The organism is Brevibacillus sp. DP1.3A, from assembly GCF_013284245.2.
Classification (GTDB): domain Bacteria; phylum Bacillota; class Bacilli; order Brevibacillales; family Brevibacillaceae; genus Brevibacillus.
This window is the reverse complement of record NZ_CP085876.1, coordinates 3,825,472-3,883,142: the sequence shown is the minus strand read 5'-3', so window position 1 is coordinate 3,883,142 and position 57,671 is coordinate 3,825,472. Positions and strand designations below refer to the sequence as shown.

Genomic DNA, 57,671 nt, shown 5'->3' with positions numbered 1-57,671 from the left:
GACTTCCCAGGTAGCCAGGATTCAAGAAATCAAAAATGGACCAGAGCTCACTCAGACGATTTTCGATCGGAGTGCCTGTAAGAGCGATCCGGTGCCATGCTTTCAAATCGCGCACAGCAGATGCTTGCTTTGTATAGGCGTTTTTAATATTTTGCGCCTCGTCGAGACAAATCGTATCCCATGTAACCATTCCTAGCTCCTGCTCATCCAAATGCGACAGGGCATAGGAGGTAATCACGAGATCTGCTCCTTTGATCGCTGGCAAGAACGCCTCCTTCTTTTGACGATCATTGCCATAGTGAATCATTACTTGAAGAGAGGGGGCGAAGCGCTTCAGCTCTTTTTGCCAGTTGCCTATGACGGAGGTCGGACAGATTAATAGAGAAGGAGTACTGGCTGGGCCATGTTGTTTGACATGAAGCAGGTACGTAATAAATTGAACCGTTTTCCCCAATCCCATGTCATCGGCCAGACAAGCTCCCAACCCAAAGCGGCGTAAAAAGAACAGCCACGAACTGCCCTCCAGCTGATAATTTCGCAACGTCCCGTGAAAAGGAGATGGCTGCTCCATAATCGGGATGCGCTTCGTTTCTTGCAATTGATTCAACAGCTCTCGCAAATGTTGGTTTAGCTGAACTTCAACCGTTAGAGAAGTGTCGAAATCGAACTCATCATCGGGTAGCTCCTCAACTTCCACAGGAGGGGCGATGTGCATTCTCATGACGTCACGTAGGGACATGCCGTTTTTCGCTTGGTTTTTCTTGAGCGCTTCCTGCAGCTGCAAGAATAGATCGGGCGTCAATTGTACCCAATGCCCACGAATTTTCAGTAGACGCTGCTTTTGTTTAATGAGTTCCTCAAATTCCTCTTCGCTGAGCTCCACAGGTCCCAAGGCGAGCTTCCATTCAAAATCCATGAGCTGGGAGACACCTAGGAAGGACTGTCTGCTAGCCCCGACAGAGGTTGTAATCTTGGCTTTTAGCTTCGGTTTTACCCGGCGTACTTGTTCCCACCATGCTGGCAGAAAGACGTGAATACCGGCTTGCACCAACTGCAAACTGCTCGACGTCAAAAAGATCCATGCTTGCTCGTTCGTCAATCGGGTGAGAAAACGGCTTTGATTCTCCCGAGTGTCTTTTTGCCACGGGAGAATCTCTTTACATTTCGCTAGGTCCGTGAGAAAACGATTCCAGTGCTCACGCCAGTCAGCTGGGATGCGAGCAGTGGCTACTCCCTCAGCCGTCAACTGGTGTGGCTCAATGAGAAATAACTGATCTGGCTCTTCACGATTCTGCAAATACACTTGGAGTTGCCAGTCATTGGGATGCTCCTCGGCCTCGACGATTTGCAAGCATGTGCGAAACGGTGTCGTATCTGGCAGCCAGCCTATCGATTGCAACCATTCCTGTTCCTGAAGGTGTGGAGAAAGCTCGGCGCCCATGACGTACAGAGCCGGGTATTGCGTCAATAGCTGCTCCCACTTTCGTCCAATCTCACCAGTGCCTTGTGAGGATTCCTCCACGACGAGCGAAAGCCACTTGTGTCCGTACTCCGGAAAATCGCCGGGAGTATGCAGGGCTCTCCAGCCTATTTGTCCTTTTTTCCAAGAAGAAAAATCAGGGGCAATAGAGCCTTGTGCGAGCGTATCCCGGATCATTTTCGCTACATGCGTAAATTGTTCAAATGGCGTGCTGGATGAATAGATCCGATGCAAAAGCCACTGGGGGGAGACGAAAAAGGAGAGGGCCTTGGCAGGACTGAGCAGTACGCCTTGCTCGTTTTTGTCCAGGAAGGTTCCGTAATAGGATGACTCATCCCACGCAAACAGTGTTCCTGCCAATTCTTCTGGATCGACCACTGCTCCTTGCGTGTCTTTGCCAGTAATCAAGAATTGTCCGTCTGCCAAAAGCTCTCCGTCTAGAACCAATGTAGTGACGGTATTCATAAGTTGAAATTTCCTCTCCTTAGCTCTTCTTGAAAAGCACGTAATCGATTATGTTTGGCAGATAATTGATCCACGTATCGTTCCCAGCGCGTATCTTGGTTTGCTCTGTTGTAAATCGTCCTTACCTTTTTCATGAGTTTGATCGCTTCTTTGTAGGCCGTTCGGTTACGTTCCGCAATGAGTCTGTTCACCTCACGCAAATAAAAAGGGAAGAGCAGAGTTGGCTCGGCTTCCTCGATTTCTTTCACCTGCACGATCGAAATATCTGCCATGGGCACTTGAAACGACATTTGCAAATCAATCCATTGCTGAAACTGTCGTTCTTCATATAAATAGGCGGCATATTCGTGATAACTGCTCGGTAAGAACTGCTTCAACTTGGCGCCGCACTCGGCTGATCGTCCCACTTGCTCCATCGCTTCCTGCCAAATGGAGATAACGAGTCGGTATTGCTGTGTCTCGGCTTGACCGATTAAGGACGTCAACGCAGCAGTCCAATCGAGAAATCGCTGCCAGTCTCCATCGCGAGCGAATGATTTCATATAGGACAAGTAGAAGGAGAGGTTCAAACGGCTCATTCTTTTCCAGATTTGTAGAGCAGCTTCGTCCTCCTTTTCCATCACATGAAAGTGGGCACGGAGCAGCAGCCCTTTTTCCTTTTCGGCGGCAGAGCTGTTTTCATCGTTGATAAGCTGATCCAGCACATGGATCTCCTCTTGCATCCACTCCGGCTTCTTCAATAGCATCCACCACAACATTTGATAGGCGAATATCCAGTAGAGGGAAGTGGCTTCGTTTTCTTTCAATTCCTTTGTCAGTTGAAGTGTATCTACGATGGCATCCTGATGGTGAGTCAAGAGAGCAGGGATATCTGCGAAGTACAACGTCCCTTCTAATTGATCCAATAGCCGCTCGGCTGTCTGAACCAAATCCAGGAACCAGTATGATTGGCGGTACGTTTTGACGTATTGTGTAAGCTTCATGAGATGAAACAGATTAGCATGAATGACAAAGAGTTGTGCCCGATCCTTCGGCCACGAGGCAGCAACACTCAGCACATTTTGATAGCTCGATAATAACTCAGAGGAAGCTCGATACGATTCCATGGCCGCAAACAGGTTGCGTGTCCAGCTCTCAAAAAATGCCCACCATTCTTTGACGGAGCTGTTCGCGGTAAGCGGAGAGGAAACAGACGCTGTATCCTGCTGAGAAAGAGCGGTATGGCTATATTTATAAGCAGGAATCAGCAGATGAGGAGAAAAAGTAGCTCGTCTTGGTTGTTGGGAGCGGGTCAAAAATGTACGAGGATTCTCGAACACACTGTACATCTGAAAAAAAGTAGCCGCAATATGCTTACAAATGCGCGAATAAGGGCAGGTACAGGTACTGTTTTGAACCGTTTCCATATCGAGGCGAACATGATACACCTCGGAACCTTGAACATCACTCGTCAAATATTGGCCTTGTTCTACGCGTGTATTGAAGACGACGCCATCAGAAAAGTACGTATAGCCCCGTTCAATGATGTGTCCTTCGACGGCAATTAGGATTTGCTCGCCTACCTGTATCGCTTGTTCCCGAGTCAACTCTCTTTGCAACATGTAGTCAGATCCTCCGAACGAAGTGTCATCCCTCCATTATAACCCAAAATGCTGAGAATGGAAAAAGATGCGTGTGTTCGCAGCATCAATAAAATGGTTTGGGCCATAAGCAGAAACAATGCTTAATTTTTGTGGGGACTGGGTGTATACTGTACACGTCGAATGAAAAGCAACTAAACGCAATGTGTTTTATTGTCTTTAGTTGTATTTGTGCAACAAGAGAGAGAAGGGGAACACATGCTATCGATTTCGATTCTGCTCGTACTATCGTCTGGCCTTGCGCACGCAGTCTGGAACCTGTTCACGAAAAAAAGTGAGAACAAAATGGCGTTTCTTTGGTTGATTACATTGCCGACAACCGTGATCCTGTTGCCTGTTCTCATTTGGGAATTGATGCACGTACAACTGACATGGTCTTTGGTTCTTTTTCTGTTTATGTCCTTTTTCTTTCAAGGATGCTATACCTTATTGATTTCAAAGGCGTATACATACGGGGATATCTCGCAGGTTTACCCCATCATGAGGGGGACGGGGACGCTTCTCATTCCGTTTTTTAGCGCGATTTTCTTTCAAGAGTATTTATCTGTACCGGGATGGCTAGGGGTCATTTGCATCGTGATCGGAGTCTTCGCCATTAGTGGAATGATTGGCACAGATCGTCAGGCTCAACCAGTGAATCCGCTTGCCCTGCGATACGCTTTTGCTGTTGGACTATGCATTACAGGGTACACGTTAACCGACAAGCAAATCGTACAACAATTATCTCCATTCGCTTTATTGGAAATAACGAACTTTGCCTGTCTGATTGTCGCGGGGGGCTTTGTTTGGAAGAAGGGACTCATCCGCCGTGAGTGGCAAAAAAACTGGCGAACGATTGTACTCGGTGCCGTCCTTTCACCAGGCTCGTATTTGTTGTTTTTGTTTGCCATGACATTGGCACCACTGGCAGCTATTGCGCCCATTCGTGAGGTAAGTACGGTTTTTGGTACGCTGCTCGGGGTCTTCTTGTTAAAGGAGCGACAACGCGTATGGCGTCTGTCCATGTCTTTGATGATCACGATTGGCATTATTTCCATTGCCGTTTGGGGCTAAAGGATGATGAAGAGTCGGCTGGGAGAAATCCTGGCTGGCTATTTTTTTTGCTACCAGGGAATGATGAAGTGGTAAGAAAAAACGGCTAAGGATGATCAAAATGGATGCAAAAGCAATTGCTCCGATCACTCATAAGCGGACGAAAAAAAGAAGGATCGTAATAAGAGCTCTCGTAATCATCATTGGAGCTTTGTTGGTGGCAGTCGGACTGGAAATCTTTCTGGTCCCAAACAACATCATTGACGGCGGTGTAACCGGTGTTTCCATTATGGCCTCAAAGCTGACAGGAGGCCCACTCGGATTATTTTTATTCCTGCTGAACCTGCCCTTTTTACTTATTGGCTACAAGCAAATTGGCAAGACATTTGCCATCTCTACGCTGTTCGGTGTCGTCGTGATGTCGTTGGGAACGAGCTACCTCCATCATGTCCCTAGCTTGACGGACGATTTGCTTCTCTCGGCGGTTTTTGGTGGGATTATCATCGGAATCGGAGTGGGACTCGTCATTCGCGCGGGCGGTTCCTTGGATGGAACGGAAATTGTTGCGATCCTGATGACGAGGAAAAGTCCGTTTTCGGTCGGCGAAATGGTCATGTTTTTTAACATTTTTATTTTAGGCAGTGCCGGCTTCATTTTTGGGTGGGACCGGGCCATGTACTCGTTAATTGCTTACTACATCGCTTATAAAATGATCGATATTACCATGGTCGGACTCGAGCAATCAAGATCAGTATGGATCATCAGTGATTATCCAGTCGAAATTGGCGATGCGTTAACCGCGAGACTGGGGCGGGGGATTACCTATTTGAATGGAGAAGGTGGCTACTCCGGAGATGTCAAAAAAGTCATCTTCTGTGTCATCACCCGATTGGAAGAAGCGAAGCTGAAATCCATCGTGGAGGAAATCGATTCCTCTGCATTTTTGGCAATCGGTCATATTCATGATGTTTCTGGTGGACGGTTTAAGAAAAAGAATATTCATTAGCCAACGAGCTGAGCCCCCTTTTCCCGTAAGTTGAACGGCGAGAAGGGGGTTAAAAATGTATTGACCACGATGACAGAATTATTTTACGATTACTTTATACCAAAATACAAAATACCATTCCGTATTTTGGGACGACAAAGTGGTGATGAAAAATGGAAAAAACAGCAAACCGAAGTGTGTTGAAAACACTGGAGTTTTTAGAGTACTTCATCGACAACACTGAATTGAGTCTGGCGGAACTCGTGGAATTGTCGCAAATGCCGAAAAGCACGGTATTTCGGATCATCCAGACCCTTGAAATGCGTGGTTTCATCTCCAAAACAGCGAACCATCAACCACCCAAGTACCAATTGGGCTTGAAGCTGCTCGAATTTGGAAACATCGTGGCACAGCGATTGGAGATCAGAAAAATTGCGCTTCCGTACATGCTGCAATTACGTGATAACGTCGAGGAAGCCGTTAATTTGATTATTCGGGATCAAGATGAAGGAGTTTACATTGAAAAAGTTGATACACGTGGCTACGTGCGGGTATATACCCAGGTAGGGCGAAGGGCGCCGCTGTATGCCGGAGCGTGCCCGCGGATTTTGTTATCATTCATGCCAGATGAGGAAATTACCGCTTTCTTGAAGCGGGTTGAATGGAAGAAGATCGCTCCAGGTACCAATACAGATGAGCAACTGTTGTGGAAATGGATACACGATGCGCGTGAGAGGGGTTACACCGTGAGCTACGGTGAACTGGAACCGGATTCTGCGGCTTTGGCAGTCCCCATTCGTGATTTTACGGGACAAGTTATTGCTGGCTTGAGCTTAGCTGGCGCCACTTCACGTTTTACGGAGGAGCGATTGGGATATTTGATCCAGGAGACGAAAGCGGCGGCGAAAAGCATCATGAGCCAGCTGGGATATACGGAAGCAATCACAGGCAAATAGGAGGAGTACGACATGAAAACGATTCTTGTAACAGGTTTTGATCCTTTTGGGGGTGAGTCTGTCAATCCAGCATGGGAGTCCGTAAAAAAGCTAGGAAAGATCGAGTCTGCGCATTATCAAGTGGAATTACGTCAAATCCCTACTGTTTTTGATAAGTCGATCGAACAGCTTTATTCAGCGATTGAGGAAACCAAGCCGGACATCGTGATTTGCATTGGACAAGCAGGCGGACGTGTCGATATTGCGGTGGAGCGCGTCGCAATTAATGTGAACGATGCTCGTATTCCAGACAATGAAGGAAATCAACCCATTGACACGCCGATTCGGGAAAATGGACCTGTTGCGTACTGGTCTACCTTGCCTATCAAGGCCATCGTCCATGAATTAAGAACGCAAGGGGTACCTGCATCCGTGTCACAAACGGCCGGAACATATGTGTGCAATCATCTTTTTTATGGATTGATGCACTATCTAGCCGAAAATCACGCATCAACACGCGGGGGATTCATCCATATTCCATACTTGCCCGAGCAGGCTGCAAAGCAGGCAGAACAGCCAAGCATGGCGCTGGAAACGATTGTGAAAGGGTTGCAAATTGCGATCGAGGCAACGATTGCGCATGAGCAGGATATGGTTGTGGGTGGCGGACAAATCAGTTGATCAAGAGGGGAAACGAATGAAGAACTATGAATTTTCTCCACTTAGCGATTCGGGTGTGATTGTCAAGCTAGGGGATGTGATTGATCAAAGGACGCATGAGATTGTCGTTATGTTCACGGATTATCTTCAGGAGAATCCTTTTCCGGGAATGCTGGAGATCGTCCCCGGTTTTACCACTGTTACGGTCTATTATGATCCGATCATTCTTGCACAGCAGTCTCCCCACGACCTGATGCCTTATGAGAGTGTTCTCGCAATCCTTGACCAAATGTTCCAAACGCTCACTGTCACATGCAAGGCAGAGTCTAGGCTTGTTGAGATTCCGGTTTGCTATGGCGGAAGCTTTGGACCAGATTTGGACATCGTCGCGCAACAGAACAGTCTCACACGAGAGGAAGTCATTGCGATTCATTCCTCTGCCGAATATTTGGTCTATATGATCGGATTTGCTCCCGGTTTTCCGTATCTCGGTGGAATGGATGAACGGTTGGCGACCCCACGTCGCTCCTCACCGCGCCTCTCGATTCCGAAAGGCAGCGTAGGAATTGGCGGATCGCAAACGGGTATATACTCAGTCGAGACACCAGGCGGATGGCAAATTATCGGAAGAACACCACTCAGCTTATTTCAACCAAACGAGAGTCAGCCGAGTCTTTTGCGTGCTGGAGACAAAGTTCGTTTTCATCCAATCTCCGAGCAGGAGTATGAGGCTGGGAAGAAGGTGTTTCCATGAGCATAGAGGTTGTTTCGCCAGGGCTTTGTACAACCGTGCAAGATAGGGGCAGGTACGGGTATCAACGACACGGAGTCAATGTAGGTGGTGCGATGGACACGCTCGCCTTACAGATGGCTAATATGCTGGTCGGCAATCATCGCGATGAGGCAGTACTAGAGTTGACCATGAAGGGACCGACACTCTTGTTTCAAAAGGACATGCTGGTTGCGATCTGTGGTGGCGATCTCAGTCCGACTATCAACAAGAATCCAATCAAGTCCAATCGAGCGGTCTGGGTAAAGAGTGGAAGCATGTTGCAGTTTGGCCACGCGAAACAAGGCTGTCGTGCCTATCTCGCCGTTGCTGGTGGATGGGATGTGCCGATCGTGATGGGAAGTCGCAGCACGAATCTGCGAGCGGGATTCGGGGGATTGGCAGGTAGAATGCTGCAAGCAGGTGATAGACTCGAACACAACCCACAAAGCTCGTTCAGTTTGTATCTCGCAAAGCAATTGGAACAAAAAGCACGAGGCGCTGCTTTTTCCAATACGAATTGGTTTATTCCTTTCGGTTACGTGACAAAAAGTCGGGAAGCGATAGTCCGGGTCATTCGTGGCGATCAGTTCGATGATTTTACATCAGAAAGCCGTCAAAGCTTTTTCGAACAGGCTTTTCAAGTATCTCCTCAATCAGATCGGATGGGGTATCGCTTGACGGGACCGACTCTTGCCCTCACATCTCCACTTGAGCTGATTTCTGCTGCTGTTACGATGGGAACAATTCAGGTTCCCCCAGACGGTCAGCCGATCATCCTGATGGCAGACAGACAAACAATCGGCGGATATCCCAAGATCGGTTATGTGGCGACTGTCGATTTGCCGATCATCGCTCAGTTGCGACCGGGAGAAACGATGCGTTTTCAGGAAATTTCTCTACATGATGCGCAGCGGGCGCTGTACGAACGAGAACGAACCATGAATGAGATCAAGTTGGGAATGGAACTGACTGTAGGGAGGAGGTAAAACATGAAGAGCGTAGATCTAAACTGTGATATGGGAGAGAGCTTTGGCGCTTACCGGATTGGAAATGACCAAGCCATCCTTCGCTATGTCAGCTCGGCAAATGTCGCTTGTGGTTTCCATGCTGGTGACCCAGGAACGATGAGGAAAACGGTGCAAATGGCTTTGGAGGCAGGTGTGGCAATCGGTGCCCATCCCGGATTCGCCGATTTGGTCGGCTTCGGTCGCCGCAACATGGAGATTTCCCCTGAAGAGGCGTACGATTTAGTCGTGTACCAAATCGGCGCCCTGCAAGCGTTTGTACGGGCAGAAGGGGGCGTCATGCATCATGTGAAGCCTCATGGAGCCTTGTACAATATGGCAGCCACAAGACCCGCTCTGGCCGAGTCTATCGCATTGGCCATCTACAAAGTAAATCCGGAACTGGTGTTGTATGGCTTGGCGGGAAGTGAGTTGACACGTGCAGGGGAAAAAATCGGTCTTGCTACGGCGCACGAAGTGTTTGCCGACCGTACGTATCAGCAGGATGGTACGCTGACACCGCGCAGTCAGCTGAATGCGATGATTACGGACCAACAGCAATCCCAACAGCAAGTCATTCGTATGGTAAGCGAGGGACTCGTCCTGACCCAGAAAGGCGTGGATATCCCGATTCAGGCAGATTCGATTTGTATTCACGGCGACGGTGCTCATGCGTTGGAATTCGCGCAGAGCATCCGAGAAGCTTTGGCAGGAGCAGGCATTACAATCGCAGCACGATTTGCTCGATAGACATCTATCGGGCTTTTTCTGTTTCCGCCCCAGGAGTCTGGTATCGTGCGGTACTTCGTTTTTTTCCCCAGAGGAGGAAGAGCAAGAACAACAGCGGAATATAGCCATAAATGAAAACGAGACTAACTTTCCCATAAAAATCGAGTGCCAAGAGCAAAGGAGTGGTACCTTCGAGCAGATAGGAACCCATTGCCAATGATACTAGGATAAGCAAAAGGGCCCGGATTTGACTGATGCCAAATATCTGTTTCATTCCTCGGGTAACCCCCCATAGATTGAGACAAATGTTTGGCAAAATCACGAAGAGCCAAAGAGATATCACAATGAACTCCAATCGCTGCAAAATCGGAATTTCTACGATTTTGAGCATGGTCAAGGTCGGCCAAATAATCTTATCCAGTTCACCATGGCTAAACATGAGGAATGTCACGATAGCGACGGCTACATACAGGAGCGTGCTGAAAAGAACGCCAGCGTGGGCCCATTTTTGCGAGTGAGCTGCTCGTTTGATAAATGGGTAGTAGAAGAACAGTAATTCAAAGCCCATATAATTGATGACAGCGTCTTTGGCAGACGCGAATAAGGAGGGGAGGTTATGCGAAAACATCGGGAACAAGTTATTCGGGTGAGCGTACTCGAATGGGAATAAAAACAAAGGAAGCATCAAAATCGCCGGAATCACCACACCGAAAAAGCAGACGCCCGTAACCGTGCGAAAACCACCAGCGACAATGTACAGAATGAGGACCAAGATAATCAGCGTCGTGCTCCAGGTATGCATGAGAGGGAAAATAAATTGCTTCACAATACTGACGTAAGAACGCAAGATGAGAAAAGCAGCCATCCAGACGTAGATCAATACGACTAAGCTCATCAACTTGCCTAGCCATTTTCCAAAGCAGAGCTCGTGAAGGGAGAACAAATCATGGCTGCCCGCATTCAACATGGAATAGAGCATCCAAACAATGAGATGGATGCTTGCTCCGGCAAGTAGAAGGGAGATCCAGGCATCGTATCCGGCATGGGCTACGATTGTCCGTTGAAACCCTAGTATCCCGACCCCCACGATATTGGCATGCACGAGAAAGAATACAAAAAAAGGTGAAACCATAGCGCTTTCCCGAATGGAAGTACTCACCTGATCCCTCCTGGTTATTCATTACTCACCTGTTTGCTCCAGCTTAACCGAAGCTGTCACTGCGATTTTCATCTCTGGATAAATCTTTTTGAAGTGCGAGTAGTTCCACGAAGCGCTTCGACTACGAACCAAATCACCAAATCCAACCGGGTCAACTTCAAGCTTCTGTAAATGCTTCACAAAGCTCGTCGCCTCCTTTTGCAGGTACCAGGAAAGTTCTTTTTCCATTTGATCTAGGACTTGTGGATTGGATAATTGCAGCCACTTCGAATAATCTTTGATTTGCCCATTTACCGTGAGCTTTACCATAATACTTGGGACAGGCTCTGACGTCTTGATAGCGAATGCGGCATGGGAATGAAGATTTTTCAACAGTCCGGATTCTTTTCGATTGTTTATCGTCACTTCAAATGGAATTTGACCACTCTTGGCTTTTTCGACCATGATTTTTAACAAAAAGCTCTCTTTCGAATCGATGCGATGCACGAATTTGTCATCGCGAAAAAGCGCGAGACCATCCAGCTTCACTCTGTCATTATGCATCACGAAATAGGGAAGGTAAGGATCACGGCCCTCGCCGTATAAATTGAACAAGAAAATATGCAGGTTGGTCTTGGGCAAATTCAGCGTTTTGATGTTTTGAGCGACACTATCAGAGATGAAAAAAGGGACTTGCATATGACGGATGCCCTTCAAAATCGTCAATGCCTTTGGTTCCGCCACACCGAGTTGAAGGCGAAAACCAATAGAGGGATCGCGGCAAAGTGTATGTACCAGCGTTTCCACTCCGTTTTCAGCATATTTTGTCCCGACAATGACGGAGCGCAATTGTCCTAGCTCTACTTGAGAAGGCGTGATGGCATTAAAATCAGGGAGGATCGTAAATAAATTCGAGCTTTTTGTTTCCAGCAGCTCTACCTGTGTCTTTTCCTTTCCGTACACGTGAGTGATGGCCGCACCTTTAATCTTTTGATCTTCGATATCGAGCCCCAGTGAATGAATTAGTTGTACTTCGCTGACGATTCGAGTCGAAGAGCAGCCAGCCACGATCCATATCAATAACACCAGTATCCATTTCCTCTTTGCAATCATGGTTTCCTCGATGGCTCCTTCATCTATTCATCAATGTCTCTTTTCTGAGTGGCCTTGTCAGGATCGTATCTCCACTGTGAGATGACGCGCATAACAGCAGACCTTCTGGCCGTTCTGCTGTAGGAAGAGCGAATAAAGCTGTCCGCGAAACTACGTCTGCGAAAAGGGAAAAGCGGAGCCAGGTAAGGTGTTCCTAACGATTTAAGCTGAAGAAGATGAGTCAGCATGAACATGAGACCGATGGCAATCCCAAGCCCGCCCCAAATTCCAGACAAAATAATGAGCGGGAAGCGCAGGAAACGGATCGTATTTGACATTTTGTAAATGGGGGTGGTGAAAGAGGCGAGCGCCGACAGAGCAACGATGATCAGCAATATATTACTGGTCAAGGCTGCTTCTACAGATGCTTGACCAATGACGATTCCACCTACGATTCCAAGAGTCTGCCCGACCTTTGTCGGGAGCCGGGCACCTGCTTCTCGCAAGAACTCGATCGTCAGCTCCAAGAAAAGCACCTCTAAAACGGGGGGAAACGGGACGTATTTCCTCGATAAAATAATCGGAGCAAGCATGTCTTGTGGAATCATTTCCAAATGGAAAGTGAGAACCGCCGTATAGGCAGGTGTCATCAAAATAGAAAAAAGAACACCAAAAATGCGAATCAACCGAAACAGGGACGATAAGATCCACGGTAAATAATAATCCTCGGGAGAAATGAAGAAATCAAAAATAGTAGTTGGACCTGTAATGACATACGGAGATGCATCGGAAATAATCACGATTTGTCCGAGAGTTAACGCATAGATGACCCGGTCAATCCTTTCTGTAGACAGAAACAATGGGAAAGGAGTATTCGAATTATCACTCATGATTTGATCGAGCTGTGATGAATCAAAAATAATATCGAAGTCGATCGTCTGTAGTCTTTGCTCAACGGTTTCAATGTGCTGAGGATTCGTAATACCAGACAAATAGACAACGGCGATGCGCGTATGAGAGAGCGTCCCTAAGGTTAACTCTCGAATGATTAATTTGGGTGTGCTGATTTGTTGACGGATGAGATGCAGGTTGATATCAATGTTTTCAACAAAGCCTACCTTTGGTCCAACGACACTAAACTCGTTTTCCGTGTCATTGTCAGTTCGCAGTCCTTCGGTCGGATTGGACAGATTGATGAGGGCGAAGAACTGTAGATTGTCTTTCGATTGGATGGCAGCGTAACCCGTCATGATTTTGGAGACGACTGTCTGTATGTCGTCTGTATAAACAATATCCTCCACATAGATAAAGCGGGAAAAGTGGCGCAGGTCCGTGATCCATTCATTTGCATCCATACGTTCTTGAAGGGGGCGCAAGAGATTTTTTTGCAGTAGCTCTGTTTTTATTAAGGTTTGATAGTACGAAATAATAAAAGGACATTCCTCGTTCAGCAGGGGATAATACTTAAAATCATTCGAGTCTTGTGCGATGGAAAGAAACTCATTCCATTCCGTTATCATGTCGGTTTCGCTCCATAAGCTGTTGATCATTTGTGTTTTACTATGTCCGGTTTGCAGTGGAATTATCATCTAGGAAATAGAATGATTTCCTATTGGGAGGGGAACAATCAAACAAAGAACGAAGCGTGAAGAGAAATTGAAATTGAGGGGTTCATATGCTGGAAGTTAATTGTGATACATCATCGCTGAAGGCTGAATTGCTGCAAGAGCTGAGGGGAATATCCGTTACGTTGGATGAGAGCATACATGCGTTAAAAGATGAAAACGAATGTGTGCTCGGGACGTTTGATCAAATACGGACGAAGTTTAGCCGACTCGAAACAGTAGCAGCCTCCTTTTATTTACAATGCTATCTCTCACCCTATACGGAAAAATATCTGGATTTATCCAAGGCTGTGCAGCACTTGGCCAAAAGGCGCCAAGGAGCATTGATTGTCGTTGAGCGTGAGGACCCGCTTGATCTGCTGTTGCAAGCAGGCATACCGATTGGGGCCACGATGAGCCATTCCTTGCTGGAATCGATCTTTTATCCTGGCAGCCCTTTGCATGATGGGGCCGTCCTGATTCGGGAAAATCATATCGTTTCCGCAGCCAATGTACTGCCATTGTCACAGGTTGTGGTCGGGGAAAAAAAACTGGGAACCAGACATCGTGCTGCTTTGGGCTTGAGTGAGAAAAGCGATGCGCTGATCGTTGTGGTCTCTGAGGAAACAGGGAAAGCGTCCTTTGCCATGCAGGGACACTTGTATCCGATTATTTCCCCTTCATGAAAGCGCTCCGCGAAAATCCGTTGTATCCGAGAAAAAAAGAGGCTGGATTTGTCATGGTGATGACACAAATCCAGCCTCTCGCTATGCCTTTCTCACGTTAGATTCAAGCCCAATTTCCGTTGCGGAAGAGTGGTTCACGCTTGCCGTCAGCTGTTTCTCCATCAATGTTCATCTCGGCGGAACCAATCATGAAATCGACGTGAGTGAGGCTGATATTGATACCGCGGCTAGCTAGTTCTTCATTGCTCATGTCAGCGCCACCTTCAATATTCACACTATAAGCGTTACCGATCGCCAAGTGGTTGGACGCATTCTCATCAAAGAGGGTGTTATAGAAAATGATATCTGATTGTGAGATAGGGGACAGATGAGGAACCAATGCCACTTCCCCCAAATAATGCGAGCCTTCATCTGTTTCAATTAATTGCTTTAGGGATTCTTCTCCCTTTTCAGCAGTTGCCGAGACAATTCTTCCTTTTTCAAAAGTCAGCGTAAAATTCTCGATCAAATTCCCATGATAGCTCAAAGGCTTGGTGCTGCGAACGGTTCCGTTGACGCCTTCTTTTAATGGCGCGGTGAATACTTCTTCTGTCGGCATATTGGCCATGAAGGAGGCACCGTCTTTATTTACGCTTCCGCCGCCAATCCAAATGTGATTGGAAGGAAGCTCAATCGTCAGGCTGGTACCAGGAGCTTCGTAATGAAGGTAGCGGTACTGTTTGGCATTGAGCTGATCCACCTTGCTGTTCAGTGTCGCATGATGGTCATGCCAAGCTTGGACAGGGTCATCCATATCTGCGCGAGTGGCGCGGAAGATCGCATCCCACAGGGCAAGCTCCTGTTCCTCTTGTGGCAAATGCGGGAAGACCATAGCGGCCCATGCAGGTGATGGAACTGCAAGCACGCACCAGCTCACTTTATCGGACATGGTATAGCTGCGGAATTTATGGAGAGCTTGACCAGCTGTTTTGTTGGCAGTAGAAATGCGGTCAAGACTTACACCCTTCAGCAAATCGGGATTCGCTGCAGAAATGTAAAGAAATGCCGCGCCATTTTCCGCCATTTCCTCTAATCCCTGTACCTTCCATTGCGGGTATTCACGAAACGCTTCTTCAGGAGCCAAATCATATTTCATCCGTGTGAGTTCATCGTCGGTCCACTCAATATGTACGTGCTTGGCACCCGCTTCATACGCTTTTTTGGCTACCTTTCTCACAAAAGGAGCAGTAGATAGCGGAGCTGTTACTACTAACGTTTGCATAGGTTGTACGTTCACGCCGACTTTTACAGCGAGATCAGCGTAACGGTCAAACAAGGACTCAAAAGACATGGTTCATTTCCTCCTTTTAAGAACAAAAGGCTTACTTGCACTCTATCTATTTTACCTTCCCCTCCGAAATCACCTGCTTATGATTTGAAAGAATTTCCTAGGAAAGCGCAGAAAAAGACAGATTACGGCCTAATTCGAGCAAGTTATCCACTTGTTTATTTTGGTTAATTGTAGGAAAATTCAAATGAAAAGGCAATTTTATTACATAAAAAATATTTTATTGACCGAACTAAAGGAGGCAGTCAGAGTGAAGACAAGACAGACACGTGATCAAGTCGCTGTCGATTATACGTGGAACCTGAACGATCTGTTTGAGAGCCAGGAAGCGTGGGAGCAAGAATTAGTAGAAATTATACAGCATCTGCCTGTCGTCACTGCATTCAAAGGTCAGCTGCATACGAGTGGAGAGACGTTGTTGGCATGTTTGGAGGCAAACGAGGCGATCAATGTTCGGGCGAATATCGCAGCGACGTATGCCAGACTGCGGTCGTCTGAAGACGGGACGAATCCACAAAACCAAGCGAACTCTGCACGGGTAGGGGATGTATTGTCCCAGCTGAACGCTGCGCTTTCTTTTATACCTTCCGAGATTTTGGCTTTGCCTGAAGGAAAAATCGAGAGCTTCTTGAAGGTAGAACCAGGACTCGAAATTTTCCGCAAAAGCTTGAATGATTTGCTGGAAACAAAGCCGTACCGACTGTCTGCCGAGACGGAAGAAGCGTTTGCGGCGATGGGCGAGGTTTTCTCGGCACCATACAACATATATGCACGCGGAAAGCTTTCGGACATGTCATTTGCACCCGTCCATGATGGCGAGGGAAATGAACGTCCAGTATCCTTCGCGCTATTTGAGACCGATTATGAAATGTCGTCCGATACAGCGCTGCGCCGTGCTTCGTACGAATCTTTCTCGAAGACACTCGCTTCATACCAAAACTCCTTCGCTGCGGTATACGCGACAGAGGTGAAAAAACAAACCGTCATGTCTCGTCTGCGTGGCTATGAGACCGTAACGGACATGCTGCTTAAGCCACAGCAAGTTACACTGGATATGTACCACAACATCCTGGATATCATCGGGAATGAACTCGCTCCGCACATGCGACGCTATGCGAAGCTCAAAGCAAAAGAGCTCGGCCTCGAAAAACTTGCCTTTTGCGATTTGAAGGCACCGCTTGATCCAGAATTCAGCCCGCCGATTACGATTGAAGAAGCTGGGCAAAAGATATTGGCATCCTTGCAAGTGATGGGACCAGAGTACACAGCGATTATGGAAAAAGCACTGAATGAACGCTGGATCGACTATGTAGACAACGTGGGCAAATCGACAGGTGCTTTCTGCTCAACGACATACAGCAAGCACTCTTACATTCTCATTACGTGGTCAGGAAATATGCGTAGTGCTTTCACGCTGGCTCATGAGCTGGGGCATTGCGGACATTTTATGCTGGCGACAAGGGAGCAAAGCTTTACGAACTCTCGTCCATCGCTGTACTTTATCGAAGCGCCTTCTACACTCAATGAGCTCTTGCTCGCGCAGCACATCGTGGAGCAATCCGACGATCCTCGTCTGAAGCGTTGGGTCATTTTGCAATTGATGAACACGTATTACCACAACTTTGTCACGCATCTGCTAGAAGCGAGAATGCAACGAAAAGTGTACGAAGCAGCGCAAAAAGACGTGCCATTGACTGCCAAACAGCTCTCCGAATGGAAAGGGCAAGTGCTCGCAGACTTCTGGGGTGATGCCGTTGATCTGGACGCTGCCGCGAGTCTTACATGGATGCGCCAACCGCATTATTACATGGGGCTGTATCCGTACACTTACGCAGCTGGTTTGACCGCTTCTACAGCAATGGCAGCGAGCATCAAGCAAGAGGGACAGCCTGCCGTTGATCGTTGGATCGAGGTGCTTAAAGCCGGGGGAACACTAACGCCGCTGGAGCTAATGAAAAAAGCTGGCGTGGATATGGCAGATCCGCAGCCAATCCGCGAGGCTGTCGCATATGTCGGCAGTCTGGTTGACGAGCTGGAAAGACTGTTTTAACCTGATAAAAGAAGAAAAGGCTTGTGATCGAGAGGAATCACAAGCCTTTTGATTTGATCAAGCAAGAAGGAGTAGTCATCATGACCGAATTTACGCAGCGCGCACTAAAAATCATTGCCGGGATTCCAGCGGGCCATGTCATGACGTATGGGCAAATTGCTGCGTTGTCCGGGAGTCCGAGAGCTGCCAGACAAATCGTTCGCATCCTTCATTCCATGTCCCAAAAGCACAAGCTTCCTTGGCATCGGGTCATCAACGCCCAAGGAAAGATCGGATTGCAAGATTTGGATTCGTTCACGCTGCAAAAAATGGCGTTGGAAAGTGAAGGGATAGTCGTGTCAGCAGCAGGAGAAATAGAGTTGGAGTGTTATCAGTTTCACCCACATGTAGTGGATGAGCCGGTATTCTAGTATCCTACCTCTACGGAAGCAATGACGATATAGGCAAGGTCGTTCTTGTCCTCTTTTTCAGCGATCACGACGCCACTGCTCGTCAGCATGCCGCCATCGACGATTTCGAAGGAGACTTCCCCGTAAGGCAGTGCTTTACGAACCGTTTCCAAGTCGAGCTTGTCCTTGTCAGCAGGAACGGCCAGTCTCACATTTACTTTCATGTTATGGATATCGTTTCCTGGCAGGACAGAACGCAGTCCAGGCATCGAATTATGATGGATGGCATTTTGAACAGCGCGGACTGCGGCTTTGGTGACGTTTTGTCCATGCATGTCGATACCCATTCCTATTTCAATAAACATTACTTTTTCCATTGGCTTGTTCACTCCTGTTTCATTCTACTTTTCTACCATCCTTATCTTACCACGAAAAGGAATGGTTTTTTCTCTCATCTGTATTGTGTTTATCGTCAAGACATGTCATCATAACATGTTGGCATCTATGCTTGACGATTCTTTTCATTATTGGAGGCCGGTCACAATTGGAACGTTATCCTTTTGCCTACGATCCGTCCCAGCCGTTCATCTCTCAGGTGAGTGATTGGGTAGCGGACGTTTTTTATGAAGTATTGCCTGAGGCTGGATTCGAGGTGCGTGATGAGCAAATCTACATGGCCTTTCAGCTTGAACGGGCTTTTATAGAAAAGCAAACGATTTTTGCAGAGGCGGGAGTAGGCACGGGAAAAACATTGGCTTACTTGCTGTACGCCATCTGCTATGCACGATATACGAGAAAGCCCGCCATCATTGCCTGTGCGAATGAGTCGCTGATTGAGCAGCTCGTAAAACCGGAAGGCGATATTGCCAAACTGGCTCGCCATCTCAACCTGACGATTGACGCGAGACTCGGAAAATCTCCGGACCAATATGTCTGTTTGCGCAAGCTGGATGAGGCGAGATTCCAACCTGAGACAGGGGAAGCTTTCCAGCATATTTATCAAGAGCTGCCATCATTTGTTCATACACATGAGGCCTTGCAGTCGTTTTACCCGTACGGGGATCGAAGCACCTATCCTGACCTGGATGACCAAGAATGGGCGCAGATGAACTGGGATACTTTTCAGGATTGCTTTGTGTGCGACAGACAGCACCGCTGTGGGCAGACTCTTTCCAGAAATCATTACCGGCAATCAGCCGATTTGATCATTTGCTCCCATGACTTCTATATGGAGCACGTGTGGACCTATGAGATCCGCAAGCGCGGAGGTCAGCTACCATTGCTGCCACCGCATAGCTCGGTCATTTTTGACGAGGGTCATCTGCTGGAGCCTGCTGCCCAAAAAGCACTGACGTACAAGCTGAATCACTCCGTGTTCGAAGAAACGATTACACGTGTATTGAAGGGTGAGATCAGGGAAGAGCTCGCTATTGCCATTGAAGAAGCCATTGCTCAGAGCGAGGAGATGTTCTCCCGATTGAACGAAGAGAGCAAGGCTGTGATGGGCTCCAACCGCAAAGAAATTCACTTTCATCCGGAACTCATTGCAACCATCCACCGTTTTACAAATCTCGTCAGTTGGATTGAAGAAGAGCTGGCGTTAGAGGGTGGTCTGTATACATTGGACGAGTTCCAGCTGCGAATTGTCGAAGAGCATCTGGAAATGATGCAGCTAGCACTGGGACTTTTCCAAGACCCCGATCACGTCATTTCCTGGATGAGTGAAGAGATTACAGGGCCAACCTTGGTCGTCATGCCAAAAAAGGTGCAGGAAGTACTGGAAGAGCGCGTATTCTCTCAAAAGATGCCGATTGTCTTTTCGTCAGCGACTCTATCAGTTGATGGAACATTCAAGTATGTGGCGGACAGCTTGGGCATTGAGCAATACCTGTCGTTCTCGGTGGCTTCTCCGTACGAGTACGACAAGCAAATGGAGGTTTACGTACCGACACTCTCTGCGACCGACTCATTTGCGGAAAAAATGAGCCAGGCTACCCAATTGCTACAAAAATCAGCGGGTAGTGCGCTGTTGTTGTTTTCCTCCATGGAGGAATTACAGCAATTCAAGGCGGCAATCAAAAACGAGCCTTCCTGTACGGATCTGCGATTCTTGTTTGAAGGAGATGCGGAAATCAGCCATCTGATCTCTCAGTTCCAAAACGACGAGAAAAGCAGTCTCTGTGCGGTGAGTCTGTGGGAAGGGCTAGATGTTCCGGGGCCATCGCTGTCCAATGTGATCATTTGGTCACTGCCATTCCCGCCGAATGATCCGGTGTTTACAGCAAAACGAAAAAGTGCAGCGAATCCTTTCGACGAGGTAGATATGCCTTACATGCTGCTGAGACTGCGTCAAGGCATCGGGCGTTTGATCCGTTCGAGAGAGGACAGCGGTTTGGTATCGATCTTGAGTCCGCAATTGAGCCAAAATGACCAGCTGAGACAGCAAGTTCAGGATGTTTTTCCGACTGGCGTAGAGTGGAAAACGTCTTTGAACGGTGTATTGGCGTAATAAAAAAGCAGGAGCCTGGGTGGCTTCCTGCTTTTTTTATGGTTATTCAGGCATGTTGCCGACAGTAGGGTCAACGACGAAATCTGGCTTGAAGCCTTCATATTTTACTTCGGATACCATTCCTTGGGCAGCATGGCCCAAATCGTGGCAGTGGAACATCCAGTCTCCTGGATTGTCAGCTTCAAAGGCGACTACATAAGATTCACCCGGCAAAATGTTCAGTGTATCTTTGACCAGAGGGGAGCCTGTGATAGGCTGTCCGTTTTTGCTTAATACTTGGAAGAAATGTCCGTGCAAATGCATCGGGTGGATATCTTTTGGTGATTTGTTCACCATCGTGACTTTGACCAGATTGCCTTTTTTGACGTTGAGTGGAGGGACATCCGGGAACGTTTTTCCATTGATGGTAAAGGCCATTCTTCCATCTGCCGTCTCTGTGTTCAAATCCATTTGATACGTGATGTCATACTTTTGCTCTAGTGTGAAGCTGCTTTTTGCCGCCTCGCCGTATTTGGTAATGTCTATCGTTGGCATGTCACCAGCTTCAGATTTGGCAGTTTTTGTTTCCGAGCCTTCGTAGACGATGGGTACGACAAGCGACTTGGCGCCTGGATTTGTGCTGCGCTCCTCTAATAACCATTTACCAGGATTGTTTGCGACAAATTCGAGATCATATCGTTCTCCTGGCCCTATATTGAGGAGCTGGCCTCCTACGAGGGGTGGATTATTGATGGGTTGCCCGTCTGTTGCTACGATTTTAAATTCATGACCTTGCAGGTTCAGCTTGTGGTTCAAGTATCCGGCATTGATCAGGCGGATTCTGACCTTCTCTCCTTCTTTAACAGATAGAGGCTGGATTGCCGGGCCTGTTTTTCCGTTCACTGAAAAGATCGTATACATCAACGGCATCATCTCAGCGTCACTCATAGGCATCTGCATACCGGCCATGTTGTGACCACCAGAGGACGAGCTATCGGAAGAAGGGGCGCTCGTGCCGTGGCTCATACCACTTCCGTGCATTTCCGCCATGCTATCGTCCTGCATCCATTCATCCAGAACGAGGGTAAAGTCCTTATCAGCTGGCTCGGGGGTAGTCGGTTCTACCACTAGTGAACCATACAAGCCTTTGTCTACCTGCTTGGCGCTGTTTTGATGCGAGTGGTACCAGTATGTCCCGGCAACGTCCACCTTGAATTTGTAGGTGAAGCTTTCGTTTGGTTTTACGGCATTTTGGGTCACGCCAGGGATTCCGTCCATGTTATTCGGGACGGGTAAGCCATGCCAGTGAATGGTGACCGGCTCGGGCAATTCGTTTTTCAACGTTACACTGATAGTTTCCCCTTGTTTGACACGAAGCTGTGGACCTGGAACGGTGCCATTGTACGTCCATGCGTTTTTCATGGTCTTGTCATCGAGGTGGAGCATATTTTCTTTTGCCGTAAGGGTAAATGTATTGCCTGTAAGCACCTCCATCGACGAGTCGCTGGATGCAGACATTTGTTGCGGTTGCGTTTCTGTTGTTGTTTGTGGGGAAGAACTCATGTTGTGTCCGTTATGATCCATCGTGTTATTGTCAGTGGCAGTGGAGCATGCGGATAACAGCAAAACGCCACCTAGAACCAAGGGATAAGCCCATGGGCGTATTTTCCGTTTGTTCATGTGCACTTTTCCTCCTTTGAGCTGTTGGAGAAAGCGTACCAAACGATTGTGTAGAAAACATGAAGACGGGATGTATGACACTTCTGTTACGCATTGTGCAAAAATGGGAAAGTAAGCGTGAACAAATGCTATAATGGAGTATCGTACATACAAGTAATCAGTAGAATCGGACAGGGATGGTGTTCACGTTTGGGTAACGTAGATTTTGCGAGCTTGCCTTGGCATGTTTTTTGGGTTGGAGTCGCTTACTTTTTGGTCACAGGAGTCTTTTTCTGTCTTGGATTTATGCGGTTGCTTTCCGAACGGGTGAAAAGTGGCATCGTATGCATGGTGATTGCGGTTGTCAGCGGTGGTTTTTTCTTGAATTATTTGTTTACTCATCATATTTAACTTGGGATAATCAAGTGAAAATCCTCGTCGGTGCTGGTAATCGATGGGGATTTTATTTTTGTCTTGTGTTTCCCGATTCGATTGGCGAAAATGGTAGTGATAGGGGAATGACCGTGGTTGATGTGCTTTACTTCGGGGGATACCGATTCCAAAGCAATTCCTCACAAATTGGAAGAGACGATACATACAAGCTTTTGGATTTGGCATTACATCAAGCAGAAACTTATTGGCTCAAAGGTTTATCAACTAATGACAATCAGGAATGTCAATACAACTCTCAAAAAATTAAAACGGATGCAGGCTATTGATCCGTAAATCTTTTGTGACAAGTAAACACGTTGCATTTTGCATCTGACAGTGGTGGTCTGCGATGATCTACATTCGTGAAGCTGATGGGGGAAAGTATACCAGCAGCTTCTTTTTTTGTCCCACGTTTTTACCGGGAAAAAACATGTTCAGAATGTAAACAGTTTGTAACGAGTTATCCCCCGAAACCGTCATATAATCAGGTTACAAACAACTATTCAGCAAGAGTCTAACGTAAGACAAGTACCGGGTAATTTCCTTGTGAGACCATCCAATATAAGGAAGGTGTGGTGCATATATAAGGGAGTAAGTGACCAGAAAACAACGAGATAGTGAGTAGTTCATCACATCCTGAATACGGGCAACGATGATGGGAAGAATTCATTTTCCATAAAGATAATGAACGAGACCAACCCCGTTTTCGCACGATTCCAGAAACAGGGGTTTTTGCATTCATAGAGCACGCAATTCCCGATGTGTAATGACTGCCCCCAACAACAAATGATGAAAACAGAACGGAAGTAAAAGGGGAGAATGCAGATGTTTTGCATGGCGAGCACGAAGAATCACCATAAAAAAATGAAAAGGACGATGGGTACGAAAAGAATCAATAATCAGAACGAATTAATCACTCGCCAACATGCAACGATAGGAGGCCACCAGCATGCCTGAATCGATCAAAGGCTCCAGCAGCCGATACATGGCTGGGATCGACGGGCTTCGTGCACTGGCGGTACTCGCAGTCATTATTTATCACTTGAATTACGACTGGGCACCTGGGGGATTGCTGGGTGTCGGTATTTTCTTCGTTTTATCGGGATATTTAATTACAGACTTATTAATTGCAGAATGGAATCGGAATGGCAGACTCGACATGAAAGACTTTTGGTTGCGCCGTGCCAGAAGATTGCTCCCAGCGCTTTTCCTCATGCTGTTTGTGGTAGTGGCAGGGGTGGCTATCTTTTCGCCAGACCAGTTGGATACCATCCGCGGAGATGTTGGAGCAGCCGTTCTGTACGTGAGTAACTGGTGGCTTGTTTTTCATGACGTTTCTTATTTTGAAAAATTCGGTCCACCTTCACCATTAGGTCATCTGTGGTCATTGGCAGTAGAAGAACAATTTTATGTCATTTGGCCGCTGGTACTCGCTCTGGGACTAGGCTTCCTGAAGCGCAGGGGGCCAATCATGATCATTACTTTGGCGCTGGCTGCACTATCCGCCATCTCCATGGCCGTTATGTATGAGCCAGGTCTTGATCCGAGTCGTGTTTATTACGGAACGGACACACGGGTATTCGGGTTGTTGATCGGTGCCGCACTCGCCATGATGTGGCCGAGTCGCTTGCTTACGACGAACATTTCACAAAAAGCGCGGATTACGCTTGATCTAAGCGGTCTCTTGAGCTTAGGGATTCTTTTGTACAGCATTTGGAACACGAATCAATATGATGATTATTTGTACGAGGGCGGGCTAGTCCTCTTGTCGGTTGTCAGTGCCGTGCTGGTCGCAGTACTCGCACATCCTGCAAGCAGCTTGGCAAAGTGGATGGGCTGCAAGCCATTGCGTTGGATCGGCGTTCGTTCTTACGGGATTTATTTGTGGCACTACCCTGTTATCGTTTGGACGAATCCGTTTTTAGCGGAAAGGGAGTGGATGGCGGTACCTGGAGCGGTTTTGCAGCTCCTCGCGAGCATTTTGCTGGCATCGTTGTCATGGAAATATCTCGAAGAGCCTATTCGCTACGGTGCCTTAGGCAGAATCTGGCATCGTTCCAATAAGGCCGGACAGAAAACAAAACGGTTAAACCGTGTATTGGCTACTGGTTGCGCGATTGCTCTTTGTGTCACGTATTATGGGATCGCTTCGCTCACGTCAGATGCGACCGCTGGAAATGTGACGCAGCCAACGCAGACGGTCACTGAGACAAAGGTCCCCGACAAGCCACATGGTCCTGAGGTGCCAATCGTAGAGAAGAAGCCGGAAACGGTTCAAAAACCAGCTACTCCACCTACAAAGCCGAAAAACGAGCAGAAGCCAAATAACAACGCACAAAAGCAGAAGCCTGTGGAGAAGCAGAAAGATTCGAATGCTTCCAAACAGCCTGACCAAAAACAGGAACCGCTAAAAGCGATAGGCTCCGGTAAAGGAATCACGGTGATTGGTGACTCTGTCATGCTTGATGTGGCTCCTCACCTGGAGAAGCTATTGCCAGGAATCGTCGTGGATGCCAAAATCGGAAGACAAATGTCGCAGGCTCCTGACTTGATTGCCCAGCTCAAGGCAAAAGGGCAATTGGGAAATCGCGTCGTGATTGAATTGGGCTCAAATGGCGCATTTAGTAAAGGGCAGCTCAATAAGCTGCTGCAATCGCTAGATGGCGTCGAGCAAATCATTCTCGTCAACTCTCGCGTACCTAAACCGTGGGAAAGCGTCGTGAATAAGATGCTGGCGGAAACTGCTGCAGCCCATCCGCATGTCGTTCTTGTGGATTGGTATACGGCAAGTGAAGGGCAAAGCTCTTACTTTTACAAAGACGGTGTTCACCCGAATAAGGAAGGCTCGCAAAAATACGCGGCACTCGTGGCGAGTGCAATCGCGCCGACGGAGCCAGAGAAGAAGCCGGAAGTGAAAGAGGAAGAGAAAGCGGCAGAGACGGCAGTAGAAGAGGCAGGGCAGATGGAAGGGGCACTAGAGGCAACTGAGGAACCCCCTTTGGAAGAAATGGTACAATAAAACAAGGGAAGACCAGTGAACCAACTCGTTCGCTGGTCTTTTTTATGTGACAGTGCGTACAACCAAACATAATTTCCATCAAACTATAGCAGATCAGCTCATGGACTTTTTTCGCACTCTCCTGTACGATAGCTAACGGAAGAATAATGCATCGGGTGAAAGAAGGAACATTCATGATTCGGTCGTACTTGCTGTTGCTTTTTTGTGTGACGCTGTGGGGCAGTAATTTTGTTTTTGGAAGCATGTTGGTCAAAGAGTTTCCTCCGCTATTTTTGGCAGATGTACGCTTGCTTTTCACATCTATGTTTCTGATCACTTACGCGTGGCTGACCAAAAAATTCGTAAAAATCACCGCTCGTGAGCTAGGACTTCTTGTATTGCTCGGATTGATTGGGACGCTGGCGAATCAAACGGCTTATTTCAACGGGCTCTTGACGACAGACGCGACAACGGCATCGTTGATTCTTTCCTTGGCGCCGATCGTCACCGCAGTGTTGGCCTCTTTGTTTTTGAAGGAGCAGTTTACCTTGCGTATGAAGATTGGGTCTGGCTTGGCTCTCTTGGGAACATTCTTCGTAGTCGGTATTGGGGCAGGACTCTCCATTTCCAAGGGAGTCTTTCTCATTGTGATTGCTATGGTCACATTCTCGTCTTCTATGATCATCATTCGCAAACTGACGCAAACTGTGCAGCCTTTTATTGCCACCGTGTACTCGACGACGGTTGGTACGTTGTTTTTGACTCCTGCGGCGCTGCTGACGATTGAGCCAGGGGCGCAGATCAGTCATGAAGTGTGGGCATGGGCGATGCTCATTTTGACCGCGATTCTCATGCAAGGAATCTGTGGAATCGTCTGGAATCAACAATTAAAAGTGGTAGGGACGGGCAAAGCAGCTATTTTTCTTAACTTGCAGCCCTTTGTAGCGATGCTGGTCGGGTTTTTACTGCTTGGTTCGCAGGTGACGTCGATTCAAGTGGGAGGCTCCTTGTTGATCGTCGTGGGTGTGATTGTTGCCAGTGTTCAAAAGAAACAATCTGTTCAGCCATCTAAATCGGTATAGAGCTTACGTGCTCATAAGAAAAGGACCTGTTGCGCAGGTCCTTTTTTGCATGGAAGGAATACGAATGGACGCTATACGAATTTGTACATCAGGACATCATCTGCGTATTCATTCTCAGCCAGCTTGAATTCTTTCACTTTTCGTCCTTCTTCCACAAATCCAAGGCTTTTGTATAAAGCAATCGCTCTCAGATTGTTGGAGAACACCCCTAAGCTCACTTTTTCAATGAGCGGATGTTGCTCAGCCCAAGCTAACAACTCCTTCAATAAAACCTTGCCGATGCCCTTATTTCTGTGAGCTTTCTGGATCATCATCGTGATCGAACCTGTATGAGACAAACGTTTGCGAGCCGGAGAAACGAACACGACCATGCCAGCCAATTCACCGTTTATTTCTGCTACGAACATGGTTCCCCTGTCATTGTCGATGATGTTTTGTATCCACTCAAGCTGCTGCTCCATGGTTTTGTCGAATTCTTCGGAAACAGCAATAAAATATTCCCCTTCATAAACCACATCACGCTGCAAAGATAAAATGGCTGCCGCATCCTCGATACGAACGAAGCGAATGGTCACTTGGTCGTCTGTATGTCTAGTCAATGATTTCACCCTTCCCAAAGAAAATCCCCTTCTTTCCATGGAACATGGCGCTCTGGAAAAAAAGGAAGCGCAAGCAGTCGAGAAAGGAGAGGAACATCCCCTGTTCGCAGGCTTACGCTTTGTTTATCCAATAAGGCCTACATTTTGAATGCTTTTCGTAATTGTGCCGACATCTCATCCAACGATTCTTGCGCTTGCTTGATGGAGGTATGGAATCCGATGAAGGAATGGATCAAGCCTTGTTCATTTCGATAGACGACATCGACATCGCTATCGCGTAGCTTGTCTGCATAATTTTTTCCGCCATCTCGCAAAGGGTCGTATTCGGCTGTAATCACCATGGCAGGAGGAAGACCAGTGAGATCGGTTCCGTTGATCGGATCAAGATATGGATTTTGGAGATCGGCAGGTGGTAGATAATGAGAGAGGAACCAATTCAGCAATTCCACATCCATCAAATAGCCACTCGCATTTTCCTGCATGGATGGATAGGGAGCGGTGTCCACAATTCCTACGGCTGGATAGATTAATAATTGAAAAACGATAGGCGGGCGCTGACGCTCTTTAGCCATGAGACTCACGACTGTGGCAAAATTACCTCCGGCGCTGTCTCCGCCTACTGCTATCCGCGATGGGTCAATCCCAAACTGATCAGCATGGTCAGAAATAAATAGGAGAGAATCATAGGCATCTTCCAATCCTGCAGGAAAAGGATGTTCAGGAGCGAGCCGATAATCGATAGAAATGACCACGCATTTTGCGTTATTTGCGAAGTTGCGACATACCGAGTCTACCGTTTCGAGATTGCCGATCACGAATCCGCCTCCATGATAGTACACGAGTGCAGGGAAGGGTGCATGTCCTTCTGGTGTGTATATGCGAATCGGAATAGAACGACCTTCTAAGGGAAGCGATAGATCCTCTACCTTTTTTACCTGTTCACGTTCCTCGCCTGAAGCTCGGTTTTGATCAGTCGCCATTCGCATAATCTGTGGTGTCAATTGGTTGAAATCAACATCATGGCGTGAACGGTTGAAGACGTCTAATATTTGTTGAATCTGCGGATGAACGGGCATGTGTATGACCCCCTATTCGTATAATATTTGGATAGCTTACATGAAAAAAGCGCAAGCAATGATCCACAAAAGAAGTTTTCTGGAAATCACAAGCTTACGCCTTTCTCATGGAGAAACAATTAAGTAGTTTGTGGGGAGGGGAGTATGCGATAAATCTTCCGTGGGCGCCCCCGGTTCGTTGGCGTTTCTTCCCCAATGAGCTCAATGATGTTGTGCTCTGCAAGATCACTTAAAATTCTTCGCGCATTGCGAGGGGTCATGCCCATCCATTCTGCGATCATCGAAGCGCTGATATATTTTTGCCCCAGCGCTTTTTGGACAGAAATGATTTTGTTAAACGTCGTAATGCTGACACCGGCTTTTTTCAGATTTTCGCTGATTTCTTTGTCCTGTGTCCAATATTCGTAGCTGATGCTGTTCGTTTGACGCAGTGGTCCTTCAATCGAACCGTCATGGTCAACGAGGATCACTGCATCCTTATGGTTTTTGGCGTGACCGAGAGCGAGCTGTGCATTGCGCTCTGCAGACAATGCTGTGACACCAAAACCGATTCCCATATTCGCATGCGAATGGGTGAGCAGCTTGATTTTTTCCAAAAGGAGCGTGGGATGAAATTCTGGGTTGTCTTCATACGATCCGCGGGTGGAAAAAATAATGAACTTGGAATTGCCGACCGCGACGAAGCTACCGGAAATCGACTCTGTGTAATCGAGTACGAGCTCTTGCAGCTTCAAGTCGAGGCGCCGTAGCTCGTACGCGTTTGCAGGTTCATTTACGAGCTTTTCCATGTCGGATACCTCAATCAATTGAACAGCAATTTGGGAGCGCTTGAAGTGGAGCGTTTCACCCTCTTGCAGAATTTGCTTGAAAATCTCTCGAAATATAAAGCGGGTGAAGCCCATTCGGTATACGCTGATTCCTTGTCGCTTTAATTCTTCGGTGACGAAAAGCGTTCCCGTGACACAAGCGTCTACCTTGCCTTCCTGGATAAGGCGGGTGTGATAGGCTACCAATTCAGATCTCTTTCTGAATTCTTTATATGGCTTTAGGTATGGATTCTCACAGTGCAGGCCCAATTCCTCTAAAGTCTCACGAAAATGCGCTTCCGAAATGGTATCGAAGCTCACGCGATCTAAAGAAAAACCATCGCGGTATACCAATTCGAGTAATGCTTTGGTCAGGACACTTGAATTGACTTGCGGATAAAAGGCTTTTTTCTTGCCAATATGCGCTTTTGCCATCGAGTAGGGGGCGACTCCAGAGAAGAACCAGATGTCTGTTTCCATATCATTTTCGGCTACATAGGCAGGTACTTGTTCCACTCCTTGATAAATGAAGGAGGTGAGCAGGATGTGATCGGAAAACTCACGTCCCACAGCTACCATTGCATCTACTGAATCTTTTGGACCGACTATGCTAACTTTTATCATCAAAATGTCCTCCAAAAAAGTTAAACTACGGGATAATCAATTCGTCAGGAAGGAGATCCATCCTTTTTTCGGCATTCTAGTATGCCAGTCTTTCTTATATAGATAGAATATAACCCATCAATTGGGCATGGGAGCTGTAGCGACCACGAAGTTTTAAATAGGGATGGTTTAGGGAAAATTTCCGTATTAATAGTTGTATATTTGACAACTTTCAGCAAATTCCTTTATGAATCGATGTAAAAAATAAAAAAATCAGAATTGACATTAAATAATTACGGCACTATATTGTTGAATTAAGGAATGTTTTAGGTCAATTTCCGTTAAAGGTTTCTCAAAAGGAGGGTACGTAGAATTTTCTTAATCTTTTTGCAAGTCTGGACTAGGGGGCTCTTATAAGATGTCACGTTATTTACTTAAAAGAATTCTGATGATGGTACTCACCTTGTGGATCATTGTAACGTTGACTTTTAGCCTGATGCATATGATTCCTGGTGATCCATTCGCGTCAGAGTCAGATCAGTTGCCCGAGCAAATTTTGCTGAATCTGCGTGCCAAATACAATCTAGATGAACCGCTGCCCATGCAGTATTTACTTTATCTAAAAAGTTTGGTCATGCTCGATTTAGGACCTTCTATTAAGTCGGAGACACGCGGTGTCAATGATATGATCAAAGATGGCTTCGGAGCATCTGCACTGATCGGTTTGCAAGCGATAGCGTTTGCCCTTTTTTTCGGACTTTTATTCGGAACAATTGCGGCATTAAACCGAAATACCTGGATTGATTATGCGGCAATGGTCCTGGCCGTATTAGGAATTGCTGTACCCAGCTTCATCATGGCACCATTGCTCATTAATTACTTGGCAATCAAATTGCCGTTATTCCCAGTAGCGACGCTTACCAGCTGGAAACACTCGGTTCTTCCTTCACTCGCACTTGCTTTTGGACCATTAGCCATCATTACACGCTATATGCGTACGAGCATGATCGACGTGATGAACCAGAATTACATACGGACTGCTGAGGCAAAAGGAATTCCGACTTTTCTGATAGTGATCAAGCATGGAATCCGTAACGCTATTTTGCCGATCGTCACGTTTATGGGACCGCTTATCGCGGGGTTGTTAACCGGAACGTTCGTCGTCGAAAAGATTTTTGCGGTACCAGGGATCGGCAAGTACTTCGTTGATGGCATTTTCAATCGAGATTATCCCGTTATTCTGGGAACGACAGTTTTCTACAGTGCCATCTTGGTGCTCATTATCTTCTTGATTGATCTGGCCTATATGTTCATCGATCCACGAATCAAACTATCGAGCAGGGGGAGGTAGCCAATGGCGGTAGATCAATCAGTAAATGAGTTGTTTCGACCTCGAGCTCAAAAAGCAGATGGACAGATCGCCCAGATGCGACCGAGCCTGACTCATTTTCAACAAGTAACGAGAAAGCTCGTCAGAAACAAGCTGGCAATGGTGGGTTTGACCCTGATTGTTTTGCTGATGGCCATGGCAATAATTGGTCCACATCTCGTTTCGTACAGCTATTCCGATCAGAGTCTCTTGAATGCGAATCAGGAAATTTCGAGCGAGCATTGGTTCGGAACAGATGAGCTGGGTCGCGATATGTTTTCACGGACATGGTACGGAGCGCGGATTTCACTCATTATCGGAATATCGGCAGCGTTAATTGACTTGGTCATCGGAGTGACCGTCGGCGGTATTGCCGGATACATGGCCGGTCGAGGCAAAAAGGGAGACCGAATCGATACCATCATCATGCGATTGATAGAGGTATTGTATGGACTGCCGTATCTGCTCGTGGTGATCATGCTGATGGTTGTCATGGAGCCTGGAATTGTTACCATCATTATCGCGTTGTCCGCAACCGGTTGGGTAGGGATGGCTCGTCTCGTTCGGGGACAAATCCTGCAATTGAAAAACCAGGAGTTCATCATGGCTGCGCAAGTGCTGGGTGCCAAATTCCCTCGCATTTTGTTACGCCACCTGATTCCGAACACAATCGGAGTCATCATCGTGAACTTGACGTTTACCATTCCGTCGGCGATATTTGCAGAATCTTTCCTCAGTTTCTTGGGGCTGGGTGTGCAAGCGCCAATCGCTAGCTGGGGCACGATGACTAACGATGCACTCGGCGTCATTTTGACAGGGGATTGGTGGAGACTTTTCTTCCCGGCCTTGATGATTTCTTTGACGATGTTTGCCTTCAACGTCTTCGGTGATGGCTTGCAGGACGCATTGGACCCAAGAATTCGCGAGTAACCTCGCCACGAAGATAGGAGGATCAGACATGGCGGATCATTTGCTACAAGTAGAAAACCTCCGCGTACATTTCAAAACGTACGGTGGAGAGGTACAGGCTGTACGGGGAGTTACCTTTCATGTTGATCGTGGCGAGACGCTTGCGGTAGTGGGAGAGAGCGGCTGTGGGAAGAGTGTAACCGCCCAAGCGATCATGGGCTTGATCCCGAACCCGCCGGGAAGAATCGTGGATGGTCAGATTCGTTTTGACGGAAAAGTTATCACGGGGATGAGCAAGAAGGAATTGCTTTCGGTTCGTGGAGCTGAGATCGGGATGGTCTTCCAGGACCCGATGACGGCACTGAACCCGACGATGAAGGTCGGCGCCCAGATCGTCGAGGGATTTGTTCGTACCCATCAGGTCAGCAAAGAAGAGGCGCGTAAAAAAGCGATGGAGATGCTTCGACTGGTCGGTATCCCCGATCCGGAAAAACGGGTCGATCAATACCCGCATGAGTTTTCCGGGGGAATGCGGCAACGTGTCGTCATCGCGATTGCACTCGCCAATAATCCAAAGCTCGTCATTGCAGATGAACCGACGACAGCATTGGATGTAACGATTCAAGCACAAATCTTGGACTTGCTCCGAGAATTACAGGAAAAGCAGCAACTCTCCATCGTGATGATTACGCATGACTTGGGTGTCGTAGCCGAAATCGCGCACCGGGCCGTGGTTATGTATGCAGGAATTGTGGTGGAAACAGGCAAGGTAGAGGACATTTTCGCAAATCCGAAGCATCCGTACACATGGGGCTTGATGCGCTCTCTGCCGCGGATCGATGGTGTGGAAAAGGAACGACTGGTACCGATTGAAGGAACGCCGCCAGATTTATTCCACCCGCCAAAAGGTTGTCCGTTCGCTCCGCGTTGTCAGTTTGCGATGGAAATATGCGAGCAGCAAATGCCGGACGCTTCCACATTCACCGAGGGTCACCAAGCGGCATGCTGGCTACACGATCCACGGGCACCGAAGCTGGAAGAATTGGTGGCAGCAGGGAGGCAGACGTAGATGAGCCAAGCGTTGGTTGAAGTCAAAAATCTAAAAAAGCATTTTGAGATCGGTAATGGGATTACGCTTAAGGCAGTCGACGGCGTGACCTTCACGATTAATCGCGGCGAGACGCTCGGACTAGTAGGCGAGAGCGGCTGCGGAAAGTCGACGTTGGGCAGAACGATGATTCGCCTCTACGAAAATACAGATGGAGAAGTTTTGTTCAAGGGAAAAAATGCACACCGCTTAAAAGGGAAAGATGCAGAGCAGTTCCACCGCGACGTCCAAATGATTTTTCAAGACCCGCAAGCAAGTCTGAATCCGCGCATGACAGTCATGGACATTATTGCGGAGGGCTTGGATATTCATGGCTTGTCTCGTGGTGCAAGAGCGGATCGGGTCAAAGAATTGCTTGAGCTCGTTGGTTTGTCTAAGGAACATGCGAACCGATTCCCTCATGAATTCAGCGGAGGCCAAAGGCAGCGGATCGGGATTGCCCGGGCACTTGCGGTCGAACCGGAATTTATCATCGCGGATGAACCGATTTCAGCGCTTGATGTGTCGATTCAAGCGCAGGTCGTGAATCTATTAGAAGACTTACAGCAGGACAGGGGGCTGACTTACTTGTTTATTGCCCACGATCTGTCCATGGTGAAGCATATTTCCACTCGAATCGGAGTGATGTACCTCGGCAAAATGGTAGAAATGGCAAACAGCTTCGAGCTATACGCAAAGCCACTTCATCCATATACACAAGCGTTGCTGTCCTCCATTCCGATTCCTGATCCGACAATCAAGCGGGAGCGCATCATTTTGCAGGGCGATTTGCCGAGTCCTGCCAACGCTCCGAGCGGTTGTGTGTTCCGAACAAGATGCCCAAAGGCCATGGAGCAATGCGCGGCACAGATTCCTGAATGGCAGGAAGCCGCACCAAACCATTGGGTCGCTTGTCATCTCTATCAGTAGTTCGATTTTTTATCTTAAAATATAGGGGGAAACAACGTGAAGAAATTAGCTGCCTTTGCCCTGTCGCTCTCGCTCGTCATTCCGGCTCTAGCTGGTTGCGGCGGTAGTGGCGAGTCAACATCGACTGGAGGTACCACTACCCCAGGCGCTGCTGCCAAACAAGAAGTTGTGTTCAATTCCAAGTCCGAGCCACCAGATTTGAACCCACTCACGTCAACGGATACGACGTCCTTCTGGATCATGGATCACTTGGGGGAAGGTCTGTACACCAAGGACAAGGATGGCAATCCAATCTTGGGAGTAGCGAAGGAAGTGAAGCTGTCGGATGACAAGCTGAAGTATACGTTCATTTTGCGCGATGATGCGAAGTGGACCAATGGTGAGCCGGTTACCGCAGAGGATTTTGCCTACACGTATATGAAGCATCTTGATCCGGCAACAGCTTCGACCTCTGCTTATCTGCTCTACTACATCAAAGGTGGAGAAGCGTACAATAAGGGTACTGGAAAAGCAGAAGATGTAGGCATCAAGGCAGTCGATGCAAAAACGCTCGAAATCGAGCTGGTCGCACCTACCTCGTACTTTGACAAAATGCTGGCTACCCGTTACTGGCACCCAATCAACAAGAAGCAAGCAGAAGCGAATCCAAAATGGGCAGCAGATGCAGACAGCTACATCTCCAACGGCGCTTACAAGCTCGTTTCCTGGAAGCATGACTCCGAGCTCGTAATTGAAAAGAACGAGCATTATTGGAACAAAGCTGACGTAAAAATGGATAAGATCACATGGAAAATGGTGAATGACGCCACGACTGCCTATCAGATGTACAAGAGTGGCGAGCTCGACTTTAACAAAGAGATGCCGTCTGACATCCTCGCGCAAGAAAAATCGAGCCCAGATTTCAAATCTGTTCCTTACTATGGTACGTACATGTACATGTTTAACGTAACGAAAGAACCGTTTACGAATAAAAAGGTCCGTAAAGCTTTCGCAATGTCGCTCGACCGTAAAGCGCTGTCCGAAATGGTAAGCCAAGGCGGAGAGACACCAGCCTACTCCATGGTACCTCGCGGAGCGGTACAACCAAACGGAAAAGACTTCCGCGAAGAGGGCGGAGACTACTTCAAAGAAGACTACGAAGCGGCGAAGAAGTTGCTGGCTGAAGGTATGCAAGAAGAAGGCTGGTCCACACTGCCAGATGTTACACTCATGTACAACACCGATGAAAGCCACAAGAAAATAGCGCAAGCGATCCAAGAAATGCTCAAGAAAAACTTGGGCGTAGAAGTGAAAATGACAAACCAAGAGTGGAAAGTGTATCTGGATACAACGAAACAAAAGAACTATCAAATGGGCCGTATGGGCTGGGTAGGTCAAATCAACGACCCTGCGTTTAACCTTGACTACTATTTGGGTGAAAGCCCGAACAACCGTACTGGTTGGGTGAACAAAGAGTATGATCAGTTGAATATGGCGGCAAAAGTTGAGCAAGACCCGAACAAGCGTATGGAACTGCTTCACCAGGCAGAAGCCATTTTGATGGATGAAATGCCGTTCATTCCAGTTTACCACTACCAGCAAAACTATTTGGTGAAACCGAATCTGGAAGGTCTCAATTTCCCAGTCAACGCGTTCCCAAGCGCTCGCTGGGCAACCAAAAAATAGAAAAAAAGAGGAGCTTCTCCTCTTTTTTCTCTTTACATACTCCAAGGAACATCTAGCAAAGCAGGAAAGGATGATTTCTCGTGATTTTGGACTATCTGCAAGTGAAATCCGCGTATCAATTGAAGGTGGTACCGCAGCGTAGAGAGATTACCTTTTTAACGAAGCTGACAGGTATCGCGCAGTTGTGGCGCTGGAATGAAGATTCCAACCGCTCGGAGCAAGTGACCTTTTTGCCTGATCGTGTGGTAGCAGTTGACCATTCCCCGTGCGGAACGAAAACGATTGTCGGTATGGACAACAAGGGAGACGAGCGGCAGCAGTTCTTTTTGCTAACGGAAAAAGGTGCAGTTGTGAAGCCGCTGACAGATGCTCCTGATTATTTTCACTATTTGGGAGGCTGGTCTTTGTGTGGGCAAAAGATCGCGTGGTCCAGCAATCGTCGCAATCCGCGCAGCTTTGATATTTTTGTGCAGGATGTCGAGAGTGGTGCGTATGAGGAAGTCTTCCGCTATGATGGGCGCACAGATCCAATCGGTTGGCTGCCAGACGGGACAGGACTCATTTTCAGCGTGCAGGAGACCAACATTGACAATTGCCTGTATATGTTGAATCTACAAACGAAGGAAGCACAAAAGCTCGCCATTTGCAGCAAACATGCGCGCTACCATTCCTTGGTACTGTCTAAAGACGGCCAAACGGGATATCTCGTAACCGACCGCGATGAGAACACGAAAGCGTTGTGCCGCTTTTCACTGCGTACAGGAGAGCTGGACAAACTGGTGCACGACCCAAAATGGGACATCGAGGAGGCCAAATTATCTCCCGACGAGACGCTTCTTGCCTTCACGATCAATGAAGGAGGCTATTCCGTTCTTGCTCTCTATTCCTTGACAGAGCAACGCTGGGAGCGGGTGGAGGAAGCACCACGTGGAGTGATCTCTTCCTTGGCCTGGGTGAGTGATGATCAGCTCGCTTTTACGCTGAAAAGCCCTACACTTCCAGGAGACATCTGGACATATACCATTTCGGAGCAAACCAGCCGACGTATGACGAACATTGGTCAATCCGATGCTCTCGAAGATAAACTCATCGAGCCGGAATTGTGCACGTTTCGCTCTTTTGATGGCTTGGAAGTGCCGTATTTCCTCTATGCCAAAGATACATCCGAGAATGCCGAGAAAAAACCAGTCGTCGTCTACGTCCATGGCGGGCCAGAGAGCCAAATTCGACCGGAGTATCATCCTGTTTTTCAGTTTTTGGCGAACGAAGGCTTTACGGTGGTAGCACCGAATGTTCGCGGCAGCATGGGCTACGGTCGGGAATATGTCCAGCTCGATGATCGACGCAAGCGTATGGATTCTGTAGCAGATTTGGCTTGGCTGGTCAAAGATTTAGGCAACCGTCCAAGCGTTGACCCGAATGCGATCGGTATCATGGGCCGCAGCTACGGAGGATTCATGACATTGGCTGCGCTTACGCATTACCCTGACCTGTGGGCCGCAGGTGTTGATATTGTGGGGATTTCCCACTTCAAAACCTTTCTAGAGAACACCGGGGCATGGAGACGGAGATTGCGTGAGGTGGAGTATGGGTTCCTCGGCGAAGACGATGACTTTTTTGAAGAAATTGCTCCTTTGAATCATTCCCATAAGATCACGGCTCCGCTTCTCGTATTCCACGGGCGCAATGATACGCGTGTTCCTGTCAGCGAAGCAGAACAGCTCGTAGCGGACATGCAAGGCAGGGGGCAAGAAGTCGATTTGCACATTTTTGAGGATGAAGGTCACTTTACCGAAAAGCTGGACAATCACATCACGTTGAATCAAAAGATTTCCCAGTTCTTTTTGGAGCAACTTGCATCCACCAATAAAATCGAGGAGTGATTAGGATGACGCAAGCAAAAAGAGGCATAACGGCTGAAGATTTGTATCAAATGCGGTACGCGAGCGATCCACAGCTATCACCAGACGGAAAAACGCTTGCCTATGTGGAAAATCAAATCGATGAGTCCCACGCATACCAAAATCACTTATTTTTACGCAGATTGGATGCGGATGATCCACAGCCATTGACGTCTGGCTCCCGCGACACCTTTCCGCGCTGGTCACCGGATGGTTCAAAGATTAGCTTTGTTTCGAATCGATCTGGAAAACCACAGATTTGGCTGATCGATGCAAACGGAGGCGAAGCAAGGCAGCTCACACGTTGCAAAAACGGCGTCAGCAATCCGACTTGGTCACCTGACGGCCAATACATTGTCTTCTCGTCGATCTTGGATGAGGGTGAAACATTCGCAGACCTCGAGGGAACTGAGGAGAAAGAAAATCCCAAAGCCATTCAAGTCGGAAGAATGAAGTACAAATCCGATGATCTTGGGTTCATTTACGAGAAAAACAAGCAGCTGGCCATTGTTCATGTAGAAACAGGCGAGGTTACTCCACTCAGCGATGGCCCGTACAATCATACAATTGGGTCCTGGTCGCCGGACGGAAAATGGCTCGCCGTTACTGCGAACCGAGCAGAAGACCCTGATTTTCAGCATAGTGTTGACGTTTTTCTCATCCCTTCTGAAGGGGGAGAATGGAAAAAGCTGACCAACAGCAAAGGGATTTTTGCCTATCCAACCTGGTCACACGACGGTAAGAAGCTAGCGTATATCGGAAGTGAATTGGACACGCATTTGTACGCAGCACAGAAGCGCATCTGGGTATATGATTTTGAAAAGGGCAACTATACTTGCATCACAGATGATTGGGACGTTCAGGTGGGCGATTCCACCATCGGGGACATGCGCTCGCCAGGTCACCCGAATCCAGGCGCTGTATGGACAGCAGATGGAAGAGGTATGTATTTCATTGCAAGTGAGAGAGGAAATTCCGGCATTTATCACGTAACGCTGGACGGACAAGTCACGAATGTTGTAGCGGGCAATCGGAATATTTACGGCTTTTCGCTGCATGAAAACGAACAAACGGTGGTTGTTGCCATCAGTGACCCGTTTACGCCGGGCGACTTGTATCAAGTGTGCCTGAAAGACAGAGGAGAAAAACGTCTAACATCGCTGAACGAAGAGCTATTTGCTGGCATTGAGCTCCCTGTTCCAGAAGAAATGGAGTTTGTCGCGAAGGATGGCTGGAAGCTGCACGGTTGGATGCTCAAGCCTGTCGGTTTTGAAGAAGGAAAAAAATATCCGATGGTTCTGCAAATTCATGGCGGGCCTCACTCTATGTACGGAAATACGTTTTTCCACGAGTTCCAGCTGCTCGCTGCAAAAGGCTACGCCGTACTCTATACAAATCCGAGAGGGAGCTTTGGCTACGGAGAGCGTTTTGTTCAGGCTTGCTGCGGTGACTATGGAGGAAACGATTATAGCGATTTGATGACGGCCGTGCAATATGCATGCGATCAATTCGATTTTGTCGATGAGGATCGCTTGGGTGTCGCAGGCGGCAGCTACGGTGGCTTTATGACGAACTGGATCGTCGGTAAAACCAATCGATTCAAAGCGGGTGTAACAGATCGGAGTATTTGCAACTGGGTAAGCTTTTACGGTGTCAGTGATATCGGTTATTTCTTTACTGCCGAAGAGATTCAGGCAAATCCATTCACGAATCCGGAAAAAATGTGGCAGCATTCACCAATTCGCTTGGTAGAGAACATCGAGACGCCCCTGCTGATCATGCATGGAGAACATGACTACCGTTGCCCGATCGAACAGGCCGAGCAGCTTTATGTAACATTGAAGCATCAAGGTAAGGCCCCGGTGTCATTTGTCCGTTTCCCGGGTGCCAGTCATGAACTATCCCGCAGTGGTGATCCTCGGCAACGCGTGTTGAGACTGCAATATACGACGGATTGGTTTGACAGCTATTTGACTTTAGACAAGAAAGTAAAAATAGCGGAATAATCGTAAACCAGTCAAACACGTTATTCTGTGTTTTGACTGGTTATTTCTATGTCCATTTTAGAAAGGGATTACTTGAATGATATAAATAACAAGCGAGCATAATATGGAAAAAGAAACCACAAAGGAGTGTTTCCTTTGATTCAACTAGAGGAGATTGACAGACAACTCCGAGAACTGAGTGAAACACAAGATTTTGAAATACAGCATCTTACTAATGGTGACCTTTCCATAGCATTATACTTTTATTCATCTTTGATTAATTCGAAGCTGATTCAGGAACGTATTTCGGAACCTTTCTCGACTTGTCATTCGTATAGTGAAATGAAAAACATCTTAGATGCGGAGCTTTTTTGTGAGCAGGTTCTAGACGAAAAGGAAGTGATACCGAAGCTTCTAGAGGGTTATTCTTTAATCACTATAAATGATACGTTTTATTCCTTTTACTCGTCCAAGGTCATCAACGACAAAGTAGATTACGCTAAAAATGAAGCTTCTGTACAAGGGCCACCATTTGCGTTAACAGAAGATAGCTATGCAAACATCAACCTAATACGAAGACGTTATGCTTCCTCCAATCTAATGGTGAAGGAAAAAGAGGTTGGAAAAAAACCAAAAACAAAATTGTATGTTTTGTATGACAAGCATGTCGTGAAAGAAACAGTTTTGCAGGAGCTGTTACAAAAGATTGACGATATTCAAGATGAGTTTATTCAAGCTTCTGGACAGCTTGAGAATTTATTGTCTCAAAAGAAATTTAACTTTGTACCTTTGATGCTCGTCTCAGAAAGACCCGATCGAATTGTCTTCAGTCTCTCACAAGGAAAGATTGTCATTTTGGTCAATGGATCACCTTTTGCGTTAATAGCTCCCGCTGTATTTTACGATTTTATGTCTGCGATGGACGATCGGTATCAAACGTATTGGATAGGGATAGGTCTGGTCATCCTTCGCTATATTTCATTATTCCTCACCATATGTCTCCCTGCGATTTACATAGCAGTCATTTCTCATAATCCAGAGATCTTCCAAGTACAATTCGCATTGTCAATCGCAGGGAGCCGCGCTCCAGTCCCATATTCCTCATTCGTCGAAGTTCTATTTATGCTTTTCCTGATTGAGGTGCTAATCGAAGCCAGTATTCGTTTGCCAAAGTATATTGGTTCAACGGCTACAACGGTGGGTGGATTAATTTTAGGACAAGCAGCGCAGGAAGCAGGACTGGTCAGCTCTGTCATGATCATTATTACATCAACTGTCGCGATTGCTAATTTTGTCGTGCCGATCAACGAGATGAGCTTTGCAATCAGGCTGGTAAAGTATCCATTAATCGTGTTTGCTACTTTATTCGGTATCCTGGGACTCATTTCAGGTGCTTTTTGTTTCTTGGTGTATTTAGTCAATCTGAGAAGCTATGGTGAACCCTTTTTTCGACTCCAATTCGGTAAGCATGCATCAACCAATTCGAAAAAGAGGATCTCTGGATGATGAATCGTTACTATTTTTATCCATTTATTTTATGTATGCTGGTAAATACCATTTTTTATGTACCTGTAATGTTAGTGGAGTATCGATTTCAAGGTGCATGGCTAGCGATCCTCTTCGCGATTGTGTTTGGATCGACACTGGCTTATTTGTTTACCAGGACAATGCGTCAGTTCCCAGGTCAGGGGTTACCTGAAATTTTTGAACAACGATTACCTGTGATGCTAAGCTCCGTAATTAGCTTCACTCTGGGACTCCTTTGGATAGTGGCTGGAGGGGTGGTTCTAATTGCATTTTCATATATTGCCAAAATGTTTCTGAATCCATCTATTCCCATTGAACAGCTCCTTTTCTGTTTAATTATCGTGAGCTGTTATGCAGCTACTCGCTCGACGGCAGCGATCAATTATTTATCCGAGATTATTCTGATATTCATTCTTCCAATCGTCGTTTTCATCTTATTTAAAGCACTCCAAAGTGAAACGTTTGAGTGGAATGCGATTATGGTCACGACGGAGTACATCTTCGAGATCCCTTCTTGGAATACACTAGCAACAGCGATGTTTTGCTTTACAGGATATATGACACTGATTGTGTTAAACAGGTTTTTTACTTGGAGAATATCACTAACCCATTTTTGGTTAGTACCGGTTACAGGGGCGATCACATTGGTGAGCACCTTCCTTATTCCGATTGGTATTCATGGTACGCAGGCTGTAGAAAATTACCTTTACCTTTGGGTGAATACAGTTGACTCGCTTCGAATGGAATTTGGATTTATTGAACGAGTCGTCTTCTATTATTTAATGGTTTACGTTGCGGTTACTCTCTTGTTTATCTCGATGAGCTGGCATATTGGTACAGAGTTAGTCGGTAGTATTTTTCGTGACCAATCCAAACGATATCGATGGATCATTGTTGGAGTCGTGGGTATCGCAACTTGGTGGTATGGGCGTTTGACAAATGAAAAGCAGCTGATTATGGTAGCGGAGCAGTGGTTTATGGTTCGGTTTATGATGGAGCTCTTGTTGGTTCTTCTGATGCTTTTGATAGGAAGGAGGAAACAGTAACATGCTTAGAAGGCTAGGTGTGCTTTTCGTTTTGCTTTTGTTTGGGCTGAGTGGATGTGGATTCAAAGATATAGATAAACGATTTTTTGTAGTAGCGATAGGAATCGATCAAGGTAAAGAAAAGCTGTACAAGGTCTCATTAAAACTGGCGATTCCCACACATCGAATAGAGCCGGGGCATGCTGCGTTTCAAATCATTTCACAGGAAGCTGACACCATTTCTGAGGCGTTAGAACTCATGAATTCCAACGTGGACAAAGAACTTGATTTGGGGCATTCAAAGATTTTTATTATCGGAAGGAATCTAGCGAATGATGAGATCCTCACAACAACAGATTGGATATTTAGAGGGAGTGAAGTGCAGAGAATTGAGTATATGGCACTTGCGAATCCGTCAGCAGAAGAGATATTAGAAGCAAGTCCCAGATCTGAACGTGTTCCAGCAGACTCTCTTATTCTAAGCTTTGGACATGAGAAAATAGGATCGTCTTTAGCTGTAACAGAGTATTTATATGACTTTTACAATAGAATGTTCGAGTTGGGAAAAGACCCTTTTTTGCCTATTGTTTCAAAAAAAGGAAAGTCATTCGAAGTGAATCAAGTGGCTTTGTTCAACAAGAAAGAATTAAAGATGGTCATTCAACCAGGGCAAACAGAATTGTTTAGCCAGCTTGTTCGAAAACCATCTAATTTTGTAGTCAGCGTAAAAAAAGATCATCTTCGATACTCACTATTGATTCAAAGCTTTACATATCGCTATCAGATTCAGACCCCCAAACAGCAACCGCCAATTCTGCAAATGGACATTAAAGTAAGAGGGCGAATTCAGGAAGCTAATCAAGCTTTATTTGATAAGAATTGGGGAGAATTAGAAAGGATTGCGGAGAAGAATATTGAAAATCGGTACAAGAACCTGTTGGAGAGTATACAGAAGCATCAAATTGATCCGATTGGATTCGGACTACATTATATGGCTAGAAATCATTATGGCAAGAAGGAGTGGGAGTTGTGGCAGGAAATATACTCTAAAATGAGGTTTAACATTACAGTTGATTTGGAGATTGAAAGCACGGGAATCATTAAATGATGAGTGGCATACAAAACCTTGATTGAAACAGAAAATCGAGGTTTTGTAAAAAATCATGGATTATCGAAATAATTCGAAACGTATTCTTTGATCCTAAAAGGAAAAGCGGAGCCAAATTCAGATAAAAGGAAGGAGATTTATCACTCTTTACAGAAGATTTGGAATCAGGAAGTTCCAATCATCTCGCTTTAATCGGATAACGATTTCTCTGCGATATCGAAAAAGGTAATGCATGGAGAGCTACAAATGTTCGGATTCCATCATCAATTGGAAAAATGGTCAGTAGGAGGAGCGCAATAATGAACAAAGAACAAGTCGTAGGCATTGTGCAAGAAAACTTGCCACAAGCAATCGAGAAGCTGAAGCAATATTTGAGATTTCCTACCGTATCCGCACAGCATAAAGCCATCCCAGAGACGGTTGAATACGTGGTCAAGATGATTCATGAGGTTGGCGGAGAGACAAAGGTACTCGACAATCTTGGCGGCAATCCAGTCGTGTATGCGTTTTTTGCTGCAGGCAGTGAAGGAGACGCCAGCAAAACGATCCTGTTTTACGATCACTATGATGTTCAACCACCTGAGCCGTTTCATGAGTGGAACACGGAGCCGTTTGACCCGACGATAATCGATGGAAAGCTGTATGCCCGTGGTGCTGCCGACAATAAAGGTGACCTCGTAGCGCGTCTGACGGCGATTCACATTTTGCAGCAGCAAGCAGGCGGTTTGCCTTGCAACATCAAGTTCCTGATCGAAGGAGAAGAAGAGATCGGCAGCCCGAATCTGGAGCCATATCTTCGAGAGTACAAGGATCTTTTCCAAGCGGATGCCTGCATTTGGGAATTCGGTGGAAAGGACGAAAATGAGCGAATCAGCATGGTTGCCGGGATCAAAGGAATGGCGTACCTAGAGCTGACATGCGTTGGGGCAGATATCGACATGCACTCCTCTGTCGGTGCGTATGTAGACAATGCAGCGTGGCGCTTGGTACAGGCATTAGCGACGATGAAAAATCAGCAAAACGAGATTTTGGTCGAAGGCTTCTTCAAGGGGATCGAGGAACCAACAGCGGATGAAAAGAAAGTCGTTTCTGAATTGCCGTTCAGTGAAGAGGCGACAGTAGCGCTATACGGTTTGAAACGCCCACTGATTACCGCGGCAAACAATGTGGACCCACGAGAAGCCATGGTTTTTCATCCGACCATGACCATTTGTGGTCTGGATAGCGGCTATACAGGAGAGGGCGCGAAGACTGTTCTGCCGAAAAGCGCGAAGGCCAAGTTGGATTGCCGCCTTGTCCCAGGACAAGATCCACAGCACATCATGAATTGCATCGAGAATCATTTGGAGAAGCATGGTTTTACGGATATTACCGTCACCATGATCAACGGGCAAAAAGCGTATCGCTCCGATTTCCACCATCCATTTGTTGCTCACGTACTGGATTCAGCACGCGTCATTTACGATCATGAGCCAGTGCTTTCTCCAAACGCGGCAGGCACGGGTCCGATGTATATTTTCGGTGAGCAGCTGAAGCTTCCGGTTGTCAGTACAGGGGTAGGCTGGGTTGGCTGCAAAGTACATGCGCCGAACGAATCCATCCGTTTGAAAGACTTCGAGGAAGGAATTGCCCATATGGTTGTCATGCTCTCTGGATTTGCCAAAGCGCTGTCAGAGTAGCAACATACGAATGAAGGATCAGGCAATTCGATAGCGAAAAGGGGGACCTTTCGTGTAAAAAGGTCTCCTTTCCTTTTTGGAACCCTCTCGCAGCACTTCCAGAGTGGACTTTGCTTTTGTAAACCATGTACAATCGTAAAAGATAGTGTACATACTTTTACAGGAGGCGAAATGCGTGAACAGCGATACACATCCATTCGAAATCGCAACCTTTGCAGGCGGATGCTTCTGGTGCATGGTCAGTCCGTTTGACAAGATGCCAGGCATTGAAAAAGTCGTCTCCGGCTATACAGGCGGTCATGTCGAAAACCCAACCTATGAACAGGTATGCTCTGATACGACGGGGCATTATGAAGCCATCCAAATCACATATGATCCGTCTCTCATCTCCTACGAGGAATTGCTGCAAATGTTCTGGAGACAAATCGACCCGACTGACGCAGGTGGTCAATTCGGTGATCGAGGTCAATCGTATGCGCCCGCGATCTTCTATCATAATGAAGAGCAAGAAAGTCTTGCGCTGAAATCCAAGCAAGAGCTAGATGCGAGCGGTCGTTTCCAAAAGCCCATTGCAACGCTGATTTTGCCAGCCAAGCCGTTCTATCCGGCAGAGGAATATCATCAGGACTACTATAAGAAAAATTCGGTTCGCTACCAATACTACCGGGCGGCATCAGGCAGAGCGAAATTCACCAAGGAAGCATGGCGCGACCGTACGAAGCAAGAAGAATTGAAAAAAATCTTGACCCCGCTCCAGTACGAGGTGACGCAAAATAACGGGACAGAACGTCCATTTACGAACGAATTCTGGGATCACAAGGAAGAGGGCATCTACGTAGACATCGTCTCCAACGAGCCTTTGTTCAGTTCCTTGGACAAGTTCGATTCCGGCTGCGGGTGGCCATCCTTTACCAAGCCATTGCAAGAGGAAACCGTAACCGAGCATGTGGATTTGACACATAATATGATTCGTACAGAGGTTCGTAGCAAAGAAGCAGATTCTCATCTCGGCCACGTTTTCGAGGACGGTCCTGGAGAAAATGGATTGCGCTACTGCATCAATTCAGCCGCATTGCGCTTCATTCCGAAAGGTCGTTTGGAGGAAGAAGGCTTCGGGGAGTATAAACGATTATTTGAAAAAGAATAGAGTGTGGACCGCTACTCTCCGGGAAACATGGGAGAAGGGCGGTCTTTTTGCTAAACATACAACTAGGTAAACAGAAGAGCATGCAGGGAGGGTCCAATGTACACGCAGAAATCCTTTCACAGACTAATTGGACTGTTACTCGCAGCAATCATCGCCATATCAGCCTGTTCTTTCGGTCAGGAGCCGCCCCACAACAATCAAATCGTACCGACACCCCAAAACGTTGCTGAGGGTGGGACGTTAATCATTGCGCGTATGTCGGATGCCGCAAATCTCGATCCCCATTTTATTTTGACGATTAATGAGGCGAGTGTCGTCCAAGGAAAAGTGTATGAAGGGCTCGTTAAACGAGATAGGAACATGAACATTCAGCCACAGCTGGCAACGGCATGGAAACAAATCGACGATCTTACTTGGGAGTTTACTCTCCGACAAGGTGTTGTTTTTCACGATGGGACTCCCTTTCATGCACAGGCGGTCAAGAAAACATTTGATCGTGTATTAGATCCAGCGGTGGCTTCTCCACGGGCAGCCATGTTCGAAAAAGTAAAACAGGTAAGGGTCATCGACCCGTACAGAGTACAATTCATTCTTCATAAGCCATTTGCTCCTTTGCTTTCTATTTTGGCCAGTCACGAGGGGAGCATCATCAGCCCCACTGCGATCGATAAATACGGGCGGGAATTATCGCATCACCCGGTTGGTACTGGCCCTTATCAGTTCCAATCATGGGAGCCTGGCAGTCGAATTACCTTGAGCAAAAACCAGTCCTATTGGGGCGAGGCTGCTACGCTTGATCAAGTCGTCTTCAAGGTTGTTCCAGATGATGCGGCTCGCATTGCGATGGTCGAGAATGGAGAAGCACATATTGCCGAGTCCATCCCTGTCATGGAGCTGGATCGAATTCAAGCCTCCAACCAGATGCGTGTGTACCGCAGTGATGCGCTCGGGACGGAGTTTATCGGGTTTAATGTATCACGTCCACCACTGAATGATATCCGTGTGAGGAAAGCCATCAGTATGGCGATCGAGACGGGAGCGATCATTAAAGGGGTGTATAACAACGTGGGAACGAAGGCGAACTCACCTATTGGACCACATGTGTTCGGCTACAGTCCGACTGTGAAAAGCTACCCGTACGACATCAACCAAGCGCGTCGGTTGCTCGCAGAGGCGGGCTATCCAGATGGTTTTCCTATTCAAATGATTACCTACAACAGACGGGATCGAATCTTGGTTGCCCAAGTGATACGGTCGCAATTAAAAGGGATCGGCATCGACGCGGAGCTAAAAGTCGTCAGCTACGATGAGTTTGTCCGAACCATTGAGAAAACGAAGGATCATGAGATTTTTGTCAGTGGCTGGGCAAATGCAACCGGGGATGCCGACTACAATCAATACAATTTATTTCATACATCGGGTGGCGGGGCTGGCAACAGTTTTCAATACAGCAATCCCGAGCTGGATCGTCTCATCGAGGCTGGTCGTATCGAAACAGATCCTGCCAAAAGACTTTCTATCTACGCAAAAGCACAAGAAGTGGAGCTGCAAGATGCTTTGGTCGTGCCGATTCGCAATCTGGAGAATTTGGCTGTGATTAGCAACCATATTCAGGGCTTCTCCATCAGTCCAGCGGGTTACTTAAATATCGAACAGGTCGTGATTTCTCGATAAATCATGTAACGAAACGCCGGTCAATTATGTCATAATAGGTACGTACTTTTATTACCTACATAATTGGATCAGCTCCAAAACGAAAGGAACGTTACAATGAGAAGTTTTCGACACCGACTTTTGCATCCGCTTGTACTCGTAACGGCAATGACATTTGTGTTGTCTGGATGTAACAGTACAGCTGCTCCACAAGAACCACAGACACCATCATCCGTGGAGACGCCAACTCCTCCAAAGAAAGAAGAAGAGAAGCCAAAGGAGGAGAACACGCCTCCACCGGCTGAAACACCAAAGCAAGAACAACCGGAGCAACCCCAGAAAGCGAAGCCAACGGAAACGAAGCCGGCAGAAAAGCCACCAGCGGGTCAGCCACCTGAGCTGTCGTTCCCGGACATCGAGGTCGTGGGTGAGCCTGAGAGTGTTGCTGTACTGGTGAACAAACAACGCAAGCTTCCAGAGAACTATCAGCCAAATGATCTAGTGTTTCCAAACGTTCCTTACTTGCTCCCGGAAAAGAGCGAGAAACGCAAAATGCGCAAAGAAGCAGCTGGTGCGCTTGAGCAGTTATTTGCGGCAGCTCAGGCTGACGGTGTCCAGTTAGCTGGCGTATCTGCCTATCGCTCCCACGCCTACCAGAAAGCGCTGTTTAATCGCTATGTAAAAAAAGACGGCGTAGAGAAGGCACGGACTTACAGTGCCGTTCCTGGGACGAGTGAGCATGAGACGGGACTCGCGATTGACGTCTCCGGTAAGGATGGCAAATGCGCAGCAACGAGTTGCTTTGCCGGAACCAAAGAAGCGAAGTGGCTGGATGAAAACGTCGAGAAGTTTGGATTTATCATTCGCTACCCAGAGGGAAAAGACGCGATTACTGGCTATATTTATGAGCCGTGGCATTTGCGTTATGTAGGGGCCGAGATCGCACAAGAAATCGGAGAAAAAGGGATTACGCTCGAAGAATATTCAGGTGCCGTTCCTGTTTCCACACCAACGAATTAAGGAAGAAACGCCGATCTCTCACCGAAGAGAATCGGCGTTTTTGCTATGTAGTTATGCTATAATGTTCACGGGTGAAGATAATGGTCGAAAAATCAATCAGAGAACGTATTATTGAAACATCCATGCGCTTGTTTGAAGCAAATGGCTACCACAAAGTGACTGTGGATCAAATTGTGAAAGAAAGCGGAACGTCGAAGGGAGGATTTTATCACAACTTCAAATCAAAAGATGAACTCCTCTACATCATTCATGATCAATTTATTACGTATGTGCTGGAAAAAGCGGAGGAAGCTTACGAGAAGTGGGATACCCCGACAGAACGTCTGCAAGCAATCGTAAAATCCTTTGTTATGATGATTGATCTGTACCGCTCGCAGGTTACGATTTTTTATCAGGAGAGTTTGTTTTTAGCTCCGGAGTACTACACGGATATTGAAACGAAACGGGATCGCTATAAAAAAATCATGTTCACCGTCATTTCGGACGGGATCGAATCGGATGAGTTCCGCCCGGAGCTGCCTGTGCCGATTGTGTCCATGGCTATCTTTGGCATGGTGAACTGGATTTACAAATGGTATCAAAAGTCAGGGACGTACTCGATCGAGCAAATCGCGGATATTTATGCAGATATGGTTCTTCATTCCGTTTTGAAATCAGGATCGATGGAAAACCCGGCATTTCAACGTTTTTTCCTGCAATCACAAGAAAATCCCTTCAAGCCATTGTAGGGGTGCTAACAAGGATCATGCGGCTACACTCAAGCTTTTCGATAGGAGACAGGGGCATAGTCGCTTGATGGTCCCTTATTAAATACCTTGATCAGACCAACTAGTTGGTCTGTACTAGTATTCTGACATTTGTTATAATATCGAAAAGACCAACTGGTCGGTCTTGCGCAATCACTTAAGACCAACTAGTCGGTTCGTGAGGTTGTGCCAGTCAGATTCGGGAATTGGGGAGGAATAGTCGTGCTTACCATTTACGAATTACGAGAACTTGTGAAGCTATTGGAGCAGACGGACATAGAATCTTTTGAGGTAAATGATGAAGATTCTTCTTTGCGTATCAAACGAAGAAATGGGAATCAAGTCACAGCCGTACATCAGACCCCCGTACAAAGCAAAAGCGCACCAATCGTGACGGCGGCACCCGTTATTCCTTTGCCTAAAAAAGAAACGATTGAGCGTCCAGTCGAAAAAGTCCCTGTGGAAGTCCCTCAGAAATCGGGGGAAGTGACGCAAAACTTGTACAAAATCTCTTCACCCATGGTCGGAACCTTCTATGCAGCACCGGCAGTTGACGCAGCACCATACGTATCCGTAAACGATCGGGTAGAGCCAACTACCATTGTCTGTATTGTCGAGGCCATGAAGCTGTTTAACGAGATTGAAGCAGAAGTAAAAGGAGAGATTGTCCAAGTCTTGGTGGAAAACGGTCAGTTAGTCGAGCATGGACAGCCGTTATTCCTGGTGAAGCAAGCGTAATGGAGCAGCTTTTAAGGGGAGGACTGGAAGAGTGAGCAAACATACATGGTTCAAGGAATTCTCCGTTCCCACGTACGAGCAATGGCGGGAAGCGGCAGAAAAATCGCTAAAGGGTGCATCCTTTGATGCCAAGCTACTGACGTATTCGTACGAGGGGATTGTTCGCCAGCCAATCTATCGGCACGAAGATGTCGAAACATTGCCGCATCTGGAAGCGCTACCAGGAGAGGCGCCTTTTCATAGAGGGAATCAGCAACCTGACGAGCAAAAGGAACACAAATGGCATGTCTGTCAGGAAATCATCGCAACGAGTGCCAAGGCTTTCAATCAGGCAGCCGTAGACGATTTAGAGCGCGGGCAAACGATGCTGCATCTGCTGGTGGATCAAGCGGCATTGGCTGGACTTGATCCGGACGAGGCATTGCCAGATACGATTGGTCACAAAGGCGTATCTGTTTTTTGCCGAGAGGATGTAGAGCAGGCATTCCAAGGGGTAAAGCTTTCAGAGGTCCCTCTTTACGTGAACACAGGAGCGCTAGGCTTGCCCATTCTTTCACTCATCTTGGCACATGTTGAAGCGACAGGCCAGCAAGTCTCCGAACTTCACGGTTGCATCGGGCAAGACCCTGTAGCGGTTCTGCTCACAGAGGGCAAGCTCCCTTGTTCCTTGCAGACAGCTTATAACGCCATGGCAAGCATGACGAAATGGGCAAAAGATCATGCGCCAGCGCTGAAAACGATCCTGGTTCAAAGCAATCCTTATCAGGATGGCGGCGGAAATGCCGTAACGGAGCTGGCTTTTTCACTGGCCACAGGGGTCGACTATTTGCAAGCGATGCTTGAGCGGGGGCTGTCCATAGAGGATATCGCACCACGAATGCAGTTCTCATACTCGATTGGCTCAGATGTCTTCATGGAAATCGCGAAGCTGCGTGCTGCAAGAATGCTCTGGTCAAACATCGTGGCGGCCTACGGCGGATCAACGGAAGCCCAAAAGATGACGATTCACGCCAGAACTTCGGCCTGGACGAAGACGATTTACGATCCGTATGTCAACATGCTGCGTTCCACGACAGAAGCGTTCTCAGCCGTTATTGGTGGTGCAGACAGTCTGCATGTATCCGCATTTGACGAAGCGATCCGCCCTGCCAATGAGTTTTCAAGAAGAATTGCCAGAAATACGCAAATTATTTTGCAAGAAGAAGCGCATTTGGCAAAAGTGATCGATCCTGCGGGAGGTTCTTGGTACGTAGAATGGCTCACAGATGCATTAGCGAAAAAAGCATGGGAATTGTTCCAGCAGGTAGAAGCGCAAGGTGGCATACTGAGCGCATTAGAAGCAGGCTTCCCACAAGGCTTGATCGCCCAGATCGCGGAACAAAAAGCAACGAGCATCGATACGCGTAAAAACCGTTTGGTTGGGACCAACATGTATCCCAATACGGCTGAACAGCCACTGCAGGCCGAGAGTCTTCCGAGCATTCACGAAGAGCGAGCAGCGGAAGCACGATCCCTTCGATTGAAACAAAACGCGACTCTCGTCTCCGTATCGCTCGATGAGTTGGCGAAACATACTGATGAGTTCGTGCCACATGCAGTAAAAGCAGTGCTTCATGGAGCGACTGTGGGGGATATCGCCAAAGCCATGAAACGTGAAGATTCAGTGGAGACAATCATCCAGCCACTCCGTATTCACCGGGCATCCGAACGCTTTGAAACCTTGAGAATACAGGCTGATGATTTTTTGAAAACAACAGGCAAAAGACCGACCGTGTTCTTGGCGACGATGGGGCCAGTGGCAAAGCATAAGGCCCGAGCAGATTTCGCGTCAGAGTTTTTTGCAGTTGGCGGCTTTGATGTATGGCGCAAGCAAGCATTCTCTACTACCGTAGAGGCGGCTGAAGCTGCGGTCGCATCGGGTGCGTTGATCACGGTCATTTGTTCAGACGATGCTAGTTATCCAGAGCATGTTCCACCTTTGGCGCAAGCAATCAAGCAACGTGTACCTCAGATGACGGTTCTGTTGGCTGGCTTGCCTGACGCAGAGCAGATGGCGACTTATAAGGCGGCAGGTGTAGATGATTGCATCCACATGCGTTCCAATTGCTACGAGATGCTACGAGAACTTCAGGAGCGGATAGGAGTGAGCTCATAATGAAGCGACCTGATTTTTCAAAAATGGCTTATCAGTCCAAAAGAGATGTGTCTGATTTGTTTCCCCAACTGGGTGCAAACCCACAAGGAAAGGAGCAAATGTGGCAGACGCTGGAGCAGATCCCTGTAAAACCTCTTTACACAATGGAAGATGTGGAGGGCATGGATCACCTCGGCTACATGCCTGGTTTGCCCCCGTATACGCGCGGACCGTATCCGACGATGTACGTGACACAGCCGTGGACGGTTCGCCAATATGCCGGATTTTCTACGGCGGAAGAGAGTAACGCTTTTTACCGACGGAATTTGGCTGCGGGACAAAAAGGGCTGTCGATTGCCTTCGACCTCGCGACGCATCGCGGCTATGACTCGGATCATCCCCGGGTAGTCGGTGATGTCGGGAAAGCAGGCGTGGCAGTTGACTCCATTCTCGATATGAAAATTTTGTTCGATGGTATCCCTCTCGATAAAATGTCTGTCTCCATGACGATGAACGGAGCCGTTTTGCCTATTATGGCGTTCTATATCGTGGCAGCCGAAGAGCAAGGGGTATCGCAGTCGGAGCTTACCGGAACGATCCAAAATGACATTTTGAAGGAATACATGGTTCGGAATACTTACATTTATCCGCCAGAAGCGTCGATGAAGATCATTTCCGATATTTTTGCCTACACCTCCAAGCACATGCCCAAATTCAACAGTATCAGTATTTCAGGCTACCACTTGCAAGAAGCGGGTGCGACCGCGGATATTGAATTGGCCTACACGTTGGCAGATGGCTTGGAATACGTTCGTACTGGCCTTGCAGCTGGCATCGACATCGATGCGTTTGCGCCACGACTGTCGTTTTTCTGGGCGATTGGCATGAATTACTTCATGGAAGTGGCGAAAATGCGTGCAGGCCGCCTGATTTGGGCCAATCTGATCAAGCAGTTCCATCCGAAAAACGAAAAGTCGATGGCACTGCGGACGCATTCGCAAACGTCCGGATGGAGTTTGACGGAGCAGGACCCGTATAACAACGTGGTGCGGACGTGCATCGAGGCCATGGCCGCGGCTCTGGGGCATACCCAATCTCTTCATACGAACGCACTGGATGAAGCGATTGCGTTGCCGACCGATTTTTCTGCCAGAATCGCGCGAAATACGCAGTTGTTTTTACAGGACGAAACAGAGATAACCAAGGTCGTCGATCCGTGGGCAGGCTCTTATTACGTCGAGTCCTTGACTGCGCAGCTCGTGGAAAAAGCGTGGGCGCACATCGAAGAGGTCGAAGCACTTGGCGGTATGGCAAAAGCAATTGAGACAGGATTGCCGAAAATGAAGATCGAGGAAGCGGCTGCACGCCGTCAGGCACATATCGATTCGGCGAAGGAAGCCATTATTGGCGTGAATAAATACCGTCTGGATAAGGAAGATCCGCTGGAAATCCTCGAAGTCGACAACACAGTTGTCCGCGAAGCGCAAATCAGACGTTTGCAGGAGCTGCGCAATAACCGGGATGAGGCGAGAGTGCAAGCAACGCTACAAGCCATTACGGAATGCGCGAAAACGGGCGAAGGCAATCTGTTGGAGCTGGCCATTGAAGCGGCGCGAGCAAGAGCTTCTTTGGGCGAAATATCGGATGCCTATGAAAAGGTTGTGGGTAGACACAAGGCAGTCATTCGCTCCATTAGCGGCGTCTACAGTTCCGAATACGCAGATGCGGATGAGGTAGCGGCTGTGCGCAAGATGGCAGACGAATTCGAGCAGTGGGAAGGCAGACGTCCCCGTATTATGATCGCGAAAATGGGTCAAGACGGACATGACAGGGGCGCGAAAGTGATTGCCACCGCTTTTGCCGATTTGGGATTTGACGTCGATATCGGTCCATTGTTCCAGACACCTGAGGAAACAGCGAAACAAGCAATAGAAAATGACGTGCACGTGATCGGCTTCAGCTCGCTTGCGGCAGGACATAAAACATTGCTGCCACAACTGGTGGAAGAGCTCAAGAAGCTGGGACGCGAGGATATTGTCGTCGTCATAGGTGGTGTGATACCGGCGCAGGATTACGCCTTTTTGCGAGAGCATGGTGCCGCAGCTATCTTTGGGCCAGGAACAGTCATTCCTGTAGCAGCCCAGCACGTTCTGCAAGAGATCGTGTATCGCCTGGAGGCTGCTGGACAATGACCGGGGGCAAGGCTGACAAGAATTTCTTGAACGTTTCCTCCAAGGCGCGCCTCCCACGCTTATCGGTGGAGCAATACATCACAGGTGTACGGGAAAATAACCGAACCGTTTTGGCGCAGGCAATCACGCTGGTCGAGAGCAATGCTCCCGCTCATATGGATATGGCTCAAGAGGTGATCAAACAGCTTCTTCCTCATACAGGTCAATCCGTACGCATAGGGATATCCGGTGTGCCAGGTGCGGGCAAGAGCACGTTCATTGAAGCATTCGGCAGTATGCTTTGTGAAAAAGGTCATCGAGTCGCTGTTTTGGCCGTTGATCCGAGTAGTACGGTTACTCGCGGGAGCATTCTCGGCGATAAGACGCGGATGGAGCTCTTGTCACGCAATCCACAGGCGTTCATCCGACCTTCTGCCACGGGTGGCACACTAGGCGGAGTCAATCGGAAGACGCGGGAAACGATGCTGATCTGTGAGGCAGCAGGCTATGATGTGATTTTGGTCGAGACGGTTGGAGTCGGACAGAGTGAGACGACAGTCAGGTCCATGGTCGATTTCTTTTTACTGCTGATGCTGACAGGAGCGGGCGATGAACTGCAAGGAATCAAAAAAGGCATCATGGAAATTGCGGATGCGCTTCTGATCAACAAAGCCGATGGTGAAAACCGCACGCGTGCCTTGATCGCCAAAGGTGAATACAATCGTGTTCTACATTATTTGCAGCCGGCAACCACTGGCTGGGAGACGAAGGCATACATGTGTTCTTCGCTGACAGGGGAAGGCATTGAAGATATTTGGGAGGTCATCGGTCAATTTCGTGAAACCACCATCCAATCAGGCGGCTTCGAGTCAAGACGCAAAGCGCAGCTACTCGATTGGATGCACAGTATGGCTCAGGACTACTTGCGCGCAACCTTTTTTGGCAATCAGCAAGTAGCCGAGCTGCTTCCTGCCATTGAGGGGGCCGTTGCGAGTGGCGAGATTTCACCGACAAGCGCCGTACAGCAATTAGTGGCGATCTATGAGAATGCGATCATGAAAAAGGAATAGAGAGATGGTGGCCCTTATGAGCAACAATATGTACAAAAAAATTGATGAATTGATGGAACGTAAATATAAAATCCAGCTTGGTGGCGGAGATGCTCGTATCGATGCACAACATAACCGCGGCAAGTTGACTGCACGTGAGCGGATCGAGCTTCTGCTTGACCCAGACACCTTTATGGAGCTGAACCCGTTTGTTGAGCATCGTGCAACACATTTTGGTCTCGACCAGATGGAGGCACCGGGCGAAGGTGTCGTGACGGGCTACGGAAAAATCAACGGTCGTCCCGTCTATTTGTTCGCGCAGGATTTCACGGTATTTGGCGGTGCTCTGGGTGAGATGCACGCGATGAAAATCGCCAAGGTGATGGACCTGGCAGCGAAAAACGGCGCTCCCTTTATCGGTCTGAACGACTCTGGCGGCGCACGCATTCAAGAAGGGGTAAGCTCGCTGGATGGCTACGGCACGATTTTTTACCGCAATGCTATTTACTCTGGTGTAATTCCGCAAATCTCTGTCATCCTCGGTCCGTGTGCGGGAGGAGCCGTTTACTCTCCAGCGATTACGGATTTCGTGTTCATGGTTGAGAAGACGAGTCAAATGTTCATCACAGGTCCAAAAGTGATCGAAACCGTTACCGGTGAAAAAATATCCGCGGAAGATCTAGGCGGAGCCAAAGTCCATTCGACGGTGAGCGGCAATGCCCATTTTACGGCAGAAACCGAACAGGAAGTATTGGAAGGAGTGCGGAGGCTACTCAGCTTCCTGCCACAAAACAATCGTGATCGCGCACCTGTGATAAAAGCAGAAGAGAATAATGGATGGCAAGAAGAGCTTCTGGAGCTCGTACCTGCTGAAAGCACCAAAGTATACGATGTGCGCAAGGTCATCGAAAAAATCGTGGATCACGGCGATTTCATGGAAGTTCAGCCGAACTTTGCCCGCAACATCGTTATCGGTCTGGCGCGTATCGATGGACACAGTGTAGGCATTATCGCCAACCAGCCGAAGGTCATGGCAGGCGGACTGGACATTCATTCATCGGATAAGCTGGCACGGTTCATCCGTTTCTGCGACTGCTTTAACATTCCGCTGCTGACTTTTGAAGATGTCTCTGGCTTTTTCCCGGGAATCAATCAGGAGCACGGAGGGATTATCCGTCATGGGGCGAAAATCTTGTATGCATACTCAGAAGCAACGGTTCCCAAAATCACCGTGATTCTGCGCAAAGCATACGGAGGGGCTTATGTGGCGCTCAACTCCAAGTCCATTGGAGCAGATGTCGTATATGCATGGCCGAATGCAGAAATCGCCGTCATGGGTCCCGAGGGGGCAGCCAACGTCATTTTTGCAAAAGAAATCGATCAAAGTGAGGACCCGGCTGCGACTCGCGCAGAGAAAATTGCCCTCTACCGAGAAAAGTTCGCCAATCCATATGTCGCGGCAAGTCTCGGCATGGTGGATGATGTCATCGATCCGCGCGAAACCCGCCAAAAGGTGGCGCAAGCCTTGGAAATGCTCAGAAACAAACAGGAAGATCGTCCGTACAAAAAGCACGGGAATATCCCACTTTAAAAAAAGGAGCTCTGATCTTGCTATGAAGCTGCATGAACTGCGTGAATTCATCAAGCTGGTGAATCAGTCTTCCATTGAGGAGCTGGAATGGGAGAAGGGCAAGACCCGCATCGTGATCAAAAAAAGCGCACCAGTTGAAGTCGTGGCTGTGAATGCGCCTGTACAGGTGGGCGAAGTGGAGCATGGCTATCAGGAGGCAGCCGCCACTGCTGAGTCCGTCAATGTCGTTGCTGAGGTGCCAAAGGAAGTGACACAGCAAGTCATGTCTCCGGGAGTAGGACTGTTCTATGCGGAAGTGACAGTAGGGCAGACTGTTCAAGTAGGCGAAAAAGTTGGACGCTGCACGGCTGATGCTCTTCAGCTTTCTGCCGACATTACATCCCCTGTTAGCGGCATCGTCACGGAAATTCTCGTCGTGGATGGTCAATTTGTCGATTACGGAAAAGCATTGCTCGTTGTCAAAACTAAGTAGGAAGGAGTGCGCCTATGTTTACGAAAGTATTGAT

48 protein-coding genes (2 of these 48 only partly in view) are annotated in these 57,671 nt (G+C 47.7%); 37 read left to right on the top strand and 11 right to left on the bottom strand.

Annotated elements, in window-relative coordinates; genetic code table 11:
• Positions 1-1,945: the 5' portion of a DEAD/DEAH box helicase gene (locus tag HP399_RS17465; protein WP_173617801.1), read on the bottom strand. 914 nt of this gene lie to the left of the window's left edge; only the first 1,945 of its 2,859 coding nucleotides appear in the window; it begins with the start codon at positions 1,943-1,945; its stop codon lies beyond the left edge, outside the window.
• Positions 1,942-3,546, bottom strand: coding sequence for an SWIM zinc finger family protein (locus tag HP399_RS17460; RefSeq protein ID WP_173617800.1), 1,605 nt, complete (start codon positions 3,544-3,546; stop codon positions 1,942-1,944). Before HP399_RS17460 ends, HP399_RS17465 begins: the two co-directional genes overlap by 4 nt.
• A gap of 237 nt (positions 3,547-3,783) precedes the next feature.
• Here HP399_RS17460 and HP399_RS17455 point away from each other — a divergent pair, with 237 nt between their 5' ends.
• The 7 genes from HP399_RS17455 (at position 3,784) to HP399_RS17425 (ending at position 9,723) form a co-directional block, all read left to right on the top strand.
• Positions 3,784-4,638 carry a DMT family transporter gene (locus HP399_RS17455; RefSeq protein ID WP_173617799.1) on the top strand — a complete coding sequence of 285 codons (855 nt, stop codon included), beginning with the start codon at positions 3,784-3,786 and terminating at the stop codon, positions 4,636-4,638.
• 100 nt (positions 4,639-4,738) lie between these two features.
• Positions 4,739-5,623 (top strand): YitT family protein, encoded by an 885-nt coding sequence (locus HP399_RS17450; RefSeq protein ID WP_173617798.1) that lies wholly within the window; start codon positions 4,739-4,741, stop codon positions 5,621-5,623.
• Between the two features lie 152 nt (positions 5,624-5,775).
• Positions 5,776-6,558 (top strand): IclR family transcriptional regulator, encoded by a 783-nt coding sequence (locus HP399_RS17445; RefSeq protein WP_173617797.1) that lies wholly within the window; start codon positions 5,776-5,778, stop codon positions 6,556-6,558.
• A 12-nt stretch (positions 6,559-6,570) separates the two neighbouring features.
• A complete protein-coding gene (gene pcp / locus HP399_RS17440; RefSeq protein ID WP_173617796.1) occupies positions 6,571-7,218 on the top strand; it encodes a pyroglutamyl-peptidase I in 648 nt (215 codons plus the stop codon).
• Between the two features lie 16 nt (positions 7,219-7,234).
• Entirely contained in the window at positions 7,235-7,951 is a 717-nt protein-coding gene (gene pxpB, locus HP399_RS17435; protein WP_173617795.1) for a 5-oxoprolinase subunit PxpB, read from the top strand.
• A complete protein-coding gene (locus HP399_RS17430) occupies positions 7,948-8,955 on the top strand; it encodes a 5-oxoprolinase subunit C family protein (RefSeq protein ID WP_173617794.1) in 1,008 nt (335 codons plus the stop codon). The genes pxpB and HP399_RS17430 overlap by 4 nt, the downstream gene beginning before the upstream one ends.
• 3 nt (positions 8,956-8,958) lie before the next feature.
• Positions 8,959-9,723, top strand: coding sequence for a LamB/YcsF family protein (locus HP399_RS17425; RefSeq protein WP_173617793.1), 765 nt, complete (start codon positions 8,959-8,961; stop codon positions 9,721-9,723).
• A gap of 4 nt (positions 9,724-9,727) precedes the next feature.
• Here HP399_RS17425 and HP399_RS17420 read toward each other — a convergent pair whose 3' ends face one another.
• From HP399_RS17420 to HP399_RS17410, 3 genes are read right to left on the bottom strand one after another with little or no spacing between them, the layout of a single operon-like run.
• Positions 9,728-10,861 (bottom strand): GerAB/ArcD/ProY family transporter, encoded by a 1,134-nt coding sequence (locus HP399_RS17420; RefSeq protein WP_173617792.1) that lies wholly within the window; start codon positions 10,859-10,861, stop codon positions 9,728-9,730.
• Positions 10,862-10,882: 21 nt separating this feature from the next.
• Positions 10,883-11,926: a Ger(x)C family spore germination protein gene (locus HP399_RS17415; RefSeq protein ID WP_255653616.1), complete on the bottom strand. Its 1,044-nt coding sequence runs from the start codon at positions 11,924-11,926 to the stop codon at positions 10,883-10,885.
• Between the two features lie 50 nt (positions 11,927-11,976).
• Complete coding sequence (locus HP399_RS17410; RefSeq protein WP_173617790.1) at positions 11,977-13,452, bottom strand: spore germination protein; 1,476 nt, start codon at positions 13,450-13,452, stop codon at positions 11,977-11,979.
• Between the two features lie 155 nt (positions 13,453-13,607).
• On the opposite strand from HP399_RS17410, the gene cdaS reads away from it, so the two are divergent.
• Positions 13,608-14,222 (top strand): sporulation-specific diadenylate cyclase CdaS, encoded by a 615-nt coding sequence (cdaS, locus tag HP399_RS17405; protein ID WP_173617789.1) that lies wholly within the window; start codon positions 13,608-13,610, stop codon positions 14,220-14,222.
• 103 nt (positions 14,223-14,325) lie between these two features.
• Here cdaS and HP399_RS17400 read toward each other — a convergent pair whose 3' ends face one another.
• Positions 14,326-15,552: an aminopeptidase gene (locus HP399_RS17400; RefSeq protein WP_173617788.1), complete on the bottom strand. Its 1,227-nt coding sequence runs from the start codon at positions 15,550-15,552 to the stop codon at positions 14,326-14,328.
• Between the two features lie 247 nt (positions 15,553-15,799).
• Here HP399_RS17400 and pepF point away from each other — a divergent pair, with 247 nt between their 5' ends.
• A complete protein-coding gene (gene pepF, locus HP399_RS17395) occupies positions 15,800-17,599 on the top strand; it encodes an oligoendopeptidase F (protein WP_173617787.1) in 1,800 nt (599 codons plus the stop codon).
• 80 nt (positions 17,600-17,679) lie between these two features.
• On the top strand, positions 17,680-18,009 hold the full coding sequence (locus tag HP399_RS17390) for an MGMT family protein (RefSeq protein ID WP_173617995.1): 330 nt from the start codon (positions 17,680-17,682) through the stop codon (positions 18,007-18,009).
• On the opposite strand, the gene HP399_RS17385 is transcribed toward HP399_RS17390, so the two are convergent.
• A complete protein-coding gene (locus HP399_RS17385) occupies positions 18,006-18,365 on the bottom strand; it encodes a Lin0512 family protein (protein WP_048032795.1) in 360 nt (119 codons plus the stop codon). The genes HP399_RS17390 and HP399_RS17385 overlap by 4 nt on opposite strands.
• 167 nt (positions 18,366-18,532) lie before the next feature.
• Here HP399_RS17385 and HP399_RS17380 point away from each other — a divergent pair, with 167 nt between their 5' ends.
• A complete protein-coding gene (locus HP399_RS17380; RefSeq protein WP_173617786.1) occupies positions 18,533-20,497 on the top strand; it encodes an ATP-dependent DNA helicase in 1,965 nt (654 codons plus the stop codon).
• Positions 20,498-20,539: 42 nt separating this feature from the next.
• Here the strand turns inward: HP399_RS17380 and HP399_RS17375 are convergent, their stop codons facing one another.
• Positions 20,540-22,156 carry a multicopper oxidase family protein gene (locus HP399_RS17375; RefSeq protein WP_173617785.1) on the bottom strand — a complete coding sequence of 539 codons (1,617 nt, stop codon included), beginning with the start codon at positions 22,154-22,156 and terminating at the stop codon, positions 20,540-20,542.
• A 189-nt stretch (positions 22,157-22,345) separates the two neighbouring features.
• Between HP399_RS17375 and HP399_RS17370 the strand changes: the two genes are divergently transcribed.
• From HP399_RS17370 to HP399_RS17355, 4 genes are all read left to right on the top strand, one after another.
• Complete coding sequence (locus tag HP399_RS17370) at positions 22,346-22,546, top strand: hypothetical protein (protein WP_173617784.1); 201 nt, start codon at positions 22,346-22,348, stop codon at positions 22,544-22,546.
• Positions 22,547-22,560: 14 nt separating this feature from the next.
• Positions 22,561-22,854, top strand: a complete 294-nt coding sequence (locus HP399_RS17365; protein ID WP_173617783.1) for a hypothetical protein — start codon at positions 22,561-22,563, stop codon at positions 22,852-22,854.
• A 662-nt stretch (positions 22,855-23,516) separates the two neighbouring features.
• Positions 23,517-25,586 carry an acyltransferase family protein gene (locus HP399_RS17360; protein WP_173617782.1) on the top strand — a complete coding sequence of 690 codons (2,070 nt, stop codon included), beginning with the start codon at positions 23,517-23,519 and terminating at the stop codon, positions 25,584-25,586.
• A 173-nt stretch (positions 25,587-25,759) separates the two neighbouring features.
• Positions 25,760-26,647: a DMT family transporter gene (locus HP399_RS17355; RefSeq protein ID WP_173617781.1), complete on the top strand. Its 888-nt coding sequence runs from the start codon at positions 25,760-25,762 to the stop codon at positions 26,645-26,647.
• 71 nt (positions 26,648-26,718) lie between these two features.
• On the opposite strand, the gene HP399_RS17350 is transcribed toward HP399_RS17355, so the two are convergent.
• From HP399_RS17350 to HP399_RS17340, 3 genes are all read right to left on the bottom strand, one after another.
• Positions 26,719-27,246, bottom strand: a complete 528-nt coding sequence (locus tag HP399_RS17350) for a GNAT family N-acetyltransferase (RefSeq protein ID WP_173617780.1) — start codon at positions 27,244-27,246, stop codon at positions 26,719-26,721.
• Positions 27,247-27,383: 137 nt separating this feature from the next.
• Positions 27,384-28,322 (bottom strand): alpha/beta hydrolase, encoded by a 939-nt coding sequence (locus HP399_RS17345; protein WP_173617779.1) that lies wholly within the window; start codon positions 28,320-28,322, stop codon positions 27,384-27,386.
• 119 nt (positions 28,323-28,441) lie between these two features.
• Positions 28,442-29,752 carry a helix-turn-helix domain-containing protein gene (locus tag HP399_RS17340; RefSeq protein WP_173617778.1) on the bottom strand — a complete coding sequence of 437 codons (1,311 nt, stop codon included), beginning with the start codon at positions 29,750-29,752 and terminating at the stop codon, positions 28,442-28,444.
• Positions 29,753-30,149: 397 nt separating this feature from the next.
• On the opposite strand from HP399_RS17340, the gene HP399_RS17335 reads away from it, so the two are divergent.
• The 22 genes from HP399_RS17335 to accC all read left to right on the top strand — a co-directional run.
• Positions 30,150-31,082 (top strand): ABC transporter permease, encoded by a 933-nt coding sequence (locus tag HP399_RS17335; protein WP_007726455.1) that lies wholly within the window; start codon positions 30,150-30,152, stop codon positions 31,080-31,082.
• A gap of 3 nt (positions 31,083-31,085) precedes the next feature.
• The gene (locus HP399_RS17330; protein ID WP_007726457.1) at positions 31,086-32,030 is read left to right on the top strand and encodes an ABC transporter permease; all 945 of its coding nucleotides are present in this window, start codon (positions 31,086-31,088) and stop codon (positions 32,028-32,030) included.
• 28 nt (positions 32,031-32,058) lie between these two features.
• Positions 32,059-33,078: an ABC transporter ATP-binding protein gene (locus tag HP399_RS17325; RefSeq protein WP_144615850.1), complete on the top strand. Its 1,020-nt coding sequence runs from the start codon at positions 32,059-32,061 to the stop codon at positions 33,076-33,078.
• Positions 33,079-34,026: an ABC transporter ATP-binding protein gene (locus tag HP399_RS17320; RefSeq protein WP_144615848.1), complete on the top strand. Its 948-nt coding sequence runs from the start codon at positions 33,079-33,081 to the stop codon at positions 34,024-34,026.
• Between the two features lie 36 nt (positions 34,027-34,062).
• Complete coding sequence (locus HP399_RS17315) at positions 34,063-35,691, top strand: peptide ABC transporter substrate-binding protein (protein WP_173617777.1); 1,629 nt, start codon at positions 34,063-34,065, stop codon at positions 35,689-35,691.
• A gap of 80 nt (positions 35,692-35,771) precedes the next feature.
• Entirely contained in the window at positions 35,772-37,574 is a 1,803-nt protein-coding gene (locus tag HP399_RS17310; RefSeq protein WP_173617776.1) for a S9 family peptidase, read from the top strand.
• A 5-nt stretch (positions 37,575-37,579) separates the two neighbouring features.
• Complete coding sequence (locus HP399_RS17305; RefSeq protein ID WP_173617775.1) at positions 37,580-39,598, top strand: S9 family peptidase; 2,019 nt, start codon at positions 37,580-37,582, stop codon at positions 39,596-39,598.
• Between the two features lie 135 nt (positions 39,599-39,733).
• Positions 39,734-41,083, top strand: a complete 1,350-nt coding sequence (locus HP399_RS17300) for a spore germination protein (RefSeq protein WP_173617774.1) — start codon at positions 39,734-39,736, stop codon at positions 41,081-41,083.
• On the top strand, positions 41,080-42,150 hold the full coding sequence (locus tag HP399_RS17295; protein ID WP_173617773.1) for a GerAB/ArcD/ProY family transporter: 1,071 nt from the start codon (positions 41,080-41,082) through the stop codon (positions 42,148-42,150). The genes HP399_RS17300 and HP399_RS17295 overlap by 4 nt, the downstream gene beginning before the upstream one ends.
• Before the next feature lies 1 nt (position 42,151).
• The gene (locus HP399_RS17290; protein ID WP_173617772.1) at positions 42,152-43,237 is read left to right on the top strand and encodes a Ger(x)C family spore germination protein; all 1,086 of its coding nucleotides are present in this window, start codon (positions 42,152-42,154) and stop codon (positions 43,235-43,237) included.
• Positions 43,238-43,536: 299 nt separating this feature from the next.
• Positions 43,537-44,916, top strand: a complete 1,380-nt coding sequence (locus HP399_RS17285) for a M20/M25/M40 family metallo-hydrolase (RefSeq protein WP_173617771.1) — start codon at positions 43,537-43,539, stop codon at positions 44,914-44,916.
• Between the two features lie 175 nt (positions 44,917-45,091).
• On the top strand, positions 45,092-46,063 hold the full coding sequence (gene msrB, locus HP399_RS17280) for a peptide-methionine (R)-S-oxide reductase MsrB (RefSeq protein WP_173617770.1): 972 nt from the start codon (positions 45,092-45,094) through the stop codon (positions 46,061-46,063).
• A gap of 96 nt (positions 46,064-46,159) precedes the next feature.
• Positions 46,160-47,737 carry a glutathione ABC transporter substrate-binding protein gene (locus HP399_RS17275; protein ID WP_173617769.1) on the top strand — a complete coding sequence of 526 codons (1,578 nt, stop codon included), beginning with the start codon at positions 46,160-46,162 and terminating at the stop codon, positions 47,735-47,737.
• Between the two features lie 96 nt (positions 47,738-47,833).
• On the top strand, positions 47,834-48,736 hold the full coding sequence (locus HP399_RS17270) for a M15 family metallopeptidase (RefSeq protein WP_173617768.1): 903 nt from the start codon (positions 47,834-47,836) through the stop codon (positions 48,734-48,736).
• Between the two features lie 80 nt (positions 48,737-48,816).
• Positions 48,817-49,464, top strand: coding sequence for a TetR/AcrR family transcriptional regulator (locus tag HP399_RS17265; RefSeq protein WP_173617767.1), 648 nt, complete (start codon positions 48,817-48,819; stop codon positions 49,462-49,464).
• A gap of 240 nt (positions 49,465-49,704) precedes the next feature.
• On the top strand, positions 49,705-50,220 hold the full coding sequence (gene accB / locus HP399_RS17260) for an acetyl-CoA carboxylase biotin carboxyl carrier protein (RefSeq protein WP_173617766.1): 516 nt from the start codon (positions 49,705-49,707) through the stop codon (positions 50,218-50,220).
• Positions 50,221-50,251: 31 nt separating this feature from the next.
• Positions 50,252-52,375, top strand: a complete 2,124-nt coding sequence (locus HP399_RS17255; protein WP_173617765.1) for a methylmalonyl-CoA mutase family protein — start codon at positions 50,252-50,254, stop codon at positions 52,373-52,375.
• Positions 52,375-54,546, top strand: a complete 2,172-nt coding sequence (gene scpA, locus HP399_RS17250; RefSeq protein WP_173617764.1) for a methylmalonyl-CoA mutase — start codon at positions 52,375-52,377, stop codon at positions 54,544-54,546. Before HP399_RS17255 ends, scpA begins: the two co-directional genes overlap by 1 nt.
• Positions 54,543-55,595 carry a methylmalonyl Co-A mutase-associated GTPase MeaB gene (meaB, locus tag HP399_RS17245; protein WP_173617763.1) on the top strand — a complete coding sequence of 351 codons (1,053 nt, stop codon included), beginning with the start codon at positions 54,543-54,545 and terminating at the stop codon, positions 55,593-55,595. Before scpA ends, meaB begins: the two co-directional genes overlap by 4 nt.
• Positions 55,596-55,599: 4 nt before the next feature.
• On the top strand, positions 55,600-57,165 hold the full coding sequence (locus tag HP399_RS17240) for an acyl-CoA carboxylase subunit beta (protein ID WP_173617762.1): 1,566 nt from the start codon (positions 55,600-55,602) through the stop codon (positions 57,163-57,165).
• A gap of 22 nt (positions 57,166-57,187) precedes the next feature.
• Positions 57,188-57,637 (top strand): acetyl-CoA carboxylase biotin carboxyl carrier protein, encoded by a 450-nt coding sequence (locus HP399_RS17235; RefSeq protein WP_173617761.1) that lies wholly within the window; start codon positions 57,188-57,190, stop codon positions 57,635-57,637.
• A 14-nt stretch (positions 57,638-57,651) separates the two neighbouring features.
• Positions 57,652-57,671, top strand: partial view of an acetyl-CoA carboxylase biotin carboxylase subunit gene (accC, locus tag HP399_RS17230; RefSeq protein WP_173617760.1) — the beginning only. Its footprint extends 1,327 nt past the window's final position; 20 of the gene's 1,347 nt are visible here — the first part of the coding sequence; the start codon lies at positions 57,652-57,654; the stop codon falls past the right edge of the window.

Excerpts from the sequence above, each read along its gene's own strand:
- HP399_RS17460 (WP_173617800.1), bottom strand. The coding sequence starts at position 3,546 with ATGTTGCAAAGAGAGTTGACTCGGGAACAAGCGATACAGGTAGGCGAG.
- HP399_RS17455 (WP_173617799.1), top strand. The coding sequence starts at position 3,784 with ATGCTATCGATTTCGATTCTGCTCGTACTATCGTCTGGCCTTGCGCAC.
- HP399_RS17450 (WP_173617798.1), top strand. The coding sequence starts at position 4,739 with ATGGATGCAAAAGCAATTGCTCCGATCACTCATAAGCGGACGAAAAAA.
- HP399_RS17445 (WP_173617797.1), top strand. The coding sequence starts at position 5,776 with ATGGAAAAAACAGCAAACCGAAGTGTGTTGAAAACACTGGAGTTTTTA.
- pcp (WP_173617796.1), top strand. The coding sequence starts at position 6,571 with ATGAAAACGATTCTTGTAACAGGTTTTGATCCTTTTGGGGGTGAGTCT.
- pxpB (WP_173617795.1), top strand. The coding sequence starts at position 7,235 with ATGAAGAACTATGAATTTTCTCCACTTAGCGATTCGGGTGTGATTGTC.
- HP399_RS17430 (WP_173617794.1), top strand. The coding sequence starts at position 7,948 with ATGAGCATAGAGGTTGTTTCGCCAGGGCTTTGTACAACCGTGCAAGAT.
- HP399_RS17425 (WP_173617793.1), top strand. The coding sequence starts at position 8,959 with ATGAAGAGCGTAGATCTAAACTGTGATATGGGAGAGAGCTTTGGCGCT.
- HP399_RS17410 (WP_173617790.1), bottom strand. The coding sequence starts at position 13,452 with ATGATAACGGAATGGAATGAGTTTCTTTCCATCGCACAAGACTCGAAT.
- cdaS (WP_173617789.1), top strand. The coding sequence starts at position 13,608 with ATGCTGGAAGTTAATTGTGATACATCATCGCTGAAGGCTGAATTGCTG.
- HP399_RS17400 (WP_173617788.1), bottom strand. The coding sequence starts at position 15,552 with ATGTCTTTTGAGTCCTTGTTTGACCGTTACGCTGATCTCGCTGTAAAA.
- HP399_RS17390 (WP_173617995.1), top strand. The coding sequence starts at position 17,680 with ATGACCGAATTTACGCAGCGCGCACTAAAAATCATTGCCGGGATTCCA.
- HP399_RS17385 (WP_048032795.1), bottom strand. The coding sequence starts at position 18,365 with ATGGAAAAAGTAATGTTTATTGAAATAGGAATGGGTATCGACATGCAT.
- HP399_RS17375 (WP_173617785.1), bottom strand. The coding sequence starts at position 22,156 with ATGAACAAACGGAAAATACGCCCATGGGCTTATCCCTTGGTTCTAGGT.
- HP399_RS17360 (WP_173617782.1), top strand. The coding sequence starts at position 23,517 with ATGCCTGAATCGATCAAAGGCTCCAGCAGCCGATACATGGCTGGGATC.
- HP399_RS17355 (WP_173617781.1), top strand. The coding sequence starts at position 25,760 with ATGATTCGGTCGTACTTGCTGTTGCTTTTTTGTGTGACGCTGTGGGGC.
- HP399_RS17345 (WP_173617779.1), bottom strand. The coding sequence starts at position 28,322 with ATGCCCGTTCATCCGCAGATTCAACAAATATTAGACGTCTTCAACCGT.
- HP399_RS17340 (WP_173617778.1), bottom strand. The coding sequence starts at position 29,752 with ATGATAAAAGTTAGCATAGTCGGTCCAAAAGATTCAGTAGATGCAATG.
- HP399_RS17335 (WP_007726455.1), top strand. The coding sequence starts at position 30,150 with ATGTCACGTTATTTACTTAAAAGAATTCTGATGATGGTACTCACCTTG.
- HP399_RS17330 (WP_007726457.1), top strand. The coding sequence starts at position 31,086 with ATGGCGGTAGATCAATCAGTAAATGAGTTGTTTCGACCTCGAGCTCAA.
- HP399_RS17325 (WP_144615850.1), top strand. The coding sequence starts at position 32,059 with ATGGCGGATCATTTGCTACAAGTAGAAAACCTCCGCGTACATTTCAAA.
- HP399_RS17320 (WP_144615848.1), top strand. The coding sequence starts at position 33,079 with ATGAGCCAAGCGTTGGTTGAAGTCAAAAATCTAAAAAAGCATTTTGAG.
- HP399_RS17305 (WP_173617775.1), top strand. The coding sequence starts at position 37,580 with ATGACGCAAGCAAAAAGAGGCATAACGGCTGAAGATTTGTATCAAATG.
- HP399_RS17295 (WP_173617773.1), top strand. The coding sequence starts at position 41,080 with ATGATGAATCGTTACTATTTTTATCCATTTATTTTATGTATGCTGGTA.
- HP399_RS17290 (WP_173617772.1), top strand. The coding sequence starts at position 42,152 with ATGCTTAGAAGGCTAGGTGTGCTTTTCGTTTTGCTTTTGTTTGGGCTG.
- HP399_RS17285 (WP_173617771.1), top strand. The coding sequence starts at position 43,537 with ATGAACAAAGAACAAGTCGTAGGCATTGTGCAAGAAAACTTGCCACAA.
- HP399_RS17275 (WP_173617769.1), top strand. The coding sequence starts at position 46,160 with ATGTACACGCAGAAATCCTTTCACAGACTAATTGGACTGTTACTCGCA.
- HP399_RS17270 (WP_173617768.1), top strand. The coding sequence starts at position 47,834 with ATGAGAAGTTTTCGACACCGACTTTTGCATCCGCTTGTACTCGTAACG.
- HP399_RS17265 (WP_173617767.1), top strand. The coding sequence starts at position 48,817 with ATGGTCGAAAAATCAATCAGAGAACGTATTATTGAAACATCCATGCGC.
- scpA (WP_173617764.1), top strand. The coding sequence starts at position 52,375 with ATGAAGCGACCTGATTTTTCAAAAATGGCTTATCAGTCCAAAAGAGAT.
- meaB (WP_173617763.1), top strand. The coding sequence starts at position 54,543 with ATGACCGGGGGCAAGGCTGACAAGAATTTCTTGAACGTTTCCTCCAAG.
- HP399_RS17240 (WP_173617762.1), top strand. The coding sequence starts at position 55,600 with ATGGTGGCCCTTATGAGCAACAATATGTACAAAAAAATTGATGAATTG.
- HP399_RS17235 (WP_173617761.1), top strand. The coding sequence starts at position 57,188 with ATGAAGCTGCATGAACTGCGTGAATTCATCAAGCTGGTGAATCAGTCT.